This window comes from Actinokineospora xionganensis, from assembly GCF_014323725.1.
Lineage (GTDB): Bacteria > Actinomycetota > Actinomycetes > Mycobacteriales > Pseudonocardiaceae > Actinokineospora > Actinokineospora xionganensis.
This window is the reverse complement of sequence record NZ_JABVED010000003.1, coordinates 55672-112715: the sequence shown is the minus strand read 5'-3', so window position 1 is coordinate 112715 and position 57044 is coordinate 55672. Positions and strand designations below refer to the sequence as shown.

Sequence of the window (57044 nt, the reverse complement as noted above, 5' to 3'; positions counted from 1 at the left end):
AGCGTGAGCGCTGGTTCACCGCCGGGCTCAACACCGGCGACCCGGCCCAGTGCGACACATTCAGCGCACGCGACCTGGGCTGAGGCGTAAACGACCGAACCCCCACGGCGCGTGGCCGTGGGGGTTCGGTCGTTTACGAGCTACCGCTTACGCGGCCGGACGGTCCACGTGGATGCAGCCGACCACGTCGGTGCCCGCGGCCTTGGCGGCAGCGGCGTCCTCGTTGGCCATCTGCATGCGCATCATCCGGGTCTGAGCCATCCGGGTCTCCGCACGCTGAACGCGCGGCGGGATGCCGTTGATCTCCTCGGTGCTGACCGCGTACGAGGCGGTCACCCAGGCGATCGCGTCGGAGTTGCGGTCGAGCGCGACGCGGTCGATGTTGCCGAGGTTGTCGCACTTCTGGTGGTAGCACTTGTCGTAGGCGACGTTGGCCTGGCCACCCCACAGGTCAGCCTGGGCCTGGGTCTTGATGCCCTCGGCGCCGGTGAACAGACCACCGGCCGGGATACCGACCGCGATGAAGCGGCCGTAGTCCGAACGACCCGAGAAGTCCGTGCCCTGGGTCGGGGTGCCGGTGGCGCCCAGGAAGTCGACGAACGCCTTCTCGATCTGGGCCGAGCCGTAGGGGCCCGCGCCCGCGCCGACCGCGTCGGAGTCATCGCCGTCGTAGACGAAGTACGCCGCGTTCGGCGAGGCGATCATGTCGTAGTTCAGGTATAGCGCGATGTCGACCTGCTGCTCGAAGGTGAGCGAGTCGACGTACTTGGTCGAGCCGATCAGGCCCAGTTCCTCGGCGCTCCACCAGGCGAAGCGGACCGCGTTGCTGACCCGCGGCGAGCCACCCATTTGCAGGGCGGTCTCGAGCAGACCCGCGGAACCCGAGCCGTTGTCGTTGATGCCGGGGCCCTGGATGACGCTGTCGAGGTGCGCGCCCGCCATGACCACGTTGTCCTTGCGACCGGTCTTGGTCTGCGCGATCACGTTGTAGCTCTTGCGCTCTTCCCGCAGCGCGCGCAGTTCGAGGGTCACCGAGCCGCCCTTGGCGGCCAGCGCCTCGCCGTCGGCCTTGGTGATGCCACCGGTGGGCAGCTTCGCCGCCGCCGGGTCGCCGAGGGTGCCGTTGAGCGGGCCGTCGGTGTTGTTGTAGACGATCGCACCGACCGCGCCCGCTTCCGCGGCGACGATCTGCTTCTGCGCGAAGGTGCAGCCACCACGCGAGATGAGGGCGATCTTGCCGGTCGCGACGACGCCGGTGTAGTCGGCGATCTCGCAGCCGGAAGTACCGTCGGCGTCCACCGGGACGACCGCGAGGTCGGCGGTGATGCCACCGACCGGGGTGGAGAGGCTGTAGGTCATGATCGAGATCGGCACGCTCGCGCCGGCGACCGTCAGCTTCTCCGCGAGGGTCTGCGTGAAGGTGAAGTCGAACTCGTGACGGGACACGTCGAACCCGGCACCCTTGAGCTTCGACTCGACGTACTCAGCCGACTTGGCGTGACCAGGGGTGCCCGCGGCGCGGATGCCGCCGTTCTGGTCGGCGATGCGCTGCAGGGCGATCAGGTGGCGGTTCACCCCCGATCCGGTGACCTTCTTGACGAGGTTCCGCGCGAGGGCGGGGCCGTCCGGCAACTCGGCTGACGCGGTCGGCGCCGCCGAGGACGGAATAGTGGTGAACGCAAGCGCGCCGGTTGCCACGAGGATGGCGGCTCCGACGCGGAGCGTCTGACTTTTGGGCATGCAGATCCCCTTGTTCATGGGTTGGGTGCCAACCGGTGATCGCCCCCGACGCGATCCGATGTTCCGGCAGGCACACCTTCACCTGATTACCCTCGCTGGTCAATAGCTGTTCATTATCAACTGCGCATAGATTCACCTGTGCGGATGCGGAACCGCGCCCACGCGCTCGGCCCGATACGGTCGTCCACATGCGAGCGATCACGATCAGCGAGCCCGGTGGCCCTGAAGTCATGCGGTGGACCGAGGTGCCCGACCCGGAACCCGGTCCCGGCGAAGTCCTGGTCCGCGTCGCGGCGACCGCGGTCAACCGCGCCGACCTCTTGCAGCGGAAAGGCTTCTATCCGCCGCCCCCTGGCACGTCCGACGTCATCGGCCTCGAGTGCTCAGGCACCGTCGCCGCGCTCGGCGAAGGGGTCACGGGCTGGCGTGTCGGCGATGCCGTGTGCGCGCTTCTCGCCGGTGGCGGATACGCGGAACTGGTCGCCGTGCCCGCGCCGCAACTGATGCCGATCCCCGAAGGTATCGAATTGGTGACGGCCGCCTGCCTCCCAGAGGTGTCGTGCACCGTTTGGTCGAACGTCATGCGGACCGCTCGGCTCACCGCGGGTGAAACACTCCTCGTGCACGGTGGCGCGAGTGGAATCGGGACGCATGCCATTCAAATCGGCAAAGCCATGGGGGCCCGAGTCGCCATTACGGCGGGATCGGCCGAACGGGCTATTCAGTGCGGCGAATTGGGGGCCGACATCGCGCTGAACTATCGCGAAGAGGAATTCGAGAAGCGGATCTCGGCCGATGTGATCCTGGACAACATGGGCGCGAAATACCTCGCCCGCAACATCGAGGCGCTCAACCGCGGCGGCAGGCTGGTGGTCATCGGCATGCAGGGCGGGGTGAAAGCCGAACTGAACCTGGGCGCGCTCCTCGCGAAGAACGCGTCGGTCACCGCGACGAGCCTGCGATACCGGCCGGTGGCGGAGAAGGGCGAGATCTGCGCGGACGTCGTGGCGAACGTCTGGCCGCTGGTCGCCGAGGGCAAGGTGCGGCCGGTGGTGCACGAGGTCCTGCCGATCGAACGGGTCGGCGACGCGCACCGGATGCTCGACGAGGGCGGGGTGTTCGGGAAGCTCGTCCTCACTATCGCGAAGTGAGAACTCACTGTCCCGAACGTTGAACTCGTTGTTCTGGAGGGGCGACTCGCGGGTCAGGGGCGTAGGGAGGCTACGGCTTCGACCAGTTGGTCGACCTCCACCGAATTTGTGTAGTGGGCCAGGCCGACCCTGACCGCGCCGCCAACCTCGCCCACGCCCAACGCCGCGAAGACGCCGCTGGGGGCGTCGTCGGCGAACGCGCAGATGCCGTGGTCGGCCAGGTGGACCACTGCTTCAGTGGCCTTCACGTCCGCGACGGTGAACGCGAGGGTCGGGATTCGGCGCATGGCGTCGCCGATGACCATGACGTGGCGTTGGCCGCGCAGGTCTCCGATGAGCCTGGAGAGCAGGCCCGCCTGGTAGGACTTCGCCGAGCTCAGGGACGTCTGCAGACGCTCCCGCCGGGTGCCGGTGGCGGCGTCGTCGAGTTCGGCGAGGTAGTCGACCGAGGCGACCAGGCCCGCCAGCAGGGGGTGGGCGTTCTCGCCGAGTTCGAGCCGGGCCGGGCCGAAGGCGCGCGGGTCCAGGGAGCTGGCGGGGAGCCGGTCGATGACCGCCGGGTCGGCGAAGGCCAGTGCGGCGACCGCGGGACCGCCCCAGGCGTGCGCGGACACCGCGACCACGTCGGCGCCGATGGTGTTGATGTCTATGGGGACGAACGGCGCCGCCGATGACGCGTCGACCACGACGAAGGCGCCCGCCGCCTTGGACAGGTCGGCGATCTTGTTCAGGTCGGGCCGGGTGCCGACGGCGCCCGAGGCCGCGGTGACCGCGACGACCTTCGTGCGGTGCGAGATGAGGTTCTCGTACTGCCAGGCGGGCAGCTCGCAGGTCTCGATGTCGATCTCGGCCCAGCGCACGGTCGCGCCCGCGCGCTGCGCTACCCGCAGCCACGGGGCGGTGTTCGCCTGGTGGTCGAGGCGGGACAGGGTGACCTCGTCGCCGATGAGCCAGCGTTCGCCGAGGGCCTCGGCGAGGCGGGCGAGCAGGACCGCCGTGTTCGGTCCGAGGACGACTCCGGCCGGGTCGCAGCCGACGAGATCGGCCACCGCGCGGCGGGCCGCGTCGACGATCGCCTCCGCGCGCTGCGACGCCGGGAACACCCCGCCGGGACCGGACACGGGCGCGCGTAACGCCGTGGAGACAGCGGTCGCGACCTGCTCGGGAACCTGCATTCCGGCGGGCGAGTCCAAATGCACCCAACCGTCACCGAGCGCGGGAAACAACCCGCGGATTCGCGCGACGTCGAAGGCCATGGGCCACACCGTACGCACGCCGGACAGCCGACGTTTCGTGGGGAGGCGGAGCGGATACCCTCGCAGACGTGACTTCGGTGGACTCCCCCTGGGAGATGCCCTTCACGCCGATCCCGATCTGGCCCAGGACGGAGCAGATGAGCCAATCCATGAACTCCCGCAGCTCTGCCGACGAGAACGCCGAGAACGCCGCCGAGAACAGTGAGGACCAGTCCCACACCGTGATGGTCGTGGGACCGGACGGCTCCCCGCTGGGTGCCGCGCGCATCCCTGAGGGCGGCGGCGCGCCCAGCGAGTCGGTCGGCGACATGGTCGAGCAGCCCGCGAAGGTCATGCGGATCGGCACGATGATCAAGCAGCTGCTCGAGGAGGTGCGCGCGGCGCCGCTCGACGAGGCCAGCCGCAACCGCCTGCGCGAGATCCACAAGCGCTCGATCGCCGAGTTGGAGGACGGTCTGGCACCCGAGCTGCGCGACGAGCTCGAACGCCTGTCGCTGCCGTTCACCGAGGACGGCACCCCGTCCGACGCGGAACTGCGGATCGCGCAGGCGCAGTTGGTCGGGTGGCTGGAAGGCCTGTTCCACGGCATCCAGACCGCGCTGTTCGCCCAGCAGATGGCCGCGCGGGTCCAGTTGGAGCAGATGCGCCGCGGCCTCCCCCCGGGCGTCGGCGGCGCGGCCGAGAGCGCCGACGGCACCCACATCCGCGGCACCGGCCAGTACCTCTGACACGGTCCCTTCCCGACCAGGTCGTGGAGAGGAAGCCCGGATGCTCGACAAGCTGCGCGCGCGGACCGAGGACGTCAAGCGGTCCCTGCGCGCGAAGCTGATGAACGCGGTCGAGGAAGCGGTCGGCCGCGGGCAGGCTCGGGAGATCGAGTCGCTGCGCGCGGAGGTCGCCGGGTTGCGCGCGGAGCTTCGCGAGCACGCCGACCGCACGGTCGAGCGGGTCGCGGAACGGATCTCCGACTTCGAACACCGGGCCCGCCGCGACCTGCTCTACGCCGCCGAGCGGGAGGCGGCGGCGGACAGCAGCGGGTTCGCCACCGAGAACCTGACGGGCGCCGAGCAGTTCCGGCACCCACACCGGACGCTGGAGCACGCGCTGTCGCTGGCACCCTCCGGCGGACTGGCCCTGGAGTTCGGGGTCTTCACCGGGACGACGCTGCGCATCATCGCCGCGGCCCGCGGCGGCGTGGGCGTCTTCGGCTTCGACTCGTTCGAAGGTCTGCCCGCCGATTGGCGGGCGGGCTACCCGGCGGGCGCGTTCGCCACCGACGGGCTGCCCGACGTCCCGGGCGCCGACCTGGTGGTCGGCTGGTTCGACGACACGCTTCCCGGGTTCCTCGCCGAGCACCCGGGCCCGGTCGACTTCCTGCACGTCGACGCCGACCTCTACAGCTCGGCGAAGACGGTGCTCGACCTGGTCGGGCCGCGGCTGCGGGCCGGGAGCGTCGTCGTCTTCGACGAGTTCTTCAACTACGCAGGGTGGCGCGAGCACGAGTTCAAGGCGTGGCAGGAGTACGTCGCGGACACCGCCACTGAATTCGAATACGCCGCGTACACGATCGACAACGAGCAGGTCGTCGTTCGTGTGACCACAACCGACTCCCCGCCTGGGTGAGTGCCACGGCCACGCCGGTAGTCTCGGGACCCGTGCAAGCAACCCTGATCGAGGAGAAGCCCGTGCCCGTGGTGCACGCCGGGCGCACGTTCAGTCGTGCGGTCGAGGATCTGCGACAGGGCTTCGCGCAGCGTGAGCTGTGGGGGCACCTCGGTTGGCAGGACATCAAGCAGCGCTACCGGCGTTCCGTGATCGGTCCGCTGTGGATCACCCTGAGCATGGCCGTGACCGCGGCGGGCCTGGGCCTGCTGTACTCGACGCTGTTCGACACGGAGATCGGGACGTTCCTGCCGTACCTCACGGTCGGGTTCATCGTCTGGAACTTCATGCTCGGCTGCATGACCGAGGGCGCGGACACCTTCATCTCCAACGAGGGGCTGATCAAGCACCTGCCCGCCCCGCTCACCGTCTACGCGCTGCGCACGGTGTGGCGACTGGCGCTGATGTTCGTGCACAACCTGCTCGTGTACCTCGTCGTGCTGGCCATCTTCTTCCCGGACCTGGTCCAGGACGACTACCTGCTCAGCAAGGGCGGAATCCCGCAGCCCGGTCTCGACTGGACGATCATCAACGCCGTCCCGGCCTTCGTGCTGCTCGCCCTGAACGGCACCTGGGTCGCGCTGCTCTTCGGCATCATCAGCACCCGCTACCGCGACATCCCGCAGGTGATCGGCGCGCTCACGCAGCTGCTGTTCTTCATGACGCCGATCGTGTGGCCGGTGGACCTCATCACCCGCAAGCTGGGCACCAGCGCGGGCTGGATGGTGTGGGTGGCCGAGCTCAACCCGCTGTACCACTTCATCCAGATCATCCGGGCCCCGTTGATCGGCAGCCAGCAGAGCTGGCACCACTGGGCCGTCGTAGGCGGTATCACCATCGTCGGGTGGGCCTTGGCCATGCTCGCGATGCGCAACTACCGTTCGCGTGTTTCCTACTGGGTCTAGGTGAGGCATCCCCACATGGTCAGCATCGAGGTCCAGAACGCCTCCGTCGACTTCCCGATCTTCGACGCGAAGACGCGGTCGCTGAAGAAGGCCGTCCTCGGCAAGGTCGGCGGCAAGATCGGCACGGAGACCAGAGTCCCGATAATCGAGGCGCTGCACGACATCACGCTCACCCTGAACGAGGGCGACCGGGTCGCGCTCGTCGGGCACAACGGCGCGGGCAAGTCGACGCTGCTGCGGCTGCTCTCGGGCATCTACGAGCCCACCCGCGGCACCTCGAAGATCAACGGCAAGATCGCCCCGGTGTTCGACCTCGCGGTCGGCATGGACCCGGAGATCTCCGGTCTCGAGAACATCATGATCCGCGGCCTGTTCCTGGGCATGTCGCGCAAGCAGATGGAGGCGCGGGTCGAGGACATCTCCCAGTTCACCGAGCTGGGCGACTACCTGCATCTGCCGCTGCGCACCTACTCCACCGGCATGCGGGTCCGGCTCGCGCTGGGCGTGGTCACCTCGATCGACCCCGAGATCCTGCTGCTCGACGAGGGAATCGGCGCGGTCGACGCGGCGTTCATGGCCAAAGCTCGCGACCGGCTCGTCGACCTGGTACGAAGGTCCGGCATGTTGGTCTTCGCCTCGCACTCGGACGACCTGTTGTTCGAGCTGTGCAACACGGCCATCTGGATGGACGAGGGCCGGGTCAAGATGCACGGGTCGCTGCGTGAGGTCCTCACGGCCTACAAGGGCCGCGACCCGTTCGAGCACATGAGCAAGGAAACCCTCGAAAGGCTCGGCGAGACCCTATGACCACCGCGCAGCAGCTGCCACCGGGATCCGTCGTGGCCGTGGTGGTCACCAGGCACCGCCGGGCGCTGCTCGCGGACTCCTTGAAGATGATCGCGGCGCAGACCCGGCCGCCGGAGCACGTCGTCGTCGTCGACAACGGCCCCGACGACCCGGCCCGCGACATCGTCGAGTCGTGTGGCGTGCCCACGACGTACCTGGTGTCGCACCGCAACCTCGGCGGCGCGGGCGGCTTCGCCCTGGGCATGCTGCACGCGCTGGCCATGGGCGCGGACTGGCTGTGGCTCGCCGACGACGACGGCCGCCCGGCCGACGAGTCGGTCCTGGGCACCCTGCTCGACGTCGCGGAGAAGCGCGGCCTGGCCGAGGTCTCGCCGGTCGTGACGAACATCGAGGCGCCGGAGAAGCTCGCGTTCCCGCTGCGCCGCGGCCTGACGTGGAAGCGCAGCGCGCAGGAGCTCGGGGAGGACTTCCTGCCGGGCATCGCGTCGCTGTTCAACGGTGCCCTGTTCCGCGCGGACACCCTCGATGTGGTCGGCGTCCCGGACTACCGGCTGTTCTTCCGCGGCGACGAGGTGGAGGTGCACCGCAGGCTCGTGCGCTCGGGCCTGCCGTTCGGCACCTGCCTGACCGTGTCCTACCTGCACCCGGACGGCTCGGACGAGTTCAAGCCGATGCTCGGCGGCCGGTTCCACGCGCAGGACCCGGACAACGCGATCAAGCGGTACTACACCTATCGCAACCGCGGGTACCTGATGTCGCAGCCGGGGATGCGCAAGATCGGCATGCTCGAAGTCGTCCGCTTCGGCATGTACTTCCTCGGCACCAAACGCGATCCGAAGGCCTTCATGGAATGGCTGAAGCTGGTGCGCAAGGGTCGCCAGGAGAAGTTCTTCCGGGCCTGAGCCCGCACGCTCCCGTCAGGTGGTGCCGCACCGACCCGACGTTCCGCGAACTCCTGACGTGAGCCGCTAAACGCGGATACTGTGCGTGCTGGGCACCGCCGAACGAGAGGACTAGCGATGGACGAGGCCAAGCTCCAGGCGACCATGCGACGCTTCGAGGAACAAGCAGCCCGGGCTTCGGCGCTCAAGGAGGGCATCGCGCAGCTCAAGGGCAGCGCGCGCAACGGAGACGGCTCGGTGACGGTGACCGTGGCCCCCTCCGGCGCGGTTCTCGGCCTGCAACTGGGTCCGGCGGCGATGAAGATGTCGCACGTCCAGCTCACGCAGGAGATCCTCGGCACCATCCGGCAGGCCACCATGCAGGCCGCGGCCGCGATGGAGCAGCTCGTACGCCCGGCCGTCGGCGAGGACAAGTTCGCCCAGTTCCAGGAGGCGTTCCGGGCGCACACACCGAACCAGCCGCCGATCGGCCCCTCGGCTCCCCCGCCGCCCGCGGCACTGCCCGCGCCGCCGCCGCCCGGCGCCTCCCGGGCCGATTTCGCCGCGCCCCCGCCCAGCCGGAACCAGCGTCCGCCGCGCCCCGTCGAAGACGGTGACGACGACGACTTCTCGACTGGTTCGATTTTCGGGGGCAACCGATGACCATGATCATCAGCGGCGAGGCGCTCGCTGCCTACAGCTTGGGCTCGGAGGCCACCGGCGAGCACTTCGGCGCGCTCGCGGGCGTCTTCGAGCAGGCGCGGGTGTCCGACGACTGCTTCGGGCCGCTGGGCGAGTTCCTCGCGTTCGCGTACTTCAACAACGTCGAGGAATGCCAGCAGCTCGCCACCCAGGCGAAGACGTACATGTCCGCGGTGTCGGCGGCGGTCACCGACACCGCGAAGAACTACAGCAGCACCGACACCGGTGAGGCCGGGACCTATGGGCAGCTATCCGGCTCCCTCGACGGGCCGGGCGGCATCGGCTCGGTGAACGCGGGCGACGGCAAGTCGAAGGGCTACCTGGAGCAGCACGCCGGCTACGGCAGCTCGTGGGTGAACGCGAGCTCCGACCTCGCCGACGCGGGCACGCCGCCGGAGATCGCCATCGCCACGGTGAACGCCCGCATGCAGCAGCTCGAGGCCGTCACCAGCCCCGGTCAGGCGTTCTTCGACAACGGCCTCGGCTTCCTCATCGGCCTGGTGATCAGCCCGCTCGTCGAGTTCGTGCTCGAACCGGCGATCGGCGACCCCGAGCAGATGCGCAGCACGGGCGAGGGCTGGGAGAAGATCGCCCAGTGGGTCGAGGGCGCGGGCGAACACGAGAAGCAGCGCTCCGACGCCACCCAGCCGGTCTGGGAGGGCGAGGCGGGCGACGCCTTCCGCGCCGAGATGGCCGAGTTCGCCGAGGGCGCCAAGGCCATGGCCTCGGACATCCGGGGGCTCAAGGAGAACCTGGACCTCGCGGCCGACCTGTTCGACCTGTTCGTCGAGACCGTCATCGACATCATCCAGGAACTCGTGATCGGTCTGATCATCGAGTGGATCGCGGCCCTGGCCGCCTCCTGGATCACCGCGGGCGCCTCCGTGGCGGCGGCCACCGGGCTCACCACCGCGCAGGTCGCGATCACCGGCACCCGGCTGGGCACCAAGGTCGCCAACCTGCTGCACAAGCTCAAGCCGATCTTCACCAAGTTGGAGGACCTGCTCAAGGCGCTCCGTACCGGGCGTCTCCGGACTGTCGTGTCCAAGATGGAGAACCTTCGAGACGGAAACATGGCGCAGAAGTACATCGCCCGCAAGATCGACAGCAACCCGGCTTTCAAGATCCTCACCAAGGGGGACGCCGCCACAGGCGTATCCAAGTCGAGCGCCAACGTGTTCGGCAAAAATGTCACCGGCGAGCAGGCGCTCGCCCAGAATGTGGCCGATGCCGGGCTTCGGATGGCAGGCCTCAGCGGCACCACCACCGGAAGCATCGCTGCCACCAACGCGGCCATGGAGAATGTCCCTGGCGCGGTCATCGAGTACGGCGTCGAGAAGGGCTACAACAAGGCGATGGACCCCTCGACCGAGGAGGAGCGCCGGGCCGACACGGACCGGGGCTTCACCCTGAACGAGTGAGGGCAGCGTCATGGATCCGCATATTCTGATGCCTGGATTCACGGCTCGGCGGCTGCTCGGACCTGGCGAGGGATTGCTCTGGGCGACCCGGACCGGATTGCAGCACTTCGACGTGCCCGGACTCAACCCGGACGGCACCCCGACGCCGGGCTTTCTCTCGCGCGCCGCCGCCGGAGGCGTCGGAGCCGCGCTCATGATCCTCTCACCGCCCGAAGCGGGTAGCGATTCAGGCAGGTCGACCCCGCCCGACGTGGTTCTCGCAGGCAACTCCCCGGACGGTCTCGCGGTGGCCCATGGGTTCCAATTCCGGGACCCCTCGATGTGGGCGCTGACGACTGGGCGGCTGCTTCGGGCAGTCGCGGTCAAGAACCCCGAGCCGGAGCCCGAGCCGAAGAAGAAGGGCTTCTTTCGCGGCGTGGCCGAAGTCGGGAAGCTCGTGGCGGACGTTGTCAGCTCGCCTTTGACCAACGCCGGCGTGGAGACAAGTGGCCCCCGCGAGCACACTGTCATCGCCGAGTTCGCGCGCACCCAGATCCGGGCCATCACGCTCGTGGAGCGCAAAACGTCGATGGGGCGGCGGCCCGCGCTGCGGGTCGAGCTGGTCGACGGGTCGGCCATCGACTTCATTCCGGCAGGTGCCGACAAGGCCCAGGTCGAGCGGATGCTCGCTCTCTCTCATGGAGCCCCTGAGTGACCGCGGTTCTGGATAGTGACGAGACCGTCCTGCACCTGCTGCTGTGCGAGAACCTCGCCGTGGGAACCCGAGTCTCGGGCGCGGTCGAGGTGCCCCGACGACCACGGCCGGACGCCCCGAAACTGGTCTTCGACGACCCGAAGTGGCCGCTTCCCGCACAGGTGATCGCGCGGGGCGAGTTCGTGGCCAACGACTGGGCGGACGACCCGGCGATCGGCATGTGGGCCGAAGCGAGCCATCCCGGCCAAGACGCGGCACTCATGGCGGAGCAGGCCGCTTCGGGGCTTGGCGTCGTCGCGATCCTGGCGACCCACAAGCGGCTGACCGTCAGCTTTCCGAGGAAGCTTCTCGCCGACCAGCCCAAGGCGCCGGCCGAGGATCGCGGCAGCCTGCTCGGCCGCGCCTATGACTACGTCGTCTCCTCGAAGACCGGGTGGGACCCGGAAGACCCGGTCCACGTCCAGTACAGCGTGCCCGCGTCGCGGGTCGCGGGGATCGGGCCGGTGATGCTGGGCCGGTCGATTCCCGCGCCGACCTTCGTCCGGGTCGCTTTCGCCGACGGCTCACAGCTCTACGTCCGCGACGATGGCGTCGGTCGGGGCGCCATGCTGGCGAAAGAGATGAACCGGCACTGACTTCCGCTCGTAGCTGATCCGCTACCAGTGAACCCCACTTGCCCGCCAAAGGATGCGGTGGTCAGGTGGGACCCATGAGCGATTCCCAGCGCACCCTCATCCTCCACCTCGCCACCGGCAACGAGGTCGTCTTCACGCTCTCCCCCAAGAGCGCCAAGAGCATCAAGCCCCGGCTGCCGGTCCTGATGGCCTCGGGCGGTGTCGACACCCTCGAACTCGACGACGGCAACACGGTCGCGGTGAACTTCGGGCATGTCGTCGCCGCACACCTCGACGAGCTGCCCTCGCATGTCCGCGTCTACGGCAGCGCCAACCGGAAGGTCAGTGGCTTCGGCGTGTGATCACTGCCGGAAGACGACGGTCCGCAGCATCACAAAGTTGATCGTCGTCCCGACGGCCTGGGCGACAACCCACGCGATGGCGTACTCCCAACGCACCTCGGGTAGCAGCTGCAGCATCAGCGCGTTCGTCCCGACGTTGACGAAGAACGTCACGGTGTAGAGCAGGGCGAACCCGCCCGCCTGGCTCGCGCCGCGGTCGGCCGCGCCTGCGAACGTGAAGCGCTTGTTCAGGAAGTAGGCGGTGGTGGTGCCCGCGATGAAGCTCAGCGCCTTGGCCAGGTGCACCCAGGTGCCCGCCTGAAGCAGCGCCCAGTAGGCGCCGGAGTCGACCAGGGCGCAGAACCCGCCGACCATGACGAAGCGCGTGAGCTGTCTCACCAGCCCCGCGCGCTCGGAGTCGCTCCTGACCTCGGCCACCCGGTCAGTCTAGGGACGCCGCTACGCTGGCTTGGGTGGAGGCTGTTTCAAACGCAGGACCGGAGTTCGAGACCCGCGCGCTGACCGGCTGGGGCCGCACGGCGCCGTCGGTCGCCAGAGTCGCTCATCCGACGACCGAAGACCAGGTCATCGCGGCGGTGGCGCAGGCGACCGAGCGCGGGGTCATCGCGCGCGGGCTGGGCCGGTCCTACGGCGACCCGGCACAGAACGCGGGCGGCATGGTCGTCGACATGAACGGCCTGGACCGGATCCACTCGATCGACGCGGACACCGGCCTGGCCGTCATCGACGCCGGGGTGAACCTCGACCAGCTGATGCGTGCCGCGCTGCCGTTCGGCCTGTGGGTGCCGGTGCTGCCCGGGACCCGGCAGGTCACGATCGGCGGCGCCATCGGGTCCGACATCCACGGCAAGAACCACCACACCGCGGGCAGCTTCGGCAACCACGTGCGGTCGATGGACCTGCTCACCGCCGACGGCCGGGTGCGCACGATCACCCCGGACGGTCCCGAGTCGGAGCTGTTCTGGGCGACCGTGGGCGGCATGGGCCTGACCGGGATCATCCTGCGCGCGACGGTGGCGCTCAAGCACATCGAGAGCGCCTACTTCGTGGTCGACACCGATCGGACGTCCACTTTGGACGAGACGCTGTCGCTGTTCGCCGACGGGTCCGACGAGAACTACGACTACTCGATGGCCTGGTTCGACTCCATCTCCACCGGCGACAAACTCGGCCGCGCGGTGTTCTCCCGCGGCTCACTGGCCACAGTGGACCAACTGCCGAAGAAGCTGCGGGCGCACCCGCTGAAGTTCGACGCGCCGCAACTGCTGACCCTGCCCAACGTGTTTCCCAACGGGCTGGCCAACAAGCTGACGTTCCGCGCGCTCGGCGAGGCCTGGTACCGCAAGGCACCGAAGCAGGCCCGCGGCCAGATCCAGAACCTGACGGCGTTCTACCACCCGCTCGACCTGTTCGGGGAGTGGAACCGGGCCTACGGGCCGAACGGGTTCCTGCAGTACCAGTTCATCATCCCGTTCGAGGCCGACGCCGACCTGCGCCGGATCGTGCGGCGCATCGCCGAGTCCGGGCACGTGTCGTTCCTCAACGTGCTCAAGCGGATGGGCGAGGGCAACGCGGCACCGCTGTCGTTCCCGCGGCCGGGGTGGACGATCACCGTCGACTTCCCGATCACCCCAGGACTTCCGGCGTTCTGCGCCGAGCTCGACGAACTCGTGCTGGGCGTCGGCGGGCGGCTGTACCTGGCGAAGGAGTCGCGCACCGCGCCGGAGACCTTCCACCGCATGTACCCGCGGCTCGACGAGTGGCGCAAGGTGCGCCACAGCGTCGACCCGGGCGGCCTTTTCATCTCCGACCAGGCGCGCAGGCTCGAACTCTGATGGACACAGCATTAACACAGTCGACGCTTTGTACTCGACACAACGAATGGCGAAGGCTCGGACATTGATCAACGCAGTCGGCACTCCCCAGTCCTTGCTCCTGCTCGGCGGCACCTCCGAGATCGGCCTGGCCGTCGCGGAGAACTACGCCCGCCAGGCCCCGCTGACGGTCGTCCTCGCGGCCCGTCCGTCCGAGCGGCTCGACGCCGCCGCCGAGAAGCTGCGCGGCCTCGGCGCGACGGTCCGCACGATCCCGTTCGACGCCAAGGACATCGACTCGCACCCCGGTGTCGTCGAGCAGGCCTTCGCCGACGGCGACATCGACGTCGCCGTGATCGCCTTCGGTCTGCTCGGCGACCCGGAGCAGGCCTGGCAGGACCACGCCACCGGGGTCGAGCTGGCCCAGGTCAACTACACCGCCCCAGTGTCACTGGGCATCGCGCTCGCCGAGCGGCTGCGCGAGCAGGGCCACGGCTCGATCGTCGCACTGTCCTCTGTGGCCGGTGAGCGGGTCCGCCGGTCCAACTTCGTCTACGGCTCGACCAAGGCGGGCTTCGACGGCTTCTACCTCGGTCTGGGCGAGGCGCTGCGGCCCGACGGCATCCACGTCACGGTGGTGCGCCCGGGATTCGTCCACACCAAGATGACCGAGGGCCTCAAGGCCGCCCCCATGGCGACCACCCCGGACAAGGTCGCCGAGATCGTCGTCGACGCCGTCCGCAGGCGCCGCGACCTGGTGTGGGCCCCCGGCCAGTGGCGCGCGGTGATGTCGGTGCTGCGACACATCCCGCGGCCGATCTTCCGCAAGCTGCCCATCTGACGCACCGTCAGGGCCGGTCGTCGGCTGTGAAAGTGGTATTCACCAAGTCGCCGAAACGGCCCTCGGGTGTGCCAAAATCGAACCAATAGGGTTTGAGCACACTGGGGGAACTTGTGCGCATCCTGGTGTTGGGTCCGGTCGAAATCCGGGCCGACGACACACCTGTCACGCTGGGCGGCCCGAAGCCCAAGGCGCTGCTGTCGGTGCTGCTGTTGCAGGCACGGCAAGTCGTGCCCATCGAACGGCTGATCGACCGGATCTGGGACGGCGACCCGCCGCAATCGGCGACCGCGCTGGTCCACACGTACGTCTCCAGCCTTCGTCGCGGTTTCGCCGCGGTGGGCCGCAAGGGCGTCCTGGTCACGCGCGCGCCCGGCTACCTGCTCGACGTGGGACACGGCGACAGCGACCTGGAGGACTTCGCCGCGCACGTGGGCGCGGCCCGGCAGGCTGAGCGCGGCGGGGACTACGAGACGGCGGCACGCGAGTTCGCGGCGGCCGTCGGGCTGTGGCGTGGGCTGCCGTTCGGCGGCGTCGACTCCGGGTTCACGCGGTCACAAAGCGACCGGCTCATCCAGGAGCGGCTCGGCGCCGAGGAGGGGCTGGCCCGGTGCAAGCTCGTGGCGGGCCGCGCCGAGGAGGTCGCCGACCAGCTTCGCCGACTGGTCGCCAACCACCCGCTGCGCGAGGAGTCGCGTGGGCTGCTGATGCGGTCGCTGTTCGAGAGCGGACGGCAGGCCGACGCCCTTGAGGTCTACCGCGAGGGCCGGACGCAACTGCTCGACGAGCTGGGGCTCGAACCCGGTGAGAAGCTGCGTGAGCTGCAGAGTTCCATCCTCGACGGCACCCTCCGGCCGCTGGCCACGACACCGCGCGCGCCCGTGGCCGCGCGCGTCGTGCCCGCCCCGCGGCCCAGCGAGGCGCCCGTGCCCCGGTTGCTGCCGCCCGACATCGGCGACTTCACCGGCCGCGACGAGCCGCTGGCGACCGTGCTGGCCTTCGGCGAGCCCGACAGCGCGCGCACGGCGGTGCCGACCGTGGTGATCTCCGGGTTCGGCGGTGCGGGGAAGTCCACGCTGGCCATCCACGCCGCGCACCTGCTGCGCACGCATTACCCGGACGGGCAGCTGTTCGCCGACCTGCGCGGGTCCGACCGCGACCTCGGCGCGTTCGAGGTGCTGGGGCGGTTCCTCGGCGCCTTCGGGGTCACCGGGGCCGATCTGCCCGCGACCCTCGACGACCGGGTCGAGCTGTACCGGCGGAAGGTGGCGGGCCGCAAGCTCGTGATCGTCCTGGACAACGCCCGCGAGGAACAGCAGGTCCGGCCGCTGCTGCCCGGCGACGCGAACTGCCTGGTGATCATCACCAGCCGGTCGCGGCTCGCCGGTCTGCAGGGCATCGAGCCGGTCGAGCTCGACTTCTTCGACACCGCCGCCGGGGTCGAGATGCTCGGCAACATCATCGGCGCGGACCGGGTCGAGTCCCAGCGGGCCGAGGCCGAGCGGATCGCCGACCTGTGCGGCGGCATCCCGCTGGCCATCCGGGCGGCGGCGGCGAAGCTGCTCGCCCGGCCGCACTGGCCGCTCAAGTCACTGGCCTCGCGGCTGTCCGACGAGCACCGCAGGCTCGACGAGCTGGCCATCGGCGACCTGGCGATCCGGTCGAGCCTGCGGCTCAACTACACCGAGCTCGACGACGTCCAGCGGCGCGCGTTCCACCTGCTGTGCCTGCTCGACCTGCCCGATTTCGGCTGGTGGCTGGCCGCGCCGCTGCTCGACGTGTCCTTGGAGGACGCCGAGGACATCGTCGAGCAGCTCGTCGAGCTGCGGCTGCTCGACGTCGCGGGCGTCGACGCCATCGGCCGGGTCCGCTACCGCTTCCACGACCTGGTGCAGCTCTTCGGTGCCGAGCACGCGGTCGGCGACGAGCCGTCGGACCTGATCGCCGCGGCGGTGTCGCGCACGCTGGCCACCTGGATGGCGCTGGTCGAGGCGGGGTCCCGCAAACTGCCGCGGGTCACCCTGGGGCTGCGCCCGGCGCTGACGTCCAACGTCGACGTCGACCCCCGGTTGATCGAGGAGACCGAGGCCGAGCCCACCAACTGGCTCAAATCCGAGACCGCCGCGGTGGTGCGCGCCGTCGAACGGGCCCACGACCTCGGCATCGACGGCATGACGACGCTGCTGATCACCTCGCTGCTGTCCTCGCCCTTCGCGGCGCGCAACGAGTTCGACGGCTGGCAGCGCACGCACGAGGTCGCCCTGCGCGCCGCGCGCTGCAACAACGACCGCCAGGCCGAAGCGGTCGTGTTGGCCGGTCTCGGTCAGCTCTACTACGAGAAGGACGACTTCCCCACCGCGCTCGACCACTTCGAGCAGGCCCTCGGCCACGCCGAGACCATCGGCGACGACGGCACCCGGGCCGTCGCCCTGGTCGGCATCGGGACCGTGCGCCGCGACCTGGCCCAGTTCGCCGACGCCCAGCGCGACCTCACCGCCGCCGCCGAGTCGGCCGAGGCGAACGGGGACGACCCGGTGCTCGCGGCCGCCCGCTACGGGCTGGGCGCGATCAGCCGCGACCACGGCGACCTGGACTCCGCGGCGAGCCAGTTCCGGCGCTGCGTCGAGCTGTACCAGAAGATCGACGACCGCCGCGGCGAAGCGCTGGCGCTGCGCGGGCTGAGCCTGTGCCACCGCGCGGCCGGCGAGTACGCCGAAGCCGTGGACCTGAGCGCCGAAGCCGCCCGACTGCTGCTCGAGGCGGGCGACGAACTCGGGGCGATCTACGCCCGGCAGTCCTGGGCCAAGGCCCGGCTGCGCATGGGCGAAACCGACGGCGTCGCCGACGCCCTCGCCGCGTGCCTGCGGATCTGCACCGCCCAGTGCGACCGGTTCGGCGGCGCCCTGATGACCCGAACGGTCGGGGAACTGCACCTCGCGCTGGGCGAGCTTCCCCGCGCGCGGGAGGCGCTGCTCGACGCGCTCGCCAAGTGGTCGGAGCTGGAGCTGCCCCTGTGGCAGGCCCGGACGCTGCGCGATCTCGCCGCCGCCGACCCGGAGCGCGCCGACGAGCACTGGGCGCGCGCCCGCGAGCTGTTCGCCCAGACCGGCGCCCGCGAGCTGGCCGAGATCGAGGACCTCACCCCGGCCGACTGGCGCGACCACGTGCGGCTCCAGGCCCGCTTATAGGTTTTCTGTAGGTATCGGGCTTGGCCTCAAGCGGACTTGGAGCCCGGTTGCAGGGGCGTCCGCGACTCTTCGCGTGTCAGGGAAACGACGACACGAGAACGGGTCACCACGACATGTCCATCGCGCACCGGGACCTCGCCCACGGCAGGCCGATCCGCCGTAGCGAGATCGTCGAGCGCGCGGAGAGCTGGCTTCGGCCTTCGGTTCCCTACAGCCAAAGCAAGTTCCACCAGAACGAGTACGGGATCTACCGCACTGACTGCTCGGGCTATGTCTCGATGGCCTGGGGCCTACCTGGGGTACCGCTCAATCGCCACGGCGGCCTCGACACGATCGGACTCGCCCGGATCAGTTCGCTGATCACCAAGGACGAGTTGGTCGCGGGCGACGTCCTGCTGCGGACAGAGGGCACCAACCTCACCCGGCACGTGACGATCTTCCATGAGTGGGCCACCAGCCAACGGACCGCGTACTGGGGGTTCGAGCAGTCAGGCGAGACCGGCACCGTGCTCCGCCGCATTCCCTTTCCCTATGAGCGATGCGGGGAGCTGTACACGCCCCACCGCCATTCGCTCATCACACCGAGCGGCTTGACCGCCGCCACCCGCAAGGAGATCTGACCCCATGTCGAAACAGTCCAAGCTCGCCCGCCGCGCCACCGCCGCGGCCATGCTCGCCGGATCCGTCGCACGGCCATGATCAGCGCGCGGTTCTGACCCCGACATGGTGATGGGGCGCCCGAGGGGGGCGCCCCATCACCATGGTCAGAGGTAGACCGACAGGGCCAGACACGCGACCCAGGAAGCGCCGAGGACCTGCAGCACACGGTCCTTCAGAGCGATGTCCTCCGGCTCGCCCGCCCCGCCCTGGTCGACGTCGACGGCGTAGCGCAGGACCGCGATGACGAACGGGACGATCGAGATGACCGCCCACACCGAGTGGTTCGGGCTGCGCTCGCGGATCTCGAACGCCCACAGCGAATACGTGGTGATCATGATGGCGGCCGAGGTGGCCCACACGAACCGCAGGTAGCTCGACGAGTACTTGCGCAGCGACTCACGGATCTTGGCGCCGGTCTTCTCGAACAGCACGACCTCGGCGTACCGCTTGCCCGCCACCATGAACAGCGAACCGAACGCCGCCACCAGCAGGAACCACTGGGACAGCGCGATACCGGCCGCGGCACCGCCCGCGATCGCCCGCAGCAGGAAGCCCGATGCCACGATGCACAGGTCGATCACCGGCTGGTGCTTGAGGCCCAGGCAGTAGGCGAGTTGCACCCCGGCGTAGACGGCCAGCACGATCACCAGCGGCCACCCGGTGAGCAGGCCCAGCGCCAACGAGGCCACCAGCAGCACCGCGGCGGTGAGGTACGCGAGCCGGACCGGCACGATTCCCGCGGCGATCGGGCGGTTGCGCTTGGTGGGGTGCGCGCGGTCGGCCTCGACGTCGATGGCGTCGTTCACCAGGTAGACCGCCGACGACACCAGGCAGAACGCCGCGAACGCCAGTGCGGCGTCGAGCAGTACCGGGCCCTCGAAGATCCGGTTGCCCGCGAACGGGGCCGCCAGGACCAGGACGTTCTTGACCCACTGGCGCGGTCGAGCCGTGCGCAGGAGCCCGCTGACCAGCCCGGGCTTGGCCACCGCCGCCACCTCGCTCATGAGCGCTTCTTCAGCCTGCGCCGCAGGAGCCCGCCGACCACGGCGCCCAGCACGGACCCGGCGACCACGTCGGACGGGTAATGCACGCCGAGGACCAACCGGGACACGAGCATCGGCGGCACCAGCACGGGCACCAGCCGCCTGCCGGTCAGCCCCGAGAACAGGACGGCGGCCGCCGTCGTGGAGGTGGCGTGCGACGACGGGAAGCTCAGCTTGCTCGGCGTGCTGACCAACACCCTCACCGAAGGGTCTTCGGGACGGGGCCGCCGCACGACGCGCTTGACCGCGATCGACGTCGCGTGCGCCGCGACGATCCCGGCCGAGGCGGCCAGCCAGTCGTGGCGCCTGCGCTTGTCGACCGCCGCGCCGATCAGCCCGAGCGCGAACCACCCCGCGCTGTGCTCACCGAAGTGCGACAGCCCGCGCGCCGCCTTCACCACCGCCGGCTTGGCGATGGCACCTTGGACGCGGCTCAGCGCGGCGGTCTCCCGGCTCATGCGCCTAGCCGTCCAGCGAACCGTCGAGCGGGGCGCCCTCGGTCAGGTGGGGGGCGACCTTGTTGTCGAACACCGACAGTGCCGAACCGATCGCCATGTGCATGTCGAGGTACTGGTAGGTGCCCAGCCTGCCGCCGAAGATGAGGTTCTTCTCGGCCGCCTCGGCCTTGGCCAGGTCCCGGTAGCGGGCCAGCTTCTCGCGGTCCTCGGGGGTGTTGATCGGGTAGTAGGGCTCGTCGCCGGACTCGGCGAAGCGCGAGTACTCGCGGACGATGACCGTCTTGTCCGTCGGGTAGTGGGTGCGCTCCGGGTGGAAGTGCCGGAACTCGTGGATCCGGGTGTAGGGGACCTCTTCGTCGTTGTAGTTCATGACGGAGGTGCCCTGGAAGTCGCCGGTGGGGACGACCTCGGTCTCGAAGTCCAGGGTGCGCCAGCCCAGCTCACCGGCGGAGTAGTCGAAGTACCGGTCCAGCGGGCCGGTGTAGACCGTGGCGGTCCCGGCCGGGATCTCGTCGCGGATGTCGAAGTAGTCGGTGTCGAGCCGCACGTCGATGTTCTCGTGCTCGGCCATCTTCTCCAGCCACGCGGTGTACCCGTTGACGGGCAGACCCTCGTAGGCGTCGTTGAAGTACCGGTTGTTGAAGTTGTAGCGGACCGGCAGGCGGGTGATGATCGCCGCGCCCAACTCCTTGGGGTCGGTCTGCCACTGCTTGGCGGTGTAGCCGCGGACGAACGCCTCGTAAAGCGGGCGGCCGATCAGCGAGATCGCCTTCTCCTCGAGGTTCTGCGCGTCCTCGGTCTTGATCTCCGCCGACTGCTCGGCGATGAGCGCCTTGGCCTCGTCCGGGGTGAAGGACTTGCCGAAGAAGCTGTTGATCAGCGCGAGGTTCATCGGGAAGGCGTAGACCTGTCCCTGGTAGCGCGCGAACACCCGGTGCTGGTAGTCGGTGAACTCGGTGAACTGGTTGACGTAGTCCCACACTCTCTTGTTCGAGGTGTGGAACAGGTGCGCGCCGTACTTGTGCACCTCGATACCGGTCTCCGGCTCGGGCTCCGAGTAGGCGTTGCCGCCGATGTGCGGCCGTCGGTCGATCACGAGGACGCGCTTGCCCAGTTGGGTCGCCGTCCGCTCCGCGATCGTGAGGCCGAAGAATCCGGACCCGACAATGATCAGGTCGTAGCCTGCGTAGCTGCTTGGGGTGTTCGCACCGTCGCTCACGAGGGCCCAGGCTACCTGCGTGTCGTCGACCACTCGCACCGGGACATACGCGGGGCCCCGGCGCCGATCACCCGGCACCGGGGCCCCGCGTCCCCTGTGGAACTACCCCTCCGAACTGTCCACCTCGCCAAGAGAGACGCCCGGGTCCCCCATGACGTTGCTCGTCTCGGTGGAGTTTTGGGCCAGCAGGCTCGCCCGGCCGCCGAGAGTCGGCAGCACCTCGGCCGCGACCTGCTCCAACACGCTCTCGCGGCCCGCGTAGACGCCGTCCGGCCGTGGCCAGTGCACGACGACATCGGTGAAGCCGAGTTCCTGGGCGCGGCCGACGTGGTCGCGGAACGCCTCGACGCTCTCCAGGGAGAACAGCGGGGAGGCGTCCAGGCTGAGGTAGCGGTCGACGGTCGCGCGGTCGCGGCCCCGCTCGGCCAGGATCGCGTCGAACTTCTCGGCGCGCTCGCCCACCCCGCGCCACCAGTCGTCGAGGTCGGCGGCCTCGTGCGGGCCCAGGGTGATCCAGCCCTGGCCGTGCCGCGCGGCGACAGCCATAGCCTTCGGGCCGTCCGCGCCCACCAGGAACGGCACCCGCGGCCGCTGCACGCAGCCGGGGGCGCTGCGCGCCTGGACCGCGGTGTAGTACTCGCCCTGGTAGTCGGTGACCGGCTTGGCCAGGACCGAGTCCATCAGCTCGACGAACTCGCCGAACCGGGCGGTGACCTGGCGCGGGGTGATCTCCTCCTCGCCCATCACCGTGCGGTCGTAGCCGCCCTTGCCGGTGGCGCCGGAGCCGAGGCCGAGCATGAAGCGGCCGTCGGAGACGTCGTCGACGGTGAGGACCTGTCTGGCGAAGGACACCGGGTGGCGAAAATGCGGCGACACCACGAGGGTGCCCAGCCGCAGGGTCTCGGTGACCATCGCCGCGGCGGTCAGGGTGGCCATGGAGTCGAACCACGGGCCGTCGACCAGTGAGCGCCAGCCCAGGTGGTCGTAGGTCCAGGCGTGGTCGAAGCCGTAGGTCTCGGCGCCGCGCCAACGCGGCTCGGCGGCCCACCAGCGGTACTCGGGGAGGATGACGATGCCTACTCGCACGCCACGAACCTAGCGAACCGGGCGGCTCCGTGTGGTCGATAAGCCGTCGAGCGATCGCGGCCGGTCGTGGAGTATGGAGGCGTGGAGAAACCCAGGCTCATCGCGTCCGACATCGACGGCACCCTGCTTTCCGTGGACGAGTCGGTGACCCCGCGCACCCAGGCCACGATCGACCGCGTGCTGACATCCGGCACCCCGTTCGTGCTGGTCACGGGCAGGCCGCCGCGCTGGATCCCGCCGGTCGCCGAGCCCACGGGCCTCAACGGGTACGCCGTGTGCGCCAACGGCGCGGTGGTCTACGACATCGCGAGCTCGTCGGTGCTGAGCGTGCACGGCCTGGAGCCGATGCTCCTGCATGACGTCGCGCACACCCTCGACGGCGTGCTGCCCGGAATGCGGCTCGCGTCGGAGTGGGCCGACCTCGGCCCCTACGACGGCGGCGTCACCTTCGCCACCGAGCCCGGCTTCCGCAACCCGTGGGGCGACGCCGAGCAGAACATGCGCCCTCGGGCGGAACTGCTTGGCAGGCTGTCGACCAAGCTGCTGATCCGACACGAGGACATGACCAGCGCCGAGATCGCGATGGTCGCCGGGGAGCTGCTCGGCGACGCCGTCGACATCACGTACTCCACCAACCGCGGCCTCATCGAGATCTCGGCGCCCGGCGTCACCAAGGCCCACGGCCTGGCCGAGGTGGCCGAGCGGGTGGGCGTGGCGCAGGAGTCCGTGGTGGCCTTCGGCGACATGCCCAACGACATCGAGATGCTGCGCTGGGCGGGGCACGGCGTGGCGATGGCCAACGCCGACGCGGCCGTCATCGCCGCCGCCGACGAAGTCACCGCCTCCCACACCGAAGACGGCGTAGCCCAAGTCCTCGAACGCTGGTTCTAGCCACAACTCGCGAGTCCAACGTTCAAAACAACGAGTCCAACATTCAGAACATCGAGACCAACGTTCGCAGGTCACGAACGGTGAGTTGGATGTTCCGAATGTTGGACTCGTTGTTCTGAATGTTGGACTCGCGACCGAAACGGGACGGCGAGTTACTCGGGGCGGCGTTTGTCTAGGTCGGCGGCTTGTTCGGGGGTGGGGGCGGTGCCGCCTAGGTGGGTGGGGAGCCACCAGGAGTCGGACTCGCCGGATGGGGAGTCCGGGTAGTCCTTCTGGACGCGGTCGAGCAGCTCCGTCATCCGCGTGCGCAGGTCGACGGTCAGGGCCTCCTGGTCGTCGTCCGGGCCGACGGTGAATGGTTCACCGGCCCGGATGAGGATCGGGATGTGGCGCTGCTTGAGATCCTTCGGGCGACCCTTCGTCCACAGCCGCTGCGTGCCCCACAGGGCCATCGGCACCACCGGGACACCCGCCTCGGCCGCCATCCGCACCGCGCCCGTCTTGATGTCCTTGACGGTGAACGACTGGCTGATGGTGGCCTCGGGGAACACCCCGACGACCTCGCCCGCGCGCAGCTTCTCGACCGCCTCCCGGTACGACGCCTGGCCCGCGGACCGGTCGACCGAGATGTGGTGCATGCCACGCATCAGCGGGCCTGCGATCTTGTTGTGGAAGATCTGCTGCTTGGCCATGAAGCGCACCAGCCGCTTGGCGGGCTGCGCGCCGAAGCCGGCGAAGATGAAGTCGAGGTAGCTCACGTGGTTGCAGGCGATGACCGCGCCACCCGTCTTCGGGATGTGCTCGCCGCCCTGGACGTCGACCCGGTAGTCCATGACCCGGAAAAGGGTTTTGGCCGCCAGCACCACTGGCGGGTAGACGATCTCGGCCACTAGTCGCCCACTGCCTTGGCGGCCTGCTCGCGCAGCACGATCGGGGCGCCTGCGAGGTCCTCCTCGTTGCACAGCAGCTTGACGTCGTAATACGGCGATCCCTCGCCGTCGTCATAGTCGAGATGGATCGCGATGACATCGACTGGTTCACCGAGCCAGTCCTGGGTCGCCCGCAGCCACGACGCGGCCCGTTCGAGGGCCGCGGGAAGGTCGTCGTCACGGAATTCGACCGGGCGGTAGGGAACGCCCTGGACCTGGTCGCCGCGATGGGCGGGGCGGGGCAGGTCTACGGAGACTCCGGCTTCGTCGAGGTCGAGCGCGATGGTCTCGGTGTTCTCGGTCACGGATTTTTCACTGGCGAGCTCGCTCACTCCCAAAGCGTCTCCCAGCAGGGGAACGGCCGCAACCCCCGACCTCGTGTCACGTCACACGTGCGTTGGGTGCGGGGTGTGTGGTTGACTGTGTGAGGTCGTAAGTTTTCTTGAGTACGTGTTAGATCACGCTCGCAAGAGATCGTTGCGGGCGCGCGGTTTTCCTCCAGGTCAAGCCGGAGAAGTCGCCGTCTGAAACCGACCAAGGCGTGCGCACCCGTGCGCGCTGTAGCGGTACCTGTTGAGGAGATAGTCGTGGCACAGGGCACAGTGAAGTGGTTCAACTCCGAAAAGGGCTTCGGATTCATCCAGCCTGACGATGGCGGCGCCGACGTCTTCGTGCACTACTCGGAGATCCAGGGCAATGGCTTCAAGAGCCTGGACGAGAACGCGCGTGTCGAGTTCGAGATCGGTCAGGGCCAGAAGGGCCCGCAGGCCACTGGCGTGCGCACCATCTGATCTGAATCAGACGCAGACGGGCCGTTCCCCTCTCGGGGAGCGGCCCGTTTGGTCGTCGCGGGGCGGTGAAGCCGGTCCGCGCGAAGGGCCACTCCCCCGTGGGGAACGGCCCTTCGTCGTCGTGGAACCCGGCCGGGTCAGAGCACCGATCGGGGGAAGTCGGGCTTCGGGTTGAACTTCACGCCCTCGATGACCTTCTTGAACAGCCGCACCCGCAGCGGCCACGGCACGCCGCCGCCACGCAGGCCCTGGAACATTCGCAGGACGAACTTGGCGAACGCGACCGCGTTCTCGTGGTGCAGGCGGAACGAGGCCTCGTTGCGGGCGCCGTACTCGAACTTCCAGACGTTCGCCGGGGTGACGTCGCCGAAGTTCACGCCGCGGTTCACGCCCATGTCGTGCACGACGACACTGGTCAGGACCTGCACGCCAGGCGCGTCCTTGGTGATGCGCAGGGTGTACTCCTGGTCGTCGAACCAGATGAAGTACTCCTTGAGCGGCAGCCCGTGCCGGGTGAGCGTCCAGCGCGGGAACAGCACTGAGACGAACGAGCAGTGCGTGACCAGCACGCTCTGCTCGCCCTTGGAGATGAGCCTGCCCCAGTCCCAGGTGGTGCCCGGGTTGTTCATCTCGCAGATGCTGCCGTCGATGAACTTGACCAGCGAGCACGCGTACGGCAGCTGGGTGCCCAGCGTCGACTCCGCCTTCGCGTGGCCGTTGACCAGCTCTTCGAGGGCATCCGCGTTGGGGTAGCAGTCGTCGTCCATGATCCAGACGAAGTCGGCGCCCAACTCGTAGCCGCGGGCCATGCCGGTCGCGAAGCCGCCCGCGCCGCCGGTGTTGGAGTCCAGGCTGACCACCACGACCCGGTCGTCGCGCTTGGCGTAGTCGGCGAGGATGTCCGCCGTGCCGTCGGTGGAGGCGTTGTCGACCACGACGACCCACGACGGGCGCAGCGACTGGCCCAGGACGTGGTCGAGGACCTTGGTCAGCTTGTCCTTGCGGTTGTACGTGACGACAACGGCGGCGACAGTGCTCACTGCATCCATCCTTGGTAGAGGTCGCGGACCATCGACCGGGCATCCGGCAGCGCGGCGAAGGCCTCGGACTTCTCGCGCTGCTCGGCCAGCCAGGTCTCGCGCTGCTGGGGGTCGGTCATCATCGTCGCGATGCGGTCGGCCGCGGTGCGGATGAAGGGGTACGGGTGCCGGGGGCAGAGCAGGTCGTCGGCGATGAGCGAGGCCTGCGAGCCGACGTCGGCGGACACGACGGGCACGCCCGCCGCGGAGGCCTCGAAGGAGGTCAGGGTCAGGCCCTCGTTGTCGGAGGAGATGACCAGCACGTCCGACTCGGCCAGGGTGCGCGACACCGGCTGGTCGGGCCCGCGGATCTCGAGCACGTCGGCCAGGCCCAGCCGGGACCGCAGGCCGTGCACCTCGCCGGAGAGCTCGCCGTCGCCGTGCATGATGAAGCGGATGTCGCCTGGCGCCGAGCCCTTGAGTTCGGCGGCCAGCTTGAGGAACAGGTACGGCCGCTTCTGCTGGGTGAACCGGCCGACGAACGCCACGGTGAACGGGCCGTCAGCGGCCGCGGCGGGCTCGGGGGCCTCGCCGCGCACCGTCAGGTTCGCCAGGGTGGCGAGGGCGACCTTGTCCTTGTCGACGTCCTGCTTGCCGATGAGGTAGTCGCGCAGCTGCGGCGAGATCACGTGGTGCTTGTCGATGACGTTCGACATCCGCACGGAGATGTCGACGAAGCCGCCGGTGCGGTATTCCAGGATGTGCAGCGAGTCGACGACCGGGATGTCCGGGCGGACCGCCTTGAGCCACGGCAGCCGCTCGTAGAGCCAGGTGCAGTGGTGGACGTGCACACCGCGCACGTCGAACGCGGACAGCACGCCGTTGAGGAAGGCCGATTCCTGGCCGGGGGGCAGCGGCATGGTCAGCGGGACCACGACGGCGCCGTCGAACTCGGGCCGGGTGATCCAGGGATGGCTCGACGGCCGGTCGGTGACCACGATGGGCACCAGACCCGCCTCTTTGGCCAGCTGGACCGTCTCGACCGCCCAGCGCTCCGCGCCGCCGAGTTCGAGCCAGTGGATGCCGAAGAGCACCGCGGGCACCTTGCCTGGGCCGACCGCGGACGCGCCGCGGTCGATGAGCACCGGCGAGGCCTTGGAGGGCTGCTCGCTGCGGTTGCGCCAGTGGATGACGTCGGTGCGGAACTGCCGCAGCGCGTCGAACTGGACCGGCGCGCTGAACCGGACCGCGCGCCGCACGGCGCCCAGGACGCCGGGGAGCTGGTTGTACGCCGTGGCGATCTGCTCCGCGCCGCCGACGTCGACCGTCAGGTCGATCATGGCCTCGGCCTCGCCAGAGGACCGGGTGGTGTGCACGACGCTGCGGAAGACCATCGAACCCACGACCTGGCGGTCGTCGGCCCACTCGATCTGGCTGGTCTCCTCGTCGGTCAGCGAGGGAAGGCTGCCGGACGGTCCTCTGAGCACGGTGAACCGGAAAGTCTGCCCCGGCATCGTCAGCGCGTAGTAGTTGGCCGCGCCGATGACCAGCGCGCGTTCCCGGTCGTCGAGGATGCCGGGCTGTTCGCCATCGAACACCCCGCTCTCGTCGACGAGTTCGAAGGTCGCGGGGGGCATCTGAATCTCAGGCTGGTCCGTCACGTCTCTCAGAGGGGGTCGTCCGGCGCTCCGCGGGACCGGAGCCAGGCGCGATCCAGGGTACCGCCCGGTTGCACCCGGTCGGCTGATGCCCACGTTGACCGCCGGCGCGCGCCGGTGTAAATGGCCGGTGCGGATAGAGTGCATGGCGAGTACCGGCCCTGGCCTCGCGGTCCTGGGCTGCCCGCGCGTCCGGCCGCGGTGACCCGAGTGTGGAAAGGCCCCATAGATGCTTACCAATGCCGGCCTGCTGTGTCTGGTGCTGACGACGCTGCTGGTCGTCCCGGGCCTGCTGGTCGGCGTCTCGGCGGGCCTGCGCGGCTGGGTGCTGCTGGGCACGGCGCCGGTGCTCACCTACGGCGTGGTCTCGCTCGGCGCGCCGCTGGCCCCCGCGCTGCTGGGCGGCTGGTCGGTCTGGGCGCTGCTCGCGGTCACCGCCGCGGTGTGTGTGGTCGTGTTCGGCGCCCGCCTCGCGGGCAGGCGCTGGTTCCCGATGTCTCCGGGGGACGGTCTGCCGCGGTGGAGCTTGATCCACCACGCGGGCGTGGTCGCCGCGCTGGTCATCGCCGCGGGTGTGGGCCTGCTCGTCACGTCCCGCTCGACCGCGGGCTTCACCGCCGTGCACCAGTTCTGGGACGCGATCTTCCACGCCAACTCGGTCCGGTTCATCGCCGAGACCGGCGAGTCGGCGCCCTCGGCGCTGCGCGCGATCAACGACCCGTCCAACCAGAACTTCTTCTACCCGAACAGCTTCCACGTCCTGGTCGCGACGGCGCTGCAGGTCACCGCGGGCACCGTCCCGCAGCTGCTCAACCTGCAGTCCGGGCTGCTCGCGTTCGTCTTCGCCCTGTCGATGATCGGTGTCCTGCGGGCCGCGAAGGCCCGCCCCGCCCTGATCGCGGCGACGGCCTTGCTGGCGGGCACGTTCACCAGCTTCCCGTACGCGCTGGAGTTCTTCGGCCCCGTCTGGCCGTTCGCCGTCGGGGTCGCGGTCATCCCCGGTTTCGTCGCACTGTTCGTCACGCTGCTCGACCGGCGCGACCCCGCACTCGTCCTGATCACCGCCCTGGCCGCGACCGGACTCGTCACCCTGCATCCCAGCGTCGCCTTGTCAGCGGCGGTGTTCTGCGGCGTCTACGTGCTGCAGCGCTGGATCACGGCCCGCCGGGTGCCGCTGCCGGAATTGGCCGCGGTCGGCATCATGGGTGTGCTCGCGGCGGCGAGGGCCCTGCCGGAGTTGCTCAAGGCCGCGAGCATGGCGACCGCCTCCGGGTTCGACTGGCCGACCTACGGCACTCCCGGCGCCGTGCTGGGCATGATCCTCTTTCAGAACTACGAGACCGCGCTTCCGCAGTGGTGGCTGGTCGTCGCGCTGATCGCGGGTGTCGTGGGGCTGCGCAGGCTGCGCGACCTCGGCTGGTGGCTCGTCGGCGGCCTGGTCTTCATCGTCCTGTTCGTCCTCGCGGCCTCCTATGAGGGCCCGACGGTCGCGTTGCTGACCGGTCCGTGGTGGAACGACCGCTGGCGCTTCGCCGCGCTGTGCACACTTCCCCTGCTCCTGGTCGCGGCCAACGGTTTCGTCGTCGCGCGGGACTTCCTCGTCCGGGTCACCGCGCGCTGGACCACGCGCGACGACGTGATCGTGCGCAGCCTCGCCTTCGCCGCCGTCGTCGTCGCGTTCGCCGGTGTGTCCAACACGTTCTATATCGATCGCAACGTCACTTTCATCCAACCCTCCTACGGTGCGCAGGCCGGGACGATGACACCGCCCAAGGCGGCGGCGATCGAGGAACTCGGCAACGTCGTGCCCGACAACGGCGTGGTCATGAACGACCCGACGGACGGCTCGGCGTGGATGTGGGCACTGGAGGACGTGCAGCCCGTCTTCGGCCATGTGTTCAGTGGGAGGCCCGACCTGAAGTCAGCGGGCGCCGACCGGGTCGAACTGTGGGAACGCTTCGACGAGCTCGACACCGACACCGAGATCCAGGCGATCGTCCGCAAGCTCGGCATCACCCATGTCTTCTTCACCGACGACCGCGTGTACGGCGCCAAGGGCGCCGCTCCCGGTCTCGACGACCTGGCCGAGGCCCGGTCACTGAAGCTGGTCTTCGCGAAGGGCTCGTCCCGGGTCTACGAGGTCGCCTTGGACCAGCCACGCCCCCAGCAGCGCCCGGGCGGCTGAACACCCCCGTGTGCGAGCCGCGCAACTCGCCACGCCGACCGTGTTCGGGATCGATTCGCCACTGTGGCACCATGACCGGCTGGCGGCCGTGCACACAGGCGAGCCGCGCATCCGCGAGGCCCGGTGGCCGAGCGGCGCGACGAGACCGCGTTCCCCTGCGTTCGAAGAGGAAGCATGGCCCCGCTCAAGCACGAGGAATACCTGGCGATCCGGCACTTCGCGGCCCTGGACGGGCTCCGGGCGATCGCGGCGGTGATGGTGGTGTTCTCCCACTTCGGGGGCACCAAGTGGCACGCGATGAGCGGCTGGCTCGGCGTGCACATGTTCTTCGTCATCTCGGGCTACCTGATCACCACGCTCGCACTGCGCGAGGAGGGCCGCAAGGGTCGGGTGTCACTGCGCAACTTCTACATCCGGCGCGCGTTCCGGATCATGCCCGTCTACTACGTGGTGCTCGGCGCGACGGTCCTGTTGCACTACCTGCGCGGTGAGTACACCTCGCACAACGTCGGCGAAGTGCTGCCCTATTACCTGACGTTCAACAACGAGTACATCGCCGCGGGCAACATCTTCGGTCACTCCTGGACGCTGGCGATCGAGCAGAAGTTCTACCTGGTCTGGCCGCTGCTCGCCTTCGCGCTCGGCGCGCTGACACTCGGCAAGCGCGTCACGGTCATCGCCACCGCGATGACCCTGCTGGCCGCCGCCCTGATCGTGCCGTTCTACACCTACGGTTCCGCGTCCTACATCGTCATCCTCATCGGCTGCCTGTTGGCCGTGGTGCTGCACTACCCGCGCGGCTTCGCGCTCCTGCGGTACCTGACCCTGCCGGTGTTCGGCATGGTCTTCGCGGTCGCGGTCGTCGTCGTGCAGCTGAACACCAAGAGTTTCCTGGGCGCGTTCGGCAACGAGGACGTCCTCGTCATGACCTACGGCTTGGCGGTCGCATTGATGCTGCCGGGTCTGTTCAACGGCGGGCCGCTGCTTCCGCTGCTGTCGAACCCGGTCATGCGGTTCATCGGTGAGCGGTCGTACTCGCTGTACCTGGTGCAGGCGCTCACCGGGACCATGATCGCGGCCACCTTCCCGGTCCTGCGGATCGAGCGGACCGCGACCGTGATCGCGGTTACGGTCGCCAGTCTGATCGTGGCCGACGTCCTCTACCGCTGGGTGGAGTTGCCGATGATCGGTGTCGGCCGGAATCTCATCACGACCCTCGACAGTCGCAAGGTCGCCAAGACCGACACGTCCGGGGACGCGAAGTCCGAGGATTCGAACGCCACGGACCCCGCGGACTCCGAATCCTCGACAACACTGGCTCCGGCGCGAGCCTGATTACCAGCGGCGGTTGGCCACCTGCACGCCGAGCCAGGCGAGGTGGCGGGCCGCGATGCCAATCGACCCGACGCCGATCCGCTTGCCCAGCTTCTGCTTGCTCTCGCGGATCAGGGCGGTCTGCGGGCCGAGCAGACCACCGCGGCTGTACTGCTCCGGGTGCACGCGGTACCCGAGCAGCTCCTGCGGCAGCACGTCGCCCGGAGCCTCGGCCAGGATCCGCAGCCACAGGTCATAGTCCTCAAGGCGAACGCACCGCGGGTCGAAGCCGCCGAGCTTCTCGGCGAGCACCTTGCGGGTCATGATCGTCGAGGTTGTCAGGCAGTTGAACACCAGCATCGTGCGGGCGACCTTGTCCTCGCCGGTGACCGAGTGCGCGACGCCGACCTGCTTGCCGCTCGGGTCGATCTTCGTCGACCACGCGCCGACCAGACCGAGATCAGGTCGCTGGTCGAGCAGAGCGGCCTGGGTGGCGAGCCGCTCGGGTGCGCACAGGTCGTCGGCGTCGAGGAAGGCGATGAGGTCGTGGCGAGCCGCGGCCATGCCGATGTTGCGCCCGACCGCCGGACCACTGCGCGGCCGCGGGGTCAGTTCCACGGTGATCCGGTCGCCGAGTTCGGCGGCCGCCGCGCGGTTCTGCTCGCAGTCGCCGTCAAGGACCAGCACGACTTCCCACGCGTCGTGGGTCTGCGCCGCCACCGACCGCAAGGTCTCGCCGAGGTACTCGGCCTTCGGCGCGCAGGGAATGACAACGGAGACCGGTGAGGTCAAGTTTGCCTCCTCGACAGACTCGGCGGGCCCCCGCCGCGGCGATCTCCACCGAACGCCCCCGTAGAGTAGGGGACCCGATCCCCCAGCAAGAAGGCGCCCGCAGCGTGACGAAGTCAGGGACACCGACACCTGGGTCGAACCCGAGGTCAGCGTTGCGCACCCTGATCGACCGGGTCGGCAGACAGTCCCTCGTCACCGCCGACCAACTTGTCTTCAGCGCCGTCGCACTCGCGTTGCAGGCCGCCGCGATCCCGGTGTCCACCGACGCCGAGTACGGGATCTTCACGCTTGTCATGATGGTGCAGACCGGGCAGTGGTACATCGGCCGGGCGATCGCCTCGGAGCCGATGCTGGTGTCGCGGGCCGCCGGGGACGAGCGGTCGCGCGGCGCGGCGGGAAGCGCGCTCGCGCTCGGCTTGGTGGTCGGGATCGGGTCGCTGATCGTGGGTCTGTTCCTCGACGGGACCGCGCAGGACCTCCTCTTCATCCAGGCCGCGGCGTCGCCGCTGCTCGGCGCGCTCGACCACGCGCGGTACGTCGGCTACGGCCGCGACCGCCCGCTGATCGCGCTGGGCGTCGACGGTGTGTGGCTGGGCCTGCTCGTCGGCGCGCTGGTCACGGTCGCTCTCGTCGACGAGCTGACCCCCACCCGGGTGTACCTGCTGTGGGCCGCGACCGGCGTGGTGATGTCCGCTGTCGCGATCCGGCTCACCGGCAGCCCGTTCGCCCTCGGGTCGGTGCGCCGGTGGCTGTCGGACCAGTGGCGCCTGATCCCCGGCTTCCTGGTCGACGCCGTCTACCTGGCCGCGGGCATATACGCGACGTTCGGCATGGCGATCTGGGCGACCGGGCTCGACGGCTACGGCCTGCTCCGCAAGGCGATGACCCCGATCACCGCGCTGACCGTGCTGTTCGTCGGCATCGGGACCGCCCTGCTCGCCCACCTGGCGGGCCGCAGCGCCAAGGACGTGGTCCGCGCGCCCGCTCTGGTCACGGCGCTGGCGGCGATCGTGTGCGCGGTGAGCGCGCTGATCGTGATCGTGCTGCCCTCGGACCTGATGGGCACCCTACTCAAGGCCGACTGGTCCACCCTGGAGCCGGTCGTGCTGTTCCTGCTGGTCTACGCGTTCCTGCTGGCTTCGGGCCAGACCGCGATGGTGGCCGCGAAGGCGAGCGGCCGGGCGTGGGTCGGCCCGCGGGTCCGCACCATCCAGCTTGTCTGCGAGCTCGCCTTGATCGCCGTGCTCGGCACCCAGTTCGGTGTCGTGGGCGCGGCCTGCGGGATGGCCCTGGCCTGGGGAGTGGGCGCCGGGATCGCCTGGGTCGGACTGACCCGGCACGCGCGCGCCGACCGGGCGGCGACGGGCTGACCGCCCCACCCCCGGACTGACCCGGGGCGTCGCGGGTGTGCAAGATAGTCGGCATGCACCTGGTCGACCTCCCGTCCTGCTACCCACCTCATCCGGGCGGCCTGGAGGCCTATGCGCACGAGCTGCACCGCCAGCTCCTCGCGGCGGACCCTGACCTGCGGATCACGGTGCTCACGTCCGACACCGCGGCCAAGCCGGGTGTCGAGCACCTCACCGACCGCTGGACGGTCGTGCGGTGGCCGTCGTGGATGCCGGTGTCGCCCTACCCGGTGCCGAAGCCCGGCTTCCACAAGCTGCTGCGGGAGTACTGCACACCGGATTCGGTGATGATGACCCACACACGGTTCTTCTACCACGCCGCACTGGCCTCGCGGTTCGCCGCGAGTCGGGGCATCCGCCGGGTGCACATCGAACACGGGTCGACGCCGGTGCAGAGCGGGAACGGGTTCGTGCGGCTGGTCGCCAACACCGTCGACGCGACGATCGCGAAAGTGGTGCTGGGCAAGGCCGCGCACGTCGTCGCCGTGTCCAACTCGGCCCGCGACTTCGTCCGCGACCTGTCGGGTCGCGAGCCCACGGTGGTCCACCGCGGCATGGAACTGCCGACCGACCTCAGGTCCGAGCCGACCGCCGACGACACGGTGTGCTTTGTCGGCAGGCTTATCAGCGGCAAGGGGGTCGCGGACCTGCTCGACGCGACCGCGTCCCTGCACTCCAACGGGACGAAGGCCCGCCTGCGGATCTGCGGGGACGGACCGGTCCGCTCGGCCCTCGAAGCGAGGGCGCAAGCGCTCGGCCTCGGCGAGCACGTCGAGTTCCTGGGCGCGGTCGACCATGCCACGGCGCTGAAGGAGATCGCGGCCGCCACGGTGTTCGTCAACCCGAGCTGGACCGAGGGCCTGCCCACCACCGTGCTCGAAGCCGCGGCGCTCGGCTCCGCGGTGGTCGCCACCGATGTCGGTGGCACGTCGGAGATCCTGGACGCCGACCGCACCGGCTGGCTGGTTCCCGCACAGCGGCCCGACGCGCTGGCGCGGGCGCTCGGCGAAGCACTGGGCGACCCGGAGCTCCGCCGCTCACGAGGTGACGCGCTGCGCGCGACGACCGCGGAGCGGTTCTCCTGGGACCACGCCGTGGAGGTCATCTCCGCGATGCTGCGCGGCGCCCCGGTTCCGAGCTGAGCTAGGACTTTCCGTCCGGGCCGGAAGTGGTCCGCTTGACGTGCTCGTCGACGTCCAGACGCAGGATCGCCAGGTCCTCGGCGAGCTTGCGGGTCTCGTCCTCGAGCCGGGAGACCTCCCACGACAGGTGCAGCGCGACCCCGACGAGGAAGACGATCGCGACGAAGAACAGCAGGTTGGACGCGATTTCCACGCCCGCGGCCCGACTGAGCACACCGAGCAGGCCCGGGAAGATCGTCACCACGAGCAGGGTCAGGCCGACGACCAGCCACAGCACCGCGTACTTCTCGCTGAGCTGACGCCTGCGCAGCAGCTCGAAGATGCCGAGCAGGATCAGCACGCTGCCGATGAGGGCGACGATGTAGGCGCTCACGACATCCTCTTCTCGGCGGCGGGCGGCGCGGCCAGCGGAACGGCCTGTTTGACCGAGGTGTCCCAGCGGCGCACCAGGGCCAGCAGCAGGGCGAACCCGGCGCGGAACAGGTAGACCGTCGCTTTCCAGGGGCTGTGGCTCGGGTTGCCCGCGCGGCGCGGCCGCATGTGCGCGGGCACCTGGGTCACCACGCATCCCGAGCGGAGCGCGATGACCAGCGATTCGATCGTGTCGCCGAGGTACTCGACGGGGTAGTGCTCGGCGAACAGCGGCAGCGCGCGGCGGCCGGTCGCCTTGAATCCCGAAGTGGTGTCGGTGAGCCGGGTCTTGGCCAGCAGCGAGAGCACCTTCGACAGCACGACCATCGCCCACTTGCGCGGGCCTTTGACCTGGTACGCGCCGCGCTCGGCGAACCGGGCGCCGATCACGATGTCGGCGTGCGCGAGGCCCGCGAGCAGGTCCGGGATCTCGCTGGGATCGTGCTGCCCGTCCGCGTCGACCTGCACCGCGACGTCGTAGTTGTGCCGCAGCGCGTAGCGGAAGCCCGCGCGCATCGCACCACCGACGCCGAGGTTGAAGGGCAGTTCGAGAACGAGCGCCCCGGCCTCCCGGGCGCACTCGACCGTGCGGTCGCTTGACCCGTCGTCGACCACGAGGACGTCGGCGGCGGGAACGGCGGCGTAGATCTCGCGCACCGTCTCGGCGACGGCGGCCTCTTCGTTCCAGGCCGGCACGACGATGAGTGCACGGCCGGAGAACTCGTTAGACACGGGATGGGATGCTAGTCGGCCGCTCGTCCGCCGCCCTGGTCGGGTGACTTCCCCCACCCACCGCGTAGGGTGTCGGCTGGGGCCGCCTGGGGGCGGTGACGAACAGTCCAAGTCCCGGGCAGACAGGTGTGCCGTGCCGGAATCGATGGTGGACGTCGACCGTGAGACGGTCGTGGCCGAGAAGACCCCTGAGCGCGAGTCGCGCTTTCGCGCGCTGTTCACAGGTCCCGCCGTGGTGGCGGTGTTCACCTGGCTGGCGGCGACGGCGCTGTTCCTGTTCGTGGAGGGTCGTTACAACAAGCTTGATCCGCTGACGCCCCGCGGCGCCTTCATCCCGCTGGCGATCGGCGCGGCACTGCTGACCGGGTGCGTGGTGGCCGCGGTCGTGCGCCGTTGCGGGGACCGCATGGTCGCGGTCGGGGCGGGCCTGTTCGCCGCCTGGGTGGCGCTCGCGCTGCGGTCGGCGCTCAACCTCACCCCGTTCGGCTTCGGCGGCCTCGGCGGTGACATGGGTCGGATGACCGCGGCGGTGAACCGGTACACGGTCACACCGTGGCCGTCCGACACGTTCATCGACGGCCTGCCCTCGGAGTACCCGCCGCTGTACCCGTGGCTGCTCGGCCGGATCGCGCTGCTCCTCGACGTGCCCGCCTGGCGGCTGCTCGGCGCCGCGGAGGTGCTACTCACCTCGGCCGCCGTGCTCGCGGCCTTCCTGCTGTGGCAACGGATCGTGCCCGCGGGCGCGGCGCTCGTCATCAGCGCTTCCGGGCTGCTCGTGTTCGGTGATCCGCGCAAGGCGTTCGCGATCATCACCCTGCTGGTCTTCCTGCCGTGGCTGCTCGTGACGTTCACCGAGACCGGCAAGGGCAGGCTGCACTGGTTGCCCGCCGGGCTGATCGGCGGGCTGATCATGGTGACCTACAACGGCTGGTTCCCGTTCGGCGTGGTCGGGGTGTTCGCCATCCTGGTGACCGCGTGGCGGCGCAGCGCGAACCGCGGCGCCTACGTCCGGCACGTGCTCGCCGTCGGCCTGGTCACCACGCTGATGGCGCTGCCCTACATGGTCCCGTACCTCAGCGCGGTGCTGACGAAGGGCGGGCAGGGTCTTGGCGACCTGTACCAGTCCTTCGAGATCACCGAGAACGGCTTCCCGTTCCTCGACCCGTCCCTGCTGGGCGCGCTGCAACTGGTCGGGCTGATCGGGCTGGTCTGGTACCGGGCCAAGCCGTGGGCGTGGCCGATGCTCTGGCTGGTGCTCGGGTCCTATGTGTTCTGGCTGGTCATGGGTGTGCGTTATCTGCTGACCGACCACACCACCCTGATCCACTACGTGCCTCGGCTGACGGGCGTGACCCTCGCCGCCGCCGGTGTCCTGACGCTGACCTCGCTCGTCCCCGTGCTGATCCGCCGAGTCGGCGCCGTGCCGCCCAGCGGGACGGGCGTGGCGGTGATGATCGTCGCGCTCCTCTGGATCGGCACGACGTACTGGTCGACCTGGCGTCCGGTCACCGCGATCGGCCCGACCGAGGCTGACCGCAACTTCGGCGTTTTCTCAACCCTGGCGCACCTGGAGCGGATGCCCGACTGTTCCCCCGTGCGGCCCATGCCCAAGGGCGTGCGCCTGGAACACCTCCGGGCGGGTTGCATCCCCGCGGTGCGGATCAAGGAGGAGGTGGAGTCGGTCCTCGGCAAGGGCGCGCGACCCACGACCCTCTCCGCGGACGAGCGGCTCTTCGCCTACCTGCCGTGGAACGCGTACATGGGCACCGACCGCACGTCCAGCAGTTCACTGTCGCGTTGGGACGATCGTTACGCCGAAGTCAAGCGGCTCATGACGATCACCGACCCGGATGAGCTCGCGCGGGCGAGCGCGGCCACCGAGTTCGGGCCGATCGATGTCTTCATGCTGTACCGGGGGCCGGACTATTTGCAGGTGGTCGACGGCGGGTTCGTGCCCGAGCGATTCGACTCCCGACACTGGATCATCGAGGACGTCAGCGAGCACTTCGTCGTCATCATCCGCAGGCCCTAGGTCCCGTCCGCGAGGACGGAACCTAGACGAACCGGCGGACGAGCTTCCAGTAGGCGGTGGTGGCCGCGTTCAGCGGTCGCAGGATCACGGCAGGCACCTGGATCAGCGGGGTGTCCAGGCGCGGTGTGAGCACCCGCATCCATTCCCGGTCCGGCACGGTCTGCATCCCGCGGACAAGCGCGCGACGCTCGCGGAGCACGGTCCGGTTGCGCCAGAGCCACACCCAGCCGCGGACCTTGTCGCGGGCCCAGCCCTCCTTGACCGCCAGGGCGAGCATGGCCAGTTCCAGGGCGAGCAGGGCCGGGGCGAGCAGCAGGAGCGCGCGAGCGCTCCACAGCGTGGTCACGAAGATCAGGCGGTTGCGTTCCACCAGGTAGAACTTCTCGGTGTTGCGGGAGAACTCGTACCGGTGCACGACGACCGCGTCGGGGACGTTGACGACCTTGAGCCCGAGCCGCCACGTGCGGATCGAGAGATCGGCGTCCTCGTGGTAGGCGAAGTACTGCTCGAAGAATCCGCCCAGGCGGTCCCAGTGTTCGCGGCTGGTGACGAGACCGGCCCCCATCGCGCCCGCCACTTCGGTCGGGGCGGTCCGGGTCTCCGGCTCGCCGAGCCCGCCGACCCAGCTGATGCCGAGCACGTGGACCAGGTTGCCGCTGGAGTTGAGCAACGCCGGGTTCTCCGCGAGCCGCACACCGGCGGCCGCGATGCCGACCTCCGGCCGCGCGAGTTCCTCGACGAGCCGCGCGATGGTGTTCGGCTCGACGATCGCGTCGCCATTGATCAGCGCGACGTAGTCCCCGTCGGCGACGGCCACGCCCGCGTTGTTCCCGCCCGAGTAGCCGAGATTGCGTCCCGGTCGCACGACGGTGACGCCGGGCAGCTGGGCCAGCACCTCGACATCGTCGTCAGTGCACCCGTTGTCGACGAGAACCACATCCAGGTCGACCTTCTCCGACCCGAGCAGGGCGGTCACGCTGCGGCGCAGCCACGGCTCGGACTTCCAGGCCAGCACGATCGCGCTCACCCGGGGCAGTCGACTGTCGGTCACGTGGTCAGTCCTCGCCGATCTTGGTCAGGCTCAGGGTGAAACTCACGGTGATCAGCTGGAAGCCCGCCACCATCAGCACCATGCCCAGGATGGGCACGCGCATGGTCCGCACGACATCGAGTTCACCGAATCCCGCGGCGCCCCAGATGCTCAGGGCAACGATGAAACAGGTGATACCGCCCGCGAGGAGCAACAGGCCGAGCCACAGGCCTCGCTCAAGCGACGCCTTGGCTATTCGCAGGATCATCCGGCCCGTTGGCGGTGGCAGCAGCCCCAAGTGCGCCGCGTACGAGCGGGCCACGACCGCCAGGCTCAAGCCTTGGAGACCGAGCACGAACATGGTGGCGAACGCGAGCATCGTGTGCAGCCCGAAGCCGAGGCCCGCGAGCCGCTGCGGACCGAACGACAGCCACAGCATGCCGATCAGGCCGATGCCCTGCAGCGCGATCGACGGGTAGTACAGCAGCCACCGCGGGCTGAACGCGAGCAGGAAGCGCAGGTGGCGCCAGCCGTCGCGCCACGTCCGAAGGTGCGGCGCCCGGGTGCGGCCGTCGGGCCGCAGCGTGGTCGGCACCTCGCGGATCTTGAAGTGGTTCAGCGAGGCGCGCACGACCATCTCGCTGGCGAACTCCATGCCCGAGGTGCGCAGGCCGAGCTCCAGGATTCGGTCGCGGCGGAACGCGCGGATGCCGCAGTGGAAGTCGCCCACCGGGATCCGGAAGAACAGCCTGCCCAGCCGGGAGAGCACCGGGTTGCCCAGGTAGCGGTGCAGGAACGGCATCGCACCCTCGGCGATCCCGCCCTGGAACCGGTTGCCCATCACCAGGTCGGCGCCTTCGCGCAGCTTCTCGAGGAAGCCACCGATGTCGTCGAGCGCGTAGCTGTCGTCGGCGTCGGCCATCAGGATGTACTCGCCACCAGCGGCCTCGATGCCCGCGGCGAGCGCGGCGCCGTAGCCCCGCCGTGGCACGTCGACGACCCGGGCGCCGTTGGCCCGCGCGATGTCCTGCGAACCGTCGGTGGAGCCGTTGTCGGCGACGATGACCTCGCCCGCCACGCCGAGACCGCGCAGCGACTCCTGCGCCTTGCGGACGCAGATCTCAAGGGTTTCGGCCTCGTTGAGGCAGGGCAGCACGATCGACAACTCCAGGACGGGGGTGCCCGCCTGGGTCTCGGTCGCCGGTTTCGACATGGTCATGTTGGAAGCGCTCCTAGTGGTCCCCCGCGGAAGAAGTCGACGGTACGGCGCACGCCTTCGGCGATGTCGACTTCCGGTTTCCAGCCCAGTTCACGTTCGGCGGCGCTCGCGTCCAGCGCCGATGCCCGCAGGTCGCCCAGTCGGGCCGGGGCGAACTCCGGCTCGTCCGGCGCGCCCGCGGCCTTCGCGACCAGCGTGTGCAGCTCGCGGTCGGAGACCTGGACGCCGGTGCCGATGTTGTAGCGGCGCGCGGTTCCCACCTCGCCGGACGCGGCGACGAAGGCGGAGACGACGTCCTCGACGTAGACGTAGTCGCGGGTGTTTCCGCCATCCCCGAACACCTTGGTCGGTTTTCCGTTCAGCAGCGCCCCGGCGAAGATCGCCACGACACCCGCCTCACCGTGTGGATCTTGCCGTGGTCCGTAGACATTCGCCAGTGCGAGGTGCGTGCACTGCATGCCGTAGAGCTGGTGGTAGGTGTCGAGGTAGACCTCGCCACTGACCTTGCTCGCCGCGTACGGCGACTTCGGGTTGATCGGCTGCGACTCGGCGACCGGCAGTTCGTCGGGGGTGCCGTAGATCGAGCCACCGGAGGACGCGAACAGCACCTTGCGCACCCCGGCCTTGCGCGCGGCCTCGGCGACGTTGACCGTCCCGAGCACGTTCTGCGCGACGTCGAGCAGCGGGTCGGCGACGCTGACCCGGACATCGACCTGGGCGGCCAGGTGGAACACCACCTCAGGGCGCGCCTCGGCGACGACCGTGTGCAGCTCCGGCGAGGTGATGTCGAGTTCGCGCAGTTCACAGCGTCCGGTGGCGAGCGCGTCGACGAGGTTGCGGGAGCTGCCCCGGCTCAGGTCGTCGACGACGGTCACCTCATGCCCGTCGCGCAGGAGGCGGTCGACCAGGGTCGACCCGATGAACCCGGCCCCGCCGGTGACAAGCGCGCGCATGGCCCAACTATGCCTCATGGGTCACAGGGTCCCTGGACTACCACCCGGCCCGCGCTCCAGCCCCCGAGGACGATCGCGGCCCGGCCCGCCGCGTGGGCGAGCCGGGCCGCGACCGGTGTCGACCTCATTCGATTGTGTCCCCGTCGAAGATCGGTTGTCAGGCGCCGGTCAGCGCGTAGCCCGCGTAACGGCCGCCGGCGACCGCGGTGACGCCCGTGCTGCCGCCCACCACCACCGGTTGGCCGGCGAACGTGCCTGCCGCGTCGTTGGCAAGTTCGCCGAAGTGGTTCGCGCCCCAGCCGAGGACGGTTCCGTCGGCGCGCAGTGCGTAGCCGCCGCCGGGGGTGGCCGCGACCTGGGTCACGTCGGCGAGTTCGGCCATCTTGACCGGAGTCGTCGAAGCGCACCCGGAGCACACGCCGACGGTTCCCCAAGTCCAGACCGAGCCGTCGCCCAGCAGGGCGTAGGCGCGGCCGAGCGCCGCCGAGACAGCCCGGACGTCGGTCAACCCGGAGACCTTGACCGCCTCCGCCGAGCCGCAGCCCTGGCCGGTGTTGGAGTCGCAGGCCACACCGATGCCGAGCTCACCGGCCCGATTCGAGCCCCATGCCCACAGCGAGCCATCATTCTTGATCGCATACGCGGTGTACTTGCCCCCGGCGATGTCGCGCATGTCGGTCACGCCCAAGATCTTTCGGGGCTCCGCACTGGCTTCTTTGTAGGTAACACCAAGCAAGCCGTCATGCGCGCTACCCCAGCCGTAGGCCTGCCCGTCGACCAGCGCGAATCCGTTGGTCTCGGTCGCAGCGATCTTCGTGGCGCCGGAGATGACCTCGGTCAGAAAGGGGCGGGCGGTGGCGTAAACCGGGGTCCGGCCCCATCGCAGCACCGTTCCGTCGCGCAACGCGTACCCGGCATGCGGTCCCGCGGCGATCTGCGTGACACCGGCGAGACCCTTCACCGGGACCGGCATCGGCGAACCCAATCCCGTCCAGCCGTTGCCGAGCTGCCCGTATTCGTTGGCACCCCAGGCGACGACGGTGCCGTCGGTCTTGAGCGCGTAGCCCATGTCAACGCCCGACGCGATCGCCTTCACGCCCGACACACCGGTAACCGGGAGCTGTGCCGACTTCGGCGCATTCGGGCGAGCTCCCACACTGTCGTTCACACCCATGCCCCAGGCGACGGCGCATTCGCTGACGCAGCCGCCTTGGCCGACGAACACGCCCTCGACATCGGCGATCACATGCGTGGTGCCCGCGTTGTTGGAGAACCTCATCAGGTCACCGGACTTGACCTGGGCGACCGCCGCGTTGGGGACGGTCTGTCCGGGCTTCAAGTTCAAAGTGGACGTCGAGTAGCCGGACTCCGAACCCGCGTGGACAAAGGTGTCCGTGGTGGCCTGGGTCGCGGTGACGTTCAACAAGGCGCCCGTGACGTAGTCGGGCCACTCGACCGGCACCGACACGGTGGTGCTGACCGGAGTGCCCGCGCCAGACCGCGTGTCGATGATCCGCTGCGGTGTGCGGCCGAAGAAGTGCGAGCCGAACTCCGGGGTGTGGAAACCGACAAGATCCACGATCAGGTGGGTGTATCCCGCGTTGTTGAACAAGTCGACGTACCCGCCATTGGTCAGGGCGACTGTCACCAGGTTCGCCCTTGTGTCACCCGGAACGAGGTTCATATTCGAGGCGGTGGGCCGCACACCCGAGCCCGACCAAGCCGTCACATACGTGGCCGCCGTGACGTCCGTCGCGGTCAGGTTGAACGTGACGGACGTGGCCGACGGCGGGATCTGCCGCAGGAACGGAGCGCCGACGTGTTCGCCGGGCCCCACGGGCTTGCCGCTCTCGGGTGTCGAGCACTCGCTTTCCCGGCAGAGCGGTGAACTTCGAACCCGCGCCGGGCGCATAGAACCCCGCCAGATCGGCGACGAGGTGCGTGTTTCCCGCGTTGTTGAAGAGATCGAGGCTCCGGTCGACGCCAAGAGTCGCCGTGACCTGGTTCGGCCGGGTGTCGCCGGGCGCGAGGTTCAGGCTCGACGCCGTCGGCCGCGGCGCACCGGCCGGGAACACGGTGACGAAGGTGTTCGCGGTCGCGCCGACGCCGGTGACGTTCAGGACGACGGCGGTCGCTTCCGCGGGGACGGCGGACAGCTTCAGCCGGGTGGTCCCGCCCGCCGCGACCGCACCGAGCCTGCCACCGGTGCCGACGCGGGTGTCGAGCACCCGGGTCGGTGCCACCGGCGTGAAGGCCGCGCCGTTCGACGGCGGCGACGGGACATCCTGCGGAGCGGCTGCGGCGGTGGTGGGGACCATGAGGGAGCCGCACACGACTGCCACCGCCGCGGCGAGCGCGGCGGTTCTGGCTGATGGCATCGGTCAGATTTCCTTTTGGGGAGTGGGAAGATCGAAGTAGCCCGCGAGGTCGGCGACGATGTCGACGTAGCCCGCGTTGTTGTAGATCTGGATGCTCTTGTCGGTGCCGAGTCCGAGGAGCGCCATGTTCGCGGCGGTCTGCCCGGCGACCAGGTTGAGGTGTGAGGACTTGGGCTTGGTGGAACCGGTGGGCCAGATGGACACGTAGGTGGTGGCGGTCGTGTTGGTGCCGGTCACGTTGCACACGATGCTCGACGCGCCCGCGGGGAGGATCCCCGCGAGGCTCACGGTGTGCGTCTCGCCCTGGCCGAGGCCGCGCGCGGGCCGGGTGTCGAGGATGCGGGTCGGCGCGACCGGGAAGAACGCCAGGCCGCGGTCGCTCGCATAGAAGCCGGTGGGATCGACGAGCAGGTGGACCGTGCCTGCGTGGTTGTAGAGCGAGACCTTGCGGTCCCGGCCGAGGGCCACGGTGACCTGGTTCGGCGTCGCTTCGCCGGTCGTCAGGTTCAGGTTGGACGCGCGAGGTCTGCTGGCGCCGGTCGGCCAGGCGGTGATGTAGGTGGACTGGGTCGCCGAGACCCCGGTCAGGTTGAACGTCACCGCCGTCGCGGTGAGGGGGACCTTTGTGGACAGGTCGACGGTGACGACCCCGCCCGTGCCGACCGGCGCCCCCGAGCGGGTGTCCAGCACCCGGCCCGACGCCATCGAGGTGAACCCGGACGCGGCGGTGTCCGGGGTGTAGTAGCCGGCGAGGTCGACGATGACGTGGACCCTGCCCGCGTTGTTGTAGACGTTGACCCCGCTGTCGGTGCCGATCTGCACGGTCGCGGCGTTGGCGCGGGTCTGACCGCGGACAAGGTTCAGCGTCGACACCGGCGGGCGCTCCTTGCCATCCGGGTAGACCGTGATGAACGTGCCCTCGCTGGCATCCGCGCCGGTCACGTTCAGGACCGCGGCGACCGCGTCGGCGGGCACGTACTTGCTCAGCGAGATCCGGGTGACGCCGGTGGCGGCCAGCGCGACCGTCCCGGTCACGTCCCGCGAATCGAGCACGCGCACCGGGGTGACCGGCACGAAACGGGTTCCCGGTCCCTCACCGGTCACCGGGGTCGCCTGCTCCCCGTGGTCGGCGGCGGCGACACCGACGCCGCCGATGAGCCCCACGATGAGCGAAGCCACCACCACGGCGCAGGCGGGTCGAATCGTCATCGCGTCCCTCTTTCGACGAAGTCCAAGGTCCCGTGGTGGCGACCCTGGACGGCATCATTGGGTCATCCGGCCGGGGCCAGGTGCATGACTACCCGAAGAAACCCGAGATGTCGACGACCAGATCGACGTGACCTGAATTGTCATAGAACGAGACACCGGGAACGTTGTGCCTCGGGTCCACGCCCACCCCGACCGTCGCCATGTTCGGCGCGGTCTGGCCGGGGGCCAGGTTCAGGTTGGACGCCGTCGGCCGGGCGAGGCCCGCGGGCCACACAGTGACGAAGGTGTTCGCGTTCACGTTGGTCGCGGTGACGTTGTACGCCATCGCCTTCACGTCCATCGGCAGGTGGTCGTAGATCAACGTCAGGAACTGTCCGCTCTCAAGACCGTCGTTCATGGCCCGGGTGTCGTAGCTGCGGATCGGGCCGAACGGGTAGAAGAGCAGGGTCGACGCGGGCGAGTAGAACCCGGCCAGGTCGACGATCAGGTGCGCGGTGCCCGCGTTGTTGAAGAACGAGGCCTTGCGGTCGGCGCTGAGCGCGACCGTCACCTGGTTCGGCGTGGCCTCGCCCGGCGCGAGGTTCAGGCTCGACGCGGTGGGCCTGGCGGCGCCGGTCGGCCACGCGGTGATGAACGTGTCCTGTGAGGCGTCGACCCCGGTGAGGTTGAGCGTCACCGCGGTCGCCGAGTCGGCCACCTTGCCGGTGAAGTCGACCGTGATCGACTGGCCTCCCGGAATGGCGCCGACCGCGGTGCGGGTGTCGATGACCCGGACCGGCGCGACGGTCGTGTACGGGCTGCTGCCGGTCGTCGACTTCGTGTAGTAGCCGGCGAGGTCGGCGATCAGGTGCGTGGTGCCCGCGTTGTTGAAGAACGAGATCTTGCCGTCGAGACCGATCTCCGAGATCACCGCGTTGGGGCGGGTCTGCCCGGGCGCGAGGTTCAGGTTGGACGAGGTGGGCCGCGCGACACCGGTGGCCCACACGGTCACGTAGGTGTTCGAGGTCGGGGCGGTGCCGGTCACGTTGAGCACGACCGCCACGGCGTCGGCGGGAACCTTGCCGTCGAGCGAGACGGCGATCTCGCCTCCCGGCCCCACCGGCGAGGTGCCGGGCACCCCGGTGGCGTTTCGGGTGTCGAGGACGCGCTGCGGCGGCATCGAGACGAACCGGGTGCCGCCCTCGGCGACGGCCGCGGCCACGCCCATCTGCAACTCGCTCGGAGCCGCGGGCCGCGGGGCCACCGCGGAGGCGGTGGCGCCACTGACCAGCGTGGCGCCGACGATTGCCGTCGCGACAGCCAGGACCGACTTGGAGTGCCCCATCAATTCCCTTTCCGGTGACCTGATCCTGGACGCCTCAAACCCGAATCGACTCCGAGTGCACGGCCGTTACGCGGGTTGTACGCGGCATGGAACAGGTCACAACAGATCACTGACATCCCCAGCGGCCGGGCCCCCGCCCCAAACCGGATTCGTCCGCAGACTACCTGACGGGAAAGCGGGCGGAACAGGACAATGCGGGTGATCTCCACCCGATTGTGCTGTTCCGCCCGCTGGAAACGCTGTCGGCTACCTCTGCCCGGAATCGACCAGGGCCAGCGCGCCATGGCTGTATCCGCTGATCGCGGTCACCCCGTTGAGACCGCCGATGCGAACCGGCACCTCGGACGTGGCCGTGGCGACGTCTGGCCCCAGTTCGCCGTTGAGGTTGTGTCCCCAGCCCCAGGCCGAGCCGTCGGCCCGCACGGCGTAGCCGGTGTGGCCTTCGCCGAAGCCGATCCCGATGGCGTCGTCGATGCCCGACACCTGCACGGGGACGGCGCTGACGCCGCCGCCGGCGCCGTTGCCCAACTGGCCTTCGCTGTTGGCACCCCAGGCCCAGACGGTGCCGTCGGCCCGCATGGCGTACCGGTTGGTGTTGCCGCCGCTGATCTGCACGACGTCGGCGAGGGCGGTGACCTGCGCGGGCGTGGTCGACGACTGCGTGGCGTCGGTGCCGAGCAGGCCCGCGTCGTTGGCGCCCCACGTCCACACGGTCTGGTCGGCGCGCAGCGCGAAGCCGTCCTCGGAGATCGCGATGACCCCGGTGAGGCCGGTGACCTGGACCGGCGCGGTCGAGTGGCAGTTCACGCCGGTCGCGGGGACGCACGTGGTGCCGTTGCCGAGGGAGCCCTTGCGGTTGTCGCCCCACGCCCACACGGTGCCGTCGGACTTCATGGCGTACCCGGTGGTGGCGCCCATGGCCACGGCGCGCACGCCGGTGAGCGAGCCGACCCGGACCGGGACGGCGCTGTCCGCGGTGCCGCCGTTTCCGAGCTGGCCGAACTCGCCGTCGCCCCACGCCCACACGGTGCCGTCGGACTTCAGGGCCAGGGCGTTGTCGTCGGTCGCGGAGACCTGCTCGACGTCGGCGGCGAGCTGCGGGATGGCGACCGGCGAGTACGCGATGGCCGGGCCCGGGACAACGTCGCCGTCGCCCCAGACGAAGACGGCGCCGTCGGCGCGCAGGGCGATGTTCTCCCGGGTGCCCGCCGAGATCTGGATGATCCCCGGCAGCCCGAACACCGGGCCGGGGGTCGCGCGGCTCGCCTGGGTGGACCCGTCGCCGAGCTGGCCCGCCGAGTTCGCGCCCCACGAGAACACGCAGCCCGACGCGCTCGCGCAGCCGCGGGTGAAGTAGCCGGCGATGTCGGCGATCAGGTGCACCGAGCCCGCGTTGTTGTGCAGCGCGAAGGTCGCGGCGGGCGTCACGCCCACGGTGACCAGGTTGGCCGCGGTCTGTCCCGTGACGAGGTTGAGGTTCGAGGTCGCGGTGCGGGCGCCGGGCGACGCTGTCACGTAGGTCGCGGTCGTCGGCGCGGTGCCGGTCAGGTTGAACACCACGGCGACGGGTGTGGCGGTCAGGCCCCTGATGGCGGTCTTGAGGTCGATCGTGACCGGGTTGTTCGGCAGCACCGGCTGGTTCGCGTCGCGGGTGTCGACGGCGCGGACCGGCGCGACCGGGGTGAACAGCAGGTCGGCGTCCTTGCCGTAGTACCCGGCGAGGTCGGCGACGAGTTGCACGGTGCCCGCGTTGTTGAACAGCGAAACCTTGCGGTCGGCACCCAGGGCGACGGTCACCAGGTTCGGCGAGGTCTGCCCCGCGACCAGGTTCAGGTTCGAGGCGGTCGGCCGGGCCGTGCCGGTCGGCCAAGCGGTGACGAAGGTGGAGGAGGTCGGGGCGGTGCCGGTCAGGTTGAACGTGACCGCGGTGGCCCACGCGGGCACCTTGGCCGACAGGTCGATTGTGACGGTGCCGCCCTGGCTGACGGGGGCCGACGATCGGGTGTCGAGCACGCGCACCGGGTCCAGCGAGGCGAACTTGACGCCGGCGTCCGCCGCGTAGAAGCCCGCGAGGTCGGCGACGAGGTGGACGCTGCCCGCGTTGTTGAACAGCTCGACCTTGCGCCCGACGCCGATCGCGACCGTGACCAGGTTCGGTCGCGTCTCCCCGGCCGAGAGGTTCAGGTTCGAGGCGGTCGGGCGCTCGGCGCCGTGCGGGAACACCGTCACATAGGTGTCCCTCGTCGGCGCGGTGCCGGTGACGTTCAGGACGACCGCGGTCGCCGACTCCGGCACCTTCGCCGACAGGTCGAGGGTGACGCTCGCGCCCCCGGCGACCGGGATTCCGGCGCCACCGCGGGTGTCGAGCACGCGCACCGGTTCGAGTTCGGTGAAACCGGATCCGGCTACGGGAACGGGCGCGGCCGAAGCCGACCCGATCACCGTGATCGATAAGAGCGCGGTGGCTGCCGCGAGCATGGCGGAACGCATTTGATAACGCACAGAACTCCCCCAGAAATGATGTTCTTCTTAAGCTTTCGTCGCCGCTACGACGAATTCATTGTATGTAAACAGTTTACCGGCGGCCCGAGGCAGCGGGAACGACTTGCTCTCCTGCACGGTCAGGCCCAACTGCGCGCAGACGTCGGCCAGACCGTCGAGGTCGGTGTACGCGACGTGGGTGCTGTCGGAGGCGTAACCGCGCTCCTGCGGGCAGATCAGGACCACGAGGCCGCCGGAGGCCACGTACTCGAGATAACCGCGCAGGATCTCCACGGCCTGTGGGCGCGGCATGTGCTCCACGAGGTGCGCGGCGAGCAGTCCCCCGAACCGCCCGGGCTTCGCGTACTCCGTGTCGCCGAACTCCGCGGTGGTGAACGCGGTCAGCCCGAGGTCGCGGCAGTGCTGCACGGAGTGCGCGTTGTGGTCGACTCCGACACCGTGTGGGGCGAGGTGCCCCAGGTTGCGGCCGATGCCGCAACCCACGTCGAGGACTTCGCGCTCATCGAAGAGCCTCCGCACATTCCACCGGTACGGCCGCTGAACATCCAGAACGCGCTTCCACAGCGGTCCCTGGACGTTCTTGAGCCGGTCGGTGTAACCCTGGCCATCCGTTGATTCAAGCGAAGCCACACGTCGACGGTATCCCATCGATGGGTGAGCGCTATTCTGCGACCTCACCGCATCCCGAAGGAGTTCCCGTGGGCATCGGCAGCGCGATCCGGCATCGACTCGGCCGCTGGGAAATCCCCGCCGCGAACGCGTATCGCGGCCGGTTCATCAACCTGGCCGACCTGGCAACCACCCTGGCCAGCATCAGCAGCCCCAAACGCATCCTGGAGATCGGGTGCGGCGAGGGCGCGTTCGGCGAGGAGTTGCTGCGCGTCTTCCCCAGCGCCGACTACCTCGGCATCGACATCTGCCCTGAGCCGGGCAGGCTATTCCGCGGCGACGACAGCCGGGCGGAGTTCCGCAAGATGCTGTCGACCGACCTGTTGGCCGAGAAGCCGGAGCCGTTCGACCTGGTGGCCATCGTGGACGTCGTGCACCACGTGTCCGAGGACCTGCGCGGCGTCGTGCTGCGGGACGCGGCCGCGCTCACCGCGCCGACCGGGCTGCTCGCGGTGAAGGAGTGGGAAAAGGGCACCGGGCTCTCGCACCTCGTCGCGTACACGGCGGACCGCTATGTCACCGGCGACAAGGACGTGCGCTTCCTCGACGGCCCGGAGCTGTCGAACCTGCTGGCCGAGGGACTGCCCGAGTTCGAGATCGTCTGCGAGACGCGCATCCCGCCGCGCCGCAACAACGTGCTTTTCGCCTTGCGCAGGCCGTAGTTCCCTTCTGACGACACTGGCCGGAGCCCCGATGGGCCCCGGCCAGTGGTCATTGAGCGACTGTCACCAAAAGATCAGCTTGCGGGCGGCGGAGGCGGGGTGGCGAAGACGCCCGAGACGTCGACGATCAGGTCCACGTAGCCGGCGTTGTTGTAGAACGACACCGCGCGCTCGCCGTCCTCGTAACCGACGCCAACGGTGGCCATATTGGCCGAGGTCTGGCCCGGCGCGAGGTTGAGGTTCGACACCGTGGGAAGGTCGATTCCGGCGGGCCACACGGTGACGAAAGTGTTCGCCGTGGTGTTGGTACCGGTCACGTTGTAGGTGAAGGCCACGATCTCAGCGGGCAGATTCGTGTAGGGCAGGTTGCCGTAATAGCCGCCGTCGAGACCGCCGCCCGGGCGCGTGTCCATGTTGCGCCAAGGCTCGACCGGGTAGAAATGGTACGGCGATTCGGGCGAGTAGTACCCGACCAGGTCGACGATCAGGTGCGTGCTGCCCGCATTGTTGAACAGCGAGATCTTTCGGTCGGCGCCAAGCGCGACGATGGCCTGGTTCGGCGTGGCCGCGGCCGACGAGAGGTTCAGGCTCGACGCGGTCGGCCGGTCGGTGCCCGTGGGCCAGGCGGTGACGAACGTGCCCTGGGTTGCGCCCACACCGGTGAGGTTGATCGTCACCGCGGTGGCGGAGGCGGGAACCTTGGCGGAGAAGTCGATCTCAATGGACTGGCCTGCGGGCACAGCGCCACCGACGTTGCGTGTGTCGCGGATACGAACGGGCTCGACAGTGGAGTACGCGGCCGTGTCGATCGTCGACTCGGTGTAGTAACCCGCGAGGTCGGCGATGAGGTGCGTCTTGCCCGCGTTGTTGTACAGGGAGACAAAGCCGTCGAGGCCGATCTCCGTGACGGCGCCGTTCGGCCGGGTCTCGCCGGGCGCGAGGTTCACATTGGAGGCCAGCGGACGCTCAAGGCCGGAGGGCCACACCGTGATGTAGGTGTTGGCGGTGCCGCCGGTGCCGGTGACGTTCAGCGCGACGGCCACAGCGTCGGCCGGGACCTTGCCCGCGACCGAGACCTCGATCGAGCCTGCCGGGCCCACCGGACCGGCGGCCGGAACGCCGGTGCCGTTGCGGGTGTCGAGCACGCGGGTGGGCGACAGCGGCACGAAGCGGGTACCACCCTCGGCCAGCGCCTCAGTCAGCTCGGCCCGCAGCTCGGTGTCGGCCCCCGGAAGCTCTGGCGCGGCGGACGCCTGCGCGGCCCCGCTGATCAGTGTCGCGGCGACAGTCGTCGCCACAAACACCGCGGACTTGGAGAACCCCATTTATTCCTCTTCCTGATGAATTGCTCCGGCTGCGTTTTGCCCATGCTGGAGCTGTGTCCGCACGCGAAAGTGTCGGACACAGCTAGTCACCAAGATGACTTGATACATCCCCAGTTGTCGGGCCCCCGACCCAACCGATTCCCGAGCAGCGTACCCGAATTGCCTACGACCGGGCCAGGAAGAATTGCGAACGTACATCGAACATCAGGCACACCAATTGATCACTACTTTGCGTGTCCGTTTGATTACGCCTTCTCGGCGGCGTGCAGCGTCCTGGACAGGCTCAGTGCCATTGTCAGCACGACCGCCCCGCAGCCGGCGATCTGTGCCCACGCGGCCGCCGCGGTCGGCGAGAACGGCAGGGTGAGGGCTCCGACGAGCACCACGGTGCCCAGGGCCCACGCCATCGTGACGATCCGGTGTTTGCCGAGCGCGAGCAGGGCGGGCATCAGCACCTGGGTGGTCAGCACCAGGACCGTGCCGATGGCGAGCAGCCCGACCACCCCACTGGGCAGCCGCACCTTCGCACCGAAGAGCAGTTCGACGGCTTCGGGGCCGATGAGCAGCGCGAGCAGGACCGTCGGTGTGCCGATTACCGCCACGGCCGCGAGGAATTTGCCCAGCGTCGCCCGGACCGTGGCGAAGTCGCCCACTGTCGCGGCTTTGGTCAGGGCGGGCAGCAGCATGGCCTGGACCGCCGCGAAGAGCAGCACCGGGATCCTGACCAGCACGAAAGCCGACGCGAAAGCTGCCGCAGTGGCCGTGTCGGCGGCGCCGAGCTTGGCCGTGACGACGATGGGCGCGAGGTTCGCCACCAGTTGGAAGCCGAAGGCCGCGGCCACCATGAGGACCAGCCTTCGGGCCATCGCGCGCAGGCTCGCCGCGTCGTCGATGGTGTCGACGGTGTCGACGGTGTCGGGCACCGCGCCCGCGTGCGGGTGGCGCAGCCACGGCAGGCCCGCGGCCACCGCGAGGACGGTGCCGACGCCGAACGTGATCGCGTACCAGGTCGCGTCCGGGTTGCCCAGGACCACGACCGTCACGCACAGCAGGAGGCGGACGAGCCCCTCCACGGTCAGCGTCGCCGCGTATCCGCCGAAGCGCTGCATGCCACCCAGCAGGCCGCGGACCAGGTACATCGCCGCGGCCGCGGAGACCGCCACGAAGATCGCCGCGAACAGGCCCCATTGGCCCGAGAGCGCCTTGTCGGTGAGCAGCGGACCGATCAAGAGGAGCGCGACCGCCACGACGGCGAGCAGGGCGGCGCCGACCAGCGCGGCGTGCCGGGCGACGATGCCGAAACGGCGGTCGCGGGCCAGCCAGGCGCTGGTGGACCGGCTCGTCTCCTGCTCCAGGCCGACGAACACGCCCGGGCCGACGATGCTCACGATCAGGTAGAAGCTGGCGAGGGCCGCCGCGTCGGCCGTGGAGAACGCGTGGCCTGCCAGCGCGAGGAACACGTAACCCGCGATACCGACGACGACGAGGCCCGCGCCCATCAGCACCGCGGGGCCGACCCGCTCCCGGAGGTTTGCAGCAGTCACCGCTCGACCGTAGAGAACCCGTTCACGCCTAAGCTGCCCGGGTGCGACATGTGCTGGTGGTGGGCGGCGGAATCCTGGGGCTCGCGACGGCGCGCGAGTTGGTGGGGCGCGGCGTCGCGGTGACCCTGCTCGAGAAAGAGGCGGGCTGGGCCGCGCACCAGACCGGACACAACTCCAACGTCGTGCACGCCGGGCTGTACTACGCCCCCGGCTCGTTCAAGGCCCGGATGTCCGTGGCGGGCAACAAGTCGATGGTCAGGTTCGCCCGCGAGCACGGGGTCGACGTGCGGGTGTGCGGCAAGCTCGTCGTCGCGACCGACCACAGTGAGCTGCCGGCGTTGGCCGTGCTGGCCGAGCGGGCGGCCGCCAACGGGGTGCCCGCGAAGCTGGTCTCGGCCGAGGAGGCTCGCGAGTACGAGCCCGAAGTGGCGTGCGTGTCGGCGTTGCGGGTGGAGAGCACGGGGATCATCGACTTCCCCGCCGTGTGCGAGGCCCTGGCCGGGCTGCTCGCCGACGCGGGCGCGGACCTGCGGCTGTCCACACCGGTCCTCGGAATCCGCCCGGGCCGCGCAGGCGGCGTCGAGGTCGCGACCGGCGGCGCGGTGCTGCGCGCGGACGCGCTGGTCAACTGCGCCGGGCTGCACAGCGACCGGATCGCCCGGATGGCCGGGCTGGACCCCGTCGCGCGGATCGTCCCGTTCCGCGGCGAGTACTACGAACTCAAACCGGAGCGCGCCCACCTGGTCCGCGGCCTGATCTACCCGGTCCCGGACGCGTCGCTGCCGTTCCTCGGGGTGCACCTGACCCGGATGCTCGACGGCAGCGTGCACGCGGGCCCCAACGCCGTCCTCGCCCTGCGACGCGAGGGATACCGGTGGCGTGACATCTCCGCGGCCGACCTCGCGGAGACCGTGCGCTTCCCCGGGACCTGGCGCTTGGCGAAGAAGTACGCGCTCCCGATCGGCCTCGACGAGGTCCGCCGGTCCCTGTCGAAGCGACGGTTCGCCGAGAGCCTGGCCAAGCTCGTCCCCGCGGTGGGCGAAGACGACATCGTCCGCTCCGGCGCGGGTGTCCGGGCCCAGGCGCTGCTCCCGGACGGCTCGATGGTCCAGGACTTCCTGATCGAGACCGCACCGAACCAGGTCCATGTGCTCAACGCCCCCTCACCGGCCGCGACCTGCGCCTTGGAGATCGCCAAGCACGTCGCCGACCAGGTGTCGGCTTCGTAACGGGGGCAACCAGCACGCCCGGTCGGGCGTGTACCGCTTGAAGGCACCACGGATCTGGGGAATTCAGCTCGACCGAAAGCGCTCGAACACGGCCGTCAAATGCTGACGGTCTATTTGTCGCGCACTTATATGGAATGCGATCAGATAAATGTCTCCATTGCGTAACGGATAACAACCTTCGGCCGCCCTGAGCGCCTTTATGAGTGATTCGCCAAGTGGCGGGAAACAACTGGGGAGAAACGATGTCGAAGAAAACCAAGCTGGTATTGCACGCCACCACCGTCGCCATGCTCACCGCCGCCGTCGCCCCCGTGCTGCTCACGGGCACGGCGGCCGCGCAGGCTCCCACCACCGAGTTCGGCGGCTCCGTGTGGTTCGACCGAGACAGCGACGGCACCGTCGACGAAGGAGAGTCGGGCCGGGCCCGCGCGGTGGTGAAAGCGAAGGGCGCGGGCGGCGAATTCACCGCGCTGACCGCCGCCGACGGCACGTACCGGTTCAGTGGCATTCCGTTCGGGGCGTACGAGATCAGCCACTCCGACCCCGCGTTCGCCACTACCACGCCGACCTCATTCAAGATCGTCTTGGCGGCGGCCACCACCATCGACCCAATCCTGTTCGGCATTCGAGGCGCCACGATCTGCGGCACCGTCTGGCGCGACGCGAATGAGGACGGCCTACGTCAAGATGGGGAGCCGGTGATCCCCAACAGCACGGTCGGCGTGGAGTCCGACGGTTCGAACTACGAGAACTCGGCCGTCGACGGGACGTACTGTCTCGCGGACATTCCCGCGGGCCAACAGGTTCTGGGCGCGAACGACCGCGCGGGTTTCGACCCCAGCGAAGGCTGGACGCGGGAAGGCGGCGACTCCAAGTTCGGCTTCACCACCGGCCGTACCGACCCGATCACCGTCGAGGCGGGCGCTTCCATCAAGGGCGTCGACGCGGGCTACCGGGTCGCCCGGATGGACATGCGCACCTCACAGCTGCTGATGATCTCGGGTGACACGACGTATGACATGAAGTCCCCGGACTTCGCCCCGAGCATCCAGGTCGGTGACGAGTTCACCATCGTCGGCGGCGTCTACCCGGACGGCAACCTCGCAGAACAGCTCCGGGCGACGCTGACCGTCCCGGCGGGTCTCAAGCTGGTGGACACCTTCGGCGGCATGCCGTCGACCATTCAGGGCCAGTCGGTTTCGGGTGGCTTCGAGGGCCGCAGGCACCCCGGCCTGATCGAGTTCATCGGCGTCACGGTTCGCGTCGAGAGCGCGTTTCGGGCCGCTGACGTGCGGCTTGAGGTCGACCGGGGCGGCTACGCCGATCCCAACCTGGCCAACAACGTCCTGACCGCGTCCATCGCCGCCATCGAGGCCGAAACCACCCCGGCAGCGGCGGTCATCCCGGTGAACACGACCAAGACCACTGTCACCGCCTCCCTGGCCGCCACCGGCGCGAACCCCGTGGCCACGGTGGGCACGGGCATCGCCCTGATCGCGGCAGGTGCCGGTGCCCTGTGGTTCACCCGCCGTCGGGCAAGCCTCGCGAGCTGACACATACGCAAACGGAGGGGGCATCCGACAGATGCCCCCTCCGTTTGCGTGGTGGGCAACTCAGCTGACGGGCTTGAGGACGTCGAGTCCCAAGAACGGTCGAAGTGCCTGCGGGACCACCACTGAGCCGTCCGCCTGCTGGTGGTTCTCCAGAATCGCCACGATCCAGCGGGTGGTGGCCAGGGTGCCGTTCAGGGTGGCCGCGGTCTGTGGCTTGCCGTTCTCGTCGCGGTAGCGCACGTTCAGCCGGCGAGCCTGGAACGTCGTGCAGTTCGAGGTCGACGTCAGCTCGCGGTAGGCCTGCTGGGTGGGGACCCAGGCCTCCGAGTCGAACTTGCGGTGGGCGCTGGTGCCGAGGTCGCCGGTGGCCGTGTCGATGATCCGGTACGGCACCTCGATCTTGGCCAGCATCTCCTTCTCCCAGTCCAGCAGGCGCTGGTGCTCGGCCTCTGCTTCCTCGGGCCTGCAGTAGGAGAACATCTCGATCTTGTCGAACTGGTGGACCCGGATGATGCCGCGGGTGTCCCTGCCGTAGGAACCGGCTTCGCGGCGGAAGCAGGATGACCAGCCGGCGTAGCGCTTGGGCCCCTTGGACAGGTCGATGATCTCGTCGGCGTGGTAGCCGGCGAGGGCGACCTCCGACGTGCCGACCAGGTACAGGTCCTCGTCGCGCAGCTGGTAGATCTCGCTCGCGTGGGCGCCGAGGAAGCCGGTGCCCGCCATGATCTCCGGGCGCACCAGGACCGGCGGGATCATCAGCGTGAAGCCCGCCGCCGTCGCCTGGGCGGCGGCCATGTTCAGCAGGGCCAGCTGTAGTTGCGCGCCGATGCCGGTGAGGAAGTAGAAGCGCGAGCCGGACACCTTCGCGCCGCGCTCCATGTCGAGGGCGCCCAGGCGCGTCCCGAGGTCGAGGTGGTCGAGTGGCTCGAAATCGAAGTCGCGGGGCTCGCCGACGGTCTCCAGGACGGTGTAGTCGTCCTCGCCGCCGACGGGGGCGGCCGGGTGGATCAGGTTCGGGATCGCGCGGTGCAGCTCGGCGAAGGTCGCCTCCGCCTCACCCTGCTCGGCCTCGGCGGCCTTGACCTCGTTGGACAGCTCCTTGCCCTTGGCCAGCAGCGCGTCGCGCTCCTCGCCGCGGGCCTTGCCCACCTGCTTGCCGAACATCTTCTGCTCGGCGCGCAGGTTGTCGGCGCGGGAGATGGCGGACCGCCTGCGCTCGTCGGCCGACAGCAGACTGTCGACGACGGCTGGGTCCTCACCGCGGGCGCGCTGCGAGGCGCGCACGGTCTCCGGGTCTTCGCGCAGAACCTTGAGGTCAATCACAGGGTGTGAGGGTAGTCGGGCCCCACACCCTGCGACGACCGGATATGCCTAACTAAGAGATCGCGACGGCGACGATCAAGCCCAGCGCGATGTGCACCGCGGCGACGACGACGCTGGCCGGGGCGAACTTCTCCGCCTCGATCGTGTTGCGGACATCGAGCTTGGTGACCCATTCCAGGGTTCGCACGGCGAGCACCTGGGCGATGATGCCGACCAGGCCGTAGACCACTGACGTGATCAGGCCCGCGGTCAGGTCGCTGGCCGAGAAGAAGATCGCCACCACGATGATCAGGGCCATGCTGACCATGCCGGAGG

At 69.4% G+C, this 57044-nt stretch carries 53 protein-coding genes (2 of these 53 only partly in view); 26 read left to right on the top strand and 27 right to left on the bottom strand.

Annotated features, from left to right (window positions below):
* Nucleotides 1–83, top strand: partial view of a KPN_02809 family neutral zinc metallopeptidase gene (gene ypfJ, locus GPZ80_RS06765; protein WP_187219206.1) — the final stretch only. Its footprint begins 832 nt before the window's first position; the window shows 83 of its 915 coding nt (coding positions 833–915); the start codon falls outside the window, past its left edge; its stop codon occupies nucleotides 81–83.
* A 64-nt stretch (nucleotides 84–147) separates the two neighbouring features.
* Here the strand turns inward: ypfJ and GPZ80_RS06760 are convergent, their stop codons facing one another.
* The gene (locus GPZ80_RS06760) at nucleotides 148–1740 is read right to left on the bottom strand and encodes a M28 family metallopeptidase (RefSeq protein WP_246476847.1); all 1593 of its coding nucleotides are present in this window, start codon (nucleotides 1738–1740) and stop codon (nucleotides 148–150) included.
* A 188-nt stretch (nucleotides 1741–1928) separates the two neighbouring features.
* Between GPZ80_RS06760 and GPZ80_RS06755 the strand changes: the two genes are divergently transcribed.
* Entirely contained in the window at nucleotides 1929–2891 is a 963-nt protein-coding gene (locus GPZ80_RS06755; protein WP_187219202.1) for an NAD(P)H-quinone oxidoreductase, read from the top strand.
* 53 nt (nucleotides 2892–2944) lie between these two features.
* On the opposite strand, the gene GPZ80_RS06750 is transcribed toward GPZ80_RS06755, so the two are convergent.
* Nucleotides 2945–4147: a cysteine desulfurase-like protein gene (locus tag GPZ80_RS06750; protein WP_091380381.1), complete on the bottom strand. Its 1203-nt coding sequence runs from the start codon at nucleotides 4145–4147 to the stop codon at nucleotides 2945–2947.
* A 224-nt stretch (nucleotides 4148–4371) separates the two neighbouring features.
* Here GPZ80_RS06750 and GPZ80_RS06745 point away from each other — a divergent pair, with 224 nt between their 5' ends.
* From GPZ80_RS06745 to GPZ80_RS06700, 10 genes are all read left to right on the top strand, one after another.
* Nucleotides 4372–4875 carry a bacterial proteasome activator family protein gene (locus GPZ80_RS06745; protein ID WP_246476871.1) on the top strand — a complete coding sequence of 168 codons (504 nt, stop codon included), beginning with the start codon at nucleotides 4372–4374 and terminating at the stop codon, nucleotides 4873–4875.
* Between the two features lie 40 nt (nucleotides 4876–4915).
* Entirely contained in the window at nucleotides 4916–5770 is an 855-nt protein-coding gene (locus tag GPZ80_RS06740; protein WP_187219200.1) for a class I SAM-dependent methyltransferase, read from the top strand.
* 32 nt (nucleotides 5771–5802) lie between these two features.
* The gene (gene wzm / locus GPZ80_RS06735; protein WP_312880166.1) at nucleotides 5803–6714 is read left to right on the top strand and encodes a galactan export ABC transporter permease subunit Wzm/RfbD; all 912 of its coding nucleotides are present in this window, start codon (nucleotides 5803–5805) and stop codon (nucleotides 6712–6714) included.
* Nucleotides 6715–6729: 15 nt separating this feature from the next.
* Entirely contained in the window at nucleotides 6730–7521 is a 792-nt protein-coding gene (wzt, locus tag GPZ80_RS06730) for a galactan export ABC transporter ATP-binding subunit Wzt/RfbE (protein ID WP_187219198.1), read from the top strand.
* Nucleotides 7518–8423 carry a galactofuranosyltransferase GlfT1 gene (gene glfT1, locus GPZ80_RS06725; RefSeq protein ID WP_187219196.1) on the top strand — a complete coding sequence of 302 codons (906 nt, stop codon included), beginning with the start codon at nucleotides 7518–7520 and terminating at the stop codon, nucleotides 8421–8423. The genes wzt and glfT1 overlap by 4 nt, the downstream gene beginning before the upstream one ends.
* A 117-nt stretch (nucleotides 8424–8540) precedes the next feature.
* Complete coding sequence (locus tag GPZ80_RS06720; RefSeq protein ID WP_187219194.1) at nucleotides 8541–9065, top strand: YbaB/EbfC family nucleoid-associated protein; 525 nt, start codon at nucleotides 8541–8543, stop codon at nucleotides 9063–9065.
* The gene (locus GPZ80_RS06715) at nucleotides 9062–10525 is read left to right on the top strand and encodes a WXG100 family type VII secretion target (protein WP_187219192.1); all 1464 of its coding nucleotides are present in this window, start codon (nucleotides 9062–9064) and stop codon (nucleotides 10523–10525) included. The genes GPZ80_RS06720 and GPZ80_RS06715 overlap by 4 nt, the downstream gene beginning before the upstream one ends.
* A 28-nt stretch (nucleotides 10526–10553) precedes the next feature.
* Nucleotides 10554–11219, top strand: a complete 666-nt coding sequence (locus GPZ80_RS06710; protein WP_187219191.1) for a hypothetical protein — start codon at nucleotides 10554–10556, stop codon at nucleotides 11217–11219.
* The gene (locus GPZ80_RS06705; RefSeq protein WP_187219189.1) at nucleotides 11216–11854 is read left to right on the top strand and encodes a hypothetical protein; all 639 of its coding nucleotides are present in this window, start codon (nucleotides 11216–11218) and stop codon (nucleotides 11852–11854) included. Before GPZ80_RS06710 ends, GPZ80_RS06705 begins: the two co-directional genes overlap by 4 nt.
* A 74-nt stretch (nucleotides 11855–11928) precedes the next feature.
* Entirely contained in the window at nucleotides 11929–12195 is a 267-nt protein-coding gene (locus GPZ80_RS06700) for a hypothetical protein (RefSeq protein WP_187219187.1), read from the top strand.
* On the opposite strand, the gene GPZ80_RS06695 is transcribed toward GPZ80_RS06700, so the two are convergent.
* Complete coding sequence (locus GPZ80_RS06695; RefSeq protein WP_312880165.1) at nucleotides 12196–12612, bottom strand: GtrA family protein; 417 nt, start codon at nucleotides 12610–12612, stop codon at nucleotides 12196–12198.
* Between the two features lie 35 nt (nucleotides 12613–12647).
* On the opposite strand from GPZ80_RS06695, the gene dprE1 reads away from it, so the two are divergent.
* From dprE1 to GPZ80_RS06675, 4 genes are all read left to right on the top strand, one after another.
* Nucleotides 12648–14030 carry a decaprenylphosphoryl-beta-D-ribose oxidase gene (gene dprE1 / locus GPZ80_RS06690; RefSeq protein ID WP_187219185.1) on the top strand — a complete coding sequence of 461 codons (1383 nt, stop codon included), beginning with the start codon at nucleotides 12648–12650 and terminating at the stop codon, nucleotides 14028–14030.
* Between the two features lie 64 nt (nucleotides 14031–14094).
* Nucleotides 14095–14850, top strand: a complete 756-nt coding sequence (gene dprE2 / locus GPZ80_RS06685; protein ID WP_187219183.1) for a decaprenylphospho-beta-D-erythro-pentofuranosid-2-ulose 2-reductase — start codon at nucleotides 14095–14097, stop codon at nucleotides 14848–14850.
* Between the two features lie 92 nt (nucleotides 14851–14942).
* Nucleotides 14943–18038: an AfsR/SARP family transcriptional regulator gene (locus tag GPZ80_RS06680; protein WP_187219181.1), complete on the top strand. Its 3096-nt coding sequence runs from the start codon at nucleotides 14943–14945 to the stop codon at nucleotides 18036–18038.
* 113 nt (nucleotides 18039–18151) lie between these two features.
* Nucleotides 18152–18658 (top strand): NlpC/P60 family protein, encoded by a 507-nt coding sequence (locus GPZ80_RS06675; RefSeq protein WP_187219179.1) that lies wholly within the window; start codon nucleotides 18152–18154, stop codon nucleotides 18656–18658.
* Between the two features lie 144 nt (nucleotides 18659–18802).
* Here the strand turns inward: GPZ80_RS06675 and GPZ80_RS06670 are convergent, their stop codons facing one another.
* The 4 genes from GPZ80_RS06670 to GPZ80_RS06655 all read right to left on the bottom strand — a co-directional run bounded on the left by GPZ80_RS06670 (nucleotide 18803) and on the right by GPZ80_RS06655 (nucleotide 22504).
* Nucleotides 18803–19702 carry a decaprenyl-phosphate phosphoribosyltransferase gene (locus GPZ80_RS06670; RefSeq protein WP_187219177.1) on the bottom strand — a complete coding sequence of 300 codons (900 nt, stop codon included), beginning with the start codon at nucleotides 19700–19702 and terminating at the stop codon, nucleotides 18803–18805.
* On the bottom strand, nucleotides 19699–20199 hold the full coding sequence (locus GPZ80_RS06665; protein WP_187219175.1) for a phosphatase PAP2 family protein: 501 nt from the start codon (nucleotides 20197–20199) through the stop codon (nucleotides 19699–19701). The genes GPZ80_RS06670 and GPZ80_RS06665 overlap by 4 nt, the downstream gene beginning before the upstream one ends.
* Nucleotides 20200–20203: 4 nt before the next feature.
* Nucleotides 20204–21418, bottom strand: coding sequence for a UDP-galactopyranose mutase (gene glf, locus GPZ80_RS06660; protein ID WP_187219173.1), 1215 nt, complete (start codon nucleotides 21416–21418; stop codon nucleotides 20204–20206).
* Between the two features lie 102 nt (nucleotides 21419–21520).
* Nucleotides 21521–22504 (bottom strand): LLM class flavin-dependent oxidoreductase, encoded by a 984-nt coding sequence (locus GPZ80_RS06655; protein WP_187219171.1) that lies wholly within the window; start codon nucleotides 22502–22504, stop codon nucleotides 21521–21523.
* Nucleotides 22505–22585: 81 nt separating this feature from the next.
* Here GPZ80_RS06655 and GPZ80_RS06650 point away from each other — a divergent pair, with 81 nt between their 5' ends.
* Nucleotides 22586–23395, top strand: a complete 810-nt coding sequence (locus GPZ80_RS06650; protein ID WP_187219169.1) for an HAD family hydrolase — start codon at nucleotides 22586–22588, stop codon at nucleotides 23393–23395.
* A 152-nt stretch (nucleotides 23396–23547) separates the two neighbouring features.
* Here GPZ80_RS06650 and GPZ80_RS06645 read toward each other — a convergent pair whose 3' ends face one another.
* Together GPZ80_RS06645 and GPZ80_RS06640 are read right to left on the bottom strand one after the other, a co-directional pair.
* On the bottom strand, nucleotides 23548–24285 hold the full coding sequence (locus GPZ80_RS06645; RefSeq protein WP_187219167.1) for a lysophospholipid acyltransferase family protein: 738 nt from the start codon (nucleotides 24283–24285) through the stop codon (nucleotides 23548–23550).
* Nucleotides 24285–24656, bottom strand: a complete 372-nt coding sequence (locus GPZ80_RS06640; protein ID WP_376771649.1) for a hypothetical protein — start codon at nucleotides 24654–24656, stop codon at nucleotides 24285–24287. The genes GPZ80_RS06645 and GPZ80_RS06640 overlap by 1 nt, the downstream gene beginning before the upstream one ends.
* A 255-nt stretch (nucleotides 24657–24911) precedes the next feature.
* Here GPZ80_RS06640 and GPZ80_RS06635 point away from each other — a divergent pair, with 255 nt between their 5' ends.
* Nucleotides 24912–25115: a cold-shock protein gene (locus tag GPZ80_RS06635; RefSeq protein ID WP_187219165.1), complete on the top strand. Its 204-nt coding sequence runs from the start codon at nucleotides 24912–24914 to the stop codon at nucleotides 25113–25115.
* 137 nt (nucleotides 25116–25252) lie between these two features.
* Here GPZ80_RS06635 and GPZ80_RS06630 read toward each other — a convergent pair whose 3' ends face one another.
* Nucleotides 25253–26164: a glycosyltransferase gene (locus GPZ80_RS06630; protein WP_222718977.1), complete on the bottom strand. Its 912-nt coding sequence runs from the start codon at nucleotides 26162–26164 to the stop codon at nucleotides 25253–25255.
* Nucleotides 26152–27771 carry a glycosyltransferase gene (locus GPZ80_RS06625; RefSeq protein ID WP_246476846.1) on the bottom strand — a complete coding sequence of 540 codons (1620 nt, stop codon included), beginning with the start codon at nucleotides 27769–27771 and terminating at the stop codon, nucleotides 26152–26154. Before GPZ80_RS06625 ends, GPZ80_RS06630 begins: the two co-directional genes overlap by 13 nt.
* Nucleotides 27772–28021: 250 nt before the next feature.
* On the opposite strand from GPZ80_RS06625, the gene GPZ80_RS06620 reads away from it, so the two are divergent.
* Both GPZ80_RS06620 and GPZ80_RS06615 read left to right on the top strand, forming a co-directional pair.
* Nucleotides 28022–29977 carry a DUF6541 family protein gene (locus GPZ80_RS06620; protein WP_187219161.1) on the top strand — a complete coding sequence of 652 codons (1956 nt, stop codon included), beginning with the start codon at nucleotides 28022–28024 and terminating at the stop codon, nucleotides 29975–29977.
* A 174-nt stretch (nucleotides 29978–30151) separates the two neighbouring features.
* A complete protein-coding gene (locus tag GPZ80_RS06615; RefSeq protein WP_187219159.1) occupies nucleotides 30152–31312 on the top strand; it encodes an acyltransferase family protein in 1161 nt (386 codons plus the stop codon).
* Here the strand turns inward: GPZ80_RS06615 and GPZ80_RS06610 are convergent, their stop codons facing one another.
* The gene (locus tag GPZ80_RS06610; RefSeq protein WP_187219157.1) at nucleotides 31313–32083 is read right to left on the bottom strand and encodes a glycosyltransferase family 2 protein; all 771 of its coding nucleotides are present in this window, start codon (nucleotides 32081–32083) and stop codon (nucleotides 31313–31315) included.
* A gap of 152 nt (nucleotides 32084–32235) precedes the next feature.
* Here GPZ80_RS06610 and GPZ80_RS06605 point away from each other — a divergent pair, with 152 nt between their 5' ends.
* Nucleotides 32236–33453, top strand: coding sequence for an MATE family efflux transporter (locus tag GPZ80_RS06605; RefSeq protein WP_187219155.1), 1218 nt, complete (start codon nucleotides 32236–32238; stop codon nucleotides 33451–33453).
* 53 nt (nucleotides 33454–33506) lie between these two features.
* Nucleotides 33507–34634 carry a glycosyltransferase family 4 protein gene (locus tag GPZ80_RS06600; protein ID WP_187219154.1) on the top strand — a complete coding sequence of 376 codons (1128 nt, stop codon included), beginning with the start codon at nucleotides 33507–33509 and terminating at the stop codon, nucleotides 34632–34634.
* Between the two features lies 1 nt (nucleotide 34635).
* Here the strand turns inward: GPZ80_RS06600 and GPZ80_RS06595 are convergent, their stop codons facing one another.
* Nucleotides 34636–35007 (bottom strand): DUF2304 domain-containing protein, encoded by a 372-nt coding sequence (locus tag GPZ80_RS06595; protein ID WP_222718976.1) that lies wholly within the window; start codon nucleotides 35005–35007, stop codon nucleotides 34636–34638.
* On the bottom strand, nucleotides 35004–35777 hold the full coding sequence (locus GPZ80_RS06590; protein ID WP_312880164.1) for a glycosyltransferase family 2 protein: 774 nt from the start codon (nucleotides 35775–35777) through the stop codon (nucleotides 35004–35006). Before GPZ80_RS06590 ends, GPZ80_RS06595 begins: the two co-directional genes overlap by 4 nt.
* Nucleotides 35778–35910: 133 nt before the next feature.
* On the opposite strand from GPZ80_RS06590, the gene GPZ80_RS06585 reads away from it, so the two are divergent.
* Nucleotides 35911–37809 (top strand): arabinofuranosyltransferase, encoded by a 1899-nt coding sequence (locus tag GPZ80_RS06585; protein ID WP_187219152.1) that lies wholly within the window; start codon nucleotides 35911–35913, stop codon nucleotides 37807–37809.
* A gap of 22 nt (nucleotides 37810–37831) precedes the next feature.
* On the opposite strand, the gene GPZ80_RS06580 is transcribed toward GPZ80_RS06585, so the two are convergent.
* The 9 genes from GPZ80_RS06580 to GPZ80_RS06540 form a co-directional block, all read right to left on the bottom strand.
* On the bottom strand, nucleotides 37832–38860 hold the full coding sequence (locus GPZ80_RS06580) for a glycosyltransferase family 2 protein (RefSeq protein WP_187219150.1): 1029 nt from the start codon (nucleotides 38858–38860) through the stop codon (nucleotides 37832–37834).
* Nucleotides 38861–38864: 4 nt separating this feature from the next.
* Nucleotides 38865–40058, bottom strand: coding sequence for a glycosyltransferase family 2 protein (locus GPZ80_RS06575; protein WP_187219148.1), 1194 nt, complete (start codon nucleotides 40056–40058; stop codon nucleotides 38865–38867).
* Nucleotides 40055–41011 carry an NAD-dependent epimerase/dehydratase family protein gene (locus GPZ80_RS06570; RefSeq protein ID WP_187219146.1) on the bottom strand — a complete coding sequence of 319 codons (957 nt, stop codon included), beginning with the start codon at nucleotides 41009–41011 and terminating at the stop codon, nucleotides 40055–40057. The genes GPZ80_RS06575 and GPZ80_RS06570 overlap by 4 nt, the downstream gene beginning before the upstream one ends.
* 157 nt (nucleotides 41012–41168) lie before the next feature.
* On the bottom strand, nucleotides 41169–42659 hold the full coding sequence (locus tag GPZ80_RS32480) for an RCC1 domain-containing protein (RefSeq protein ID WP_187219144.1): 1491 nt from the start codon (nucleotides 42657–42659) through the stop codon (nucleotides 41169–41171).
* 16 nt (nucleotides 42660–42675) lie between these two features.
* Nucleotides 42676–43389 (bottom strand): hypothetical protein, encoded by a 714-nt coding sequence (locus GPZ80_RS06560; protein WP_187219142.1) that lies wholly within the window; start codon nucleotides 43387–43389, stop codon nucleotides 42676–42678.
* Nucleotides 43390–43392: 3 nt separating this feature from the next.
* Nucleotides 43393–44598 carry a hypothetical protein gene (locus GPZ80_RS06555; protein ID WP_187219140.1) on the bottom strand — a complete coding sequence of 402 codons (1206 nt, stop codon included), beginning with the start codon at nucleotides 44596–44598 and terminating at the stop codon, nucleotides 43393–43395.
* An 88-nt stretch (nucleotides 44599–44686) separates the two neighbouring features.
* Entirely contained in the window at nucleotides 44687–45922 is a 1236-nt protein-coding gene (locus GPZ80_RS06550) for a hypothetical protein (protein WP_187219138.1), read from the bottom strand.
* A gap of 246 nt (nucleotides 45923–46168) precedes the next feature.
* Nucleotides 46169–48412: an RCC1 domain-containing protein gene (locus GPZ80_RS06545; protein WP_187219136.1), complete on the bottom strand. Its 2244-nt coding sequence runs from the start codon at nucleotides 48410–48412 to the stop codon at nucleotides 46169–46171.
* A 39-nt stretch (nucleotides 48413–48451) separates the two neighbouring features.
* Nucleotides 48452–49054, bottom strand: coding sequence for a class I SAM-dependent methyltransferase (locus GPZ80_RS06540; protein WP_312880161.1), 603 nt, complete (start codon nucleotides 49052–49054; stop codon nucleotides 48452–48454).
* 68 nt (nucleotides 49055–49122) lie between these two features.
* Between GPZ80_RS06540 and GPZ80_RS06535 the strand changes: the two genes are divergently transcribed.
* Nucleotides 49123–49755, top strand: coding sequence for a class I SAM-dependent methyltransferase (locus tag GPZ80_RS06535; protein WP_187219132.1), 633 nt, complete (start codon nucleotides 49123–49125; stop codon nucleotides 49753–49755).
* Between the two features lie 74 nt (nucleotides 49756–49829).
* Here the strand turns inward: GPZ80_RS06535 and GPZ80_RS06530 are convergent, their stop codons facing one another.
* Together GPZ80_RS06530 and GPZ80_RS06525 are read right to left on the bottom strand one after the other, a co-directional pair.
* Nucleotides 49830–51080: a hypothetical protein gene (locus GPZ80_RS06530; RefSeq protein WP_187219130.1), complete on the bottom strand. Its 1251-nt coding sequence runs from the start codon at nucleotides 51078–51080 to the stop codon at nucleotides 49830–49832.
* Between the two features lie 245 nt (nucleotides 51081–51325).
* Complete coding sequence (locus GPZ80_RS06525; RefSeq protein WP_187219128.1) at nucleotides 51326–52624, bottom strand: lipopolysaccharide biosynthesis protein; 1299 nt, start codon at nucleotides 52622–52624, stop codon at nucleotides 51326–51328.
* Between the two features lie 41 nt (nucleotides 52625–52665).
* On the opposite strand from GPZ80_RS06525, the gene lhgD reads away from it, so the two are divergent.
* Nucleotides 52666–53853: an L-2-hydroxyglutarate dehydrogenase gene (lhgD, locus tag GPZ80_RS06520; RefSeq protein ID WP_187219126.1), complete on the top strand. Its 1188-nt coding sequence runs from the start codon at nucleotides 52666–52668 to the stop codon at nucleotides 53851–53853.
* A gap of 242 nt (nucleotides 53854–54095) precedes the next feature.
* On the top strand, nucleotides 54096–55406 hold the full coding sequence (locus GPZ80_RS06515; protein WP_187219124.1) for an SdrD B-like domain-containing protein: 1311 nt from the start codon (nucleotides 54096–54098) through the stop codon (nucleotides 55404–55406).
* Nucleotides 55407–55466: 60 nt separating this feature from the next.
* On the opposite strand, the gene serS is transcribed toward GPZ80_RS06515, so the two are convergent.
* A complete protein-coding gene (gene serS / locus GPZ80_RS06510) occupies nucleotides 55467–56729 on the bottom strand; it encodes a serine--tRNA ligase (RefSeq protein ID WP_187219122.1) in 1263 nt (420 codons plus the stop codon).
* A gap of 52 nt (nucleotides 56730–56781) precedes the next feature.
* Nucleotides 56782–57044, bottom strand: partial view of a DUF350 domain-containing protein gene (locus GPZ80_RS06505; protein ID WP_312880160.1) — the 3' portion only. 226 nt of this gene lie beyond the right edge of the window; 263 of the gene's 489 nt are visible here — the last part of the coding sequence; its start codon lies beyond the right edge, outside the window; its stop codon occupies nucleotides 56782–56784.

Excerpts from the sequence above, each read along its gene's own strand:
- GPZ80_RS06760 (WP_246476847.1), bottom strand. The coding sequence starts at position 1,740 with ATGCCCAAAAGTCAGACGCTCCGCGTCGGAGCCGCCATCCTCGTGGCA.
- GPZ80_RS06755 (WP_187219202.1), top strand. The coding sequence starts at position 1,929 with ATGCGAGCGATCACGATCAGCGAGCCCGGTGGCCCTGAAGTCATGCGG.
- GPZ80_RS06750 (WP_091380381.1), bottom strand. The coding sequence starts at position 4,147 with ATGGCCTTCGACGTCGCGCGAATCCGCGGGTTGTTTCCCGCGCTCGGT.
- GPZ80_RS06745 (WP_246476871.1), top strand. The coding sequence starts at position 4,372 with ATGGTCGTGGGACCGGACGGCTCCCCGCTGGGTGCCGCGCGCATCCCT.
- GPZ80_RS06740 (WP_187219200.1), top strand. The coding sequence starts at position 4,916 with ATGCTCGACAAGCTGCGCGCGCGGACCGAGGACGTCAAGCGGTCCCTG.
- wzt (WP_187219198.1), top strand. The coding sequence starts at position 6,730 with ATGGTCAGCATCGAGGTCCAGAACGCCTCCGTCGACTTCCCGATCTTC.
- glfT1 (WP_187219196.1), top strand. The coding sequence starts at position 7,518 with ATGACCACCGCGCAGCAGCTGCCACCGGGATCCGTCGTGGCCGTGGTG.
- GPZ80_RS06720 (WP_187219194.1), top strand. The coding sequence starts at position 8,541 with ATGGACGAGGCCAAGCTCCAGGCGACCATGCGACGCTTCGAGGAACAA.
- GPZ80_RS06715 (WP_187219192.1), top strand. The coding sequence starts at position 9,062 with ATGACCATGATCATCAGCGGCGAGGCGCTCGCTGCCTACAGCTTGGGC.
- GPZ80_RS06710 (WP_187219191.1), top strand. The coding sequence starts at position 10,554 with ATGCCTGGATTCACGGCTCGGCGGCTGCTCGGACCTGGCGAGGGATTG.
- GPZ80_RS06700 (WP_187219187.1), top strand. The coding sequence starts at position 11,929 with ATGAGCGATTCCCAGCGCACCCTCATCCTCCACCTCGCCACCGGCAAC.
- GPZ80_RS06675 (WP_187219179.1), top strand. The coding sequence starts at position 18,152 with ATGTCCATCGCGCACCGGGACCTCGCCCACGGCAGGCCGATCCGCCGT.
- GPZ80_RS06670 (WP_187219177.1), bottom strand. The coding sequence starts at position 19,702 with ATGAGCGAGGTGGCGGCGGTGGCCAAGCCCGGGCTGGTCAGCGGGCTC.
- GPZ80_RS06665 (WP_187219175.1), bottom strand. The coding sequence starts at position 20,199 with ATGAGCCGGGAGACCGCCGCGCTGAGCCGCGTCCAAGGTGCCATCGCC.
- GPZ80_RS06630 (WP_222718977.1), bottom strand. The coding sequence starts at position 26,164 with ATGGATGCAGTGAGCACTGTCGCCGCCGTTGTCGTCACGTACAACCGC.
- GPZ80_RS06625 (WP_246476846.1), bottom strand. The coding sequence starts at position 27,771 with ATGCCCCCCGCGACCTTCGAACTCGTCGACGAGAGCGGGGTGTTCGAT.
- GPZ80_RS06620 (WP_187219161.1), top strand. The coding sequence starts at position 28,022 with ATGCTTACCAATGCCGGCCTGCTGTGTCTGGTGCTGACGACGCTGCTG.
- GPZ80_RS06615 (WP_187219159.1), top strand. The coding sequence starts at position 30,152 with ATGGCCCCGCTCAAGCACGAGGAATACCTGGCGATCCGGCACTTCGCG.
- GPZ80_RS06600 (WP_187219154.1), top strand. The coding sequence starts at position 33,507 with ATGCACCTGGTCGACCTCCCGTCCTGCTACCCACCTCATCCGGGCGGC.
- GPZ80_RS06575 (WP_187219148.1), bottom strand. The coding sequence starts at position 40,058 with ATGACCATGTCGAAACCGGCGACCGAGACCCAGGCGGGCACCCCCGTC.
- GPZ80_RS06570 (WP_187219146.1), bottom strand. The coding sequence starts at position 41,011 with ATGCGCGCGCTTGTCACCGGCGGGGCCGGGTTCATCGGGTCGACCCTG.
- GPZ80_RS06560 (WP_187219142.1), bottom strand. The coding sequence starts at position 43,389 with ATGCCATCAGCCAGAACCGCCGCGCTCGCCGCGGCGGTGGCAGTCGTG.
- GPZ80_RS06555 (WP_187219140.1), bottom strand. The coding sequence starts at position 44,598 with ATGACGATTCGACCCGCCTGCGCCGTGGTGGTGGCTTCGCTCATCGTG.
- GPZ80_RS06550 (WP_187219138.1), bottom strand. The coding sequence starts at position 45,922 with ATGGGGCACTCCAAGTCGGTCCTGGCTGTCGCGACGGCAATCGTCGGC.
- GPZ80_RS06545 (WP_187219136.1), bottom strand. The coding sequence starts at position 48,412 with ATGCGTTCCGCCATGCTCGCGGCAGCCACCGCGCTCTTATCGATCACG.
- GPZ80_RS06530 (WP_187219130.1), bottom strand. The coding sequence starts at position 51,080 with ATGGGGTTCTCCAAGTCCGCGGTGTTTGTGGCGACGACTGTCGCCGCG.
- GPZ80_RS06515 (WP_187219124.1), top strand. The coding sequence starts at position 54,096 with ATGTCGAAGAAAACCAAGCTGGTATTGCACGCCACCACCGTCGCCATG.